Source organism: Gordonia sp. NPDC058843 (genome assembly GCF_042743165.1).
Lineage (GTDB): Bacteria > Actinomycetota > Actinomycetes > Mycobacteriales > Mycobacteriaceae > Gordonia.
On sequence record NZ_JBHYNC010000006.1, the window covers coordinates 130009 to 187161 of the forward strand.

51 protein-coding genes and 3 tRNA genes (2 of these 54 cut by a window edge) are annotated in these 57153 nt (G+C 66.3%); 24 read left to right on the plus strand and 30 right to left on the minus strand.

Features of this window, described 5'->3' with window-relative positions; all coding sequences use genetic code 11:
* Window positions 1-176, plus strand: partial view of an alpha/beta hydrolase gene (locus tag ACFW3F_RS06655; RefSeq protein WP_388055539.1) — the 3' portion only. 802 nt of this gene lie to the left of the window's left edge; the window shows 176 of its 978 coding nt (coding positions 803-978); its start codon lies beyond the left edge, outside the window; it ends in the stop codon at window positions 174-176.
* A 25-nt stretch (window positions 177-201) separates the two neighbouring features.
* Here ACFW3F_RS06655 and hisC read toward each other — a convergent pair whose 3' ends face one another.
* Entirely contained in the window at window positions 202-1269 is a 1068-nt protein-coding gene (hisC, locus tag ACFW3F_RS06660) for a histidinol-phosphate transaminase (protein ID WP_388055541.1), read from the minus strand.
* Window positions 1270-1386: 117 nt separating this feature from the next.
* Between hisC and ACFW3F_RS06665 the strand changes: the two genes are divergently transcribed.
* The 3 genes from ACFW3F_RS06665 to ACFW3F_RS06675 all read left to right on the plus strand — a co-directional run bounded on the left by ACFW3F_RS06665 (window position 1387) and on the right by ACFW3F_RS06675 (window position 2211).
* Window positions 1387-1478 (plus strand) — tRNA-Ser (locus ACFW3F_RS06665).
* 69 nt (window positions 1479-1547) lie between these two features.
* Window positions 1548-1620 (plus strand) — tRNA-Arg (locus tag ACFW3F_RS06670).
* 264 nt (window positions 1621-1884) lie between these two features.
* On the plus strand, window positions 1885-2211 hold the full coding sequence (locus tag ACFW3F_RS06675; protein WP_388055543.1) for a hypothetical protein: 327 nt from the start codon (window positions 1885-1887) through the stop codon (window positions 2209-2211).
* A gap of 287 nt (window positions 2212-2498) precedes the next feature.
* Here the strand turns inward: ACFW3F_RS06675 and helR are convergent, their stop codons facing one another.
* Window positions 2499-4667 (minus strand): RNA polymerase recycling motor ATPase HelR, encoded by a 2169-nt coding sequence (gene helR / locus ACFW3F_RS06680; RefSeq protein WP_388055680.1) that lies wholly within the window; start codon window positions 4665-4667, stop codon window positions 2499-2501.
* Window positions 4668-5267: 600 nt separating this feature from the next.
* Between helR and ACFW3F_RS06685 the strand changes: the two genes are divergently transcribed.
* Both ACFW3F_RS06685 and ACFW3F_RS06690 read left to right on the plus strand, forming a co-directional pair.
* Complete coding sequence (locus tag ACFW3F_RS06685; RefSeq protein ID WP_388055545.1) at window positions 5268-6053, plus strand: hypothetical protein; 786 nt, start codon at window positions 5268-5270, stop codon at window positions 6051-6053.
* A 161-nt stretch (window positions 6054-6214) separates the two neighbouring features.
* The gene (locus ACFW3F_RS06690; protein ID WP_388055682.1) at window positions 6215-6769 is read left to right on the plus strand and encodes a putative glycolipid-binding domain-containing protein; all 555 of its coding nucleotides are present in this window, start codon (window positions 6215-6217) and stop codon (window positions 6767-6769) included.
* Window positions 6770-6781: 12 nt separating this feature from the next.
* Here ACFW3F_RS06690 and ACFW3F_RS06695 read toward each other — a convergent pair whose 3' ends face one another.
* Window positions 6782-7756 (minus strand): prephenate dehydrogenase, encoded by a 975-nt coding sequence (locus ACFW3F_RS06695; RefSeq protein ID WP_388055547.1) that lies wholly within the window; start codon window positions 7754-7756, stop codon window positions 6782-6784.
* A gap of 78 nt (window positions 7757-7834) precedes the next feature.
* On the opposite strand from ACFW3F_RS06695, the gene ACFW3F_RS06700 reads away from it, so the two are divergent.
* The 5 genes from ACFW3F_RS06700 to ACFW3F_RS06720 all read left to right on the plus strand — a co-directional run bounded on the left by ACFW3F_RS06700 (window position 7835) and on the right by ACFW3F_RS06720 (window position 10140).
* Window positions 7835-8377 (plus strand): tRNA adenosine deaminase-associated protein, encoded by a 543-nt coding sequence (locus tag ACFW3F_RS06700; protein ID WP_064570831.1) that lies wholly within the window; start codon window positions 7835-7837, stop codon window positions 8375-8377.
* A gap of 19 nt (window positions 8378-8396) precedes the next feature.
* A complete protein-coding gene (locus ACFW3F_RS06705; RefSeq protein WP_388055549.1) occupies window positions 8397-8861 on the plus strand; it encodes a nucleoside deaminase in 465 nt (154 codons plus the stop codon).
* Between the two features lie 121 nt (window positions 8862-8982).
* On the plus strand, window positions 8983-9252 hold the full coding sequence (locus ACFW3F_RS06710; RefSeq protein ID WP_064570833.1) for a hypothetical protein: 270 nt from the start codon (window positions 8983-8985) through the stop codon (window positions 9250-9252).
* Between the two features lie 172 nt (window positions 9253-9424).
* The gene (locus ACFW3F_RS06715) at window positions 9425-9634 is read left to right on the plus strand and encodes a CsbD family protein (RefSeq protein ID WP_064570850.1); all 210 of its coding nucleotides are present in this window, start codon (window positions 9425-9427) and stop codon (window positions 9632-9634) included.
* Window positions 9635-10049: 415 nt separating this feature from the next.
* Window positions 10050-10140, plus strand: a tRNA-Ser gene (locus tag ACFW3F_RS06720).
* Between the two features lie 64 nt (window positions 10141-10204).
* Here ACFW3F_RS06720 and ACFW3F_RS06725 read toward each other — a convergent pair.
* Window positions 10205-10885, minus strand: a complete 681-nt coding sequence (locus tag ACFW3F_RS06725; RefSeq protein ID WP_388055552.1) for an MspA family porin — start codon at window positions 10883-10885, stop codon at window positions 10205-10207.
* Between the two features lie 47 nt (window positions 10886-10932).
* The gene (locus ACFW3F_RS06730; protein ID WP_064570851.1) at window positions 10933-11601 is read right to left on the minus strand and encodes an MspA family porin; all 669 of its coding nucleotides are present in this window, start codon (window positions 11599-11601) and stop codon (window positions 10933-10935) included.
* A 297-nt stretch (window positions 11602-11898) separates the two neighbouring features.
* Between ACFW3F_RS06730 and ACFW3F_RS06735 the strand changes: the two genes are divergently transcribed.
* The gene (locus tag ACFW3F_RS06735) at window positions 11899-12582 is read left to right on the plus strand and encodes an AMP-binding protein (RefSeq protein ID WP_388055554.1); all 684 of its coding nucleotides are present in this window, start codon (window positions 11899-11901) and stop codon (window positions 12580-12582) included.
* A gap of 22 nt (window positions 12583-12604) precedes the next feature.
* Here ACFW3F_RS06735 and ACFW3F_RS06740 read toward each other — a convergent pair whose 3' ends face one another.
* On the minus strand, window positions 12605-14098 hold the full coding sequence (locus tag ACFW3F_RS06740) for a sigma factor-like helix-turn-helix DNA-binding protein (protein WP_388055556.1): 1494 nt from the start codon (window positions 14096-14098) through the stop codon (window positions 12605-12607).
* 268 nt (window positions 14099-14366) lie between these two features.
* Here ACFW3F_RS06740 and ACFW3F_RS06745 point away from each other — a divergent pair, with 268 nt between their 5' ends.
* The 4 genes from ACFW3F_RS06745 (at window position 14367) to ACFW3F_RS06760 (ending at window position 20558) form a co-directional block, all read left to right on the plus strand.
* Entirely contained in the window at window positions 14367-15833 is a 1467-nt protein-coding gene (locus ACFW3F_RS06745) for a class I adenylate-forming enzyme family protein (RefSeq protein WP_388055558.1), read from the plus strand.
* Window positions 15834-15955: 122 nt separating this feature from the next.
* Window positions 15956-17818 (plus strand): DUF3556 domain-containing protein, encoded by a 1863-nt coding sequence (locus tag ACFW3F_RS06750; RefSeq protein ID WP_388055560.1) that lies wholly within the window; start codon window positions 15956-15958, stop codon window positions 17816-17818.
* Window positions 17815-19236, plus strand: a complete 1422-nt coding sequence (locus tag ACFW3F_RS06755) for a phytoene desaturase family protein (RefSeq protein WP_388055562.1) — start codon at window positions 17815-17817, stop codon at window positions 19234-19236. Before ACFW3F_RS06750 ends, ACFW3F_RS06755 begins: the two co-directional genes overlap by 4 nt.
* The gene (locus tag ACFW3F_RS06760; RefSeq protein WP_388055564.1) at window positions 19233-20558 is read left to right on the plus strand and encodes a PucR family transcriptional regulator; all 1326 of its coding nucleotides are present in this window, start codon (window positions 19233-19235) and stop codon (window positions 20556-20558) included. The genes ACFW3F_RS06755 and ACFW3F_RS06760 overlap by 4 nt, the downstream gene beginning before the upstream one ends.
* 24 nt (window positions 20559-20582) lie before the next feature.
* Here ACFW3F_RS06760 and ACFW3F_RS06765 read toward each other — a convergent pair whose 3' ends face one another.
* The 3 genes from ACFW3F_RS06765 to ACFW3F_RS06775 form a co-directional block, all read right to left on the minus strand.
* A complete protein-coding gene (locus ACFW3F_RS06765) occupies window positions 20583-22319 on the minus strand; it encodes a SulP family inorganic anion transporter (protein WP_388055566.1) in 1737 nt (578 codons plus the stop codon).
* A 72-nt stretch (window positions 22320-22391) separates the two neighbouring features.
* Window positions 22392-22868, minus strand: a complete 477-nt coding sequence (locus ACFW3F_RS06770) for a hypothetical protein (RefSeq protein WP_388055568.1) — start codon at window positions 22866-22868, stop codon at window positions 22392-22394.
* 101 nt (window positions 22869-22969) lie between these two features.
* On the minus strand, window positions 22970-23566 hold the full coding sequence (locus ACFW3F_RS06775) for a TetR/AcrR family transcriptional regulator (RefSeq protein WP_388055570.1): 597 nt from the start codon (window positions 23564-23566) through the stop codon (window positions 22970-22972).
* 36 nt (window positions 23567-23602) lie between these two features.
* Here ACFW3F_RS06775 and ACFW3F_RS06780 point away from each other — a divergent pair, with 36 nt between their 5' ends.
* Complete coding sequence (locus ACFW3F_RS06780) at window positions 23603-24565, plus strand: DMT family transporter (protein WP_388055572.1); 963 nt, start codon at window positions 23603-23605, stop codon at window positions 24563-24565.
* A gap of 260 nt (window positions 24566-24825) precedes the next feature.
* Here ACFW3F_RS06780 and ACFW3F_RS06785 read toward each other — a convergent pair whose 3' ends face one another.
* A complete protein-coding gene (locus ACFW3F_RS06785; protein ID WP_388055574.1) occupies window positions 24826-26577 on the minus strand; it encodes a DUF3556 domain-containing protein in 1752 nt (583 codons plus the stop codon).
* 226 nt (window positions 26578-26803) lie between these two features.
* Between ACFW3F_RS06785 and ACFW3F_RS06790 the strand changes: the two genes are divergently transcribed.
* Window positions 26804-27760, plus strand: coding sequence for a hypothetical protein (locus ACFW3F_RS06790; protein ID WP_388055576.1), 957 nt, complete (start codon window positions 26804-26806; stop codon window positions 27758-27760).
* Between the two features lie 13 nt (window positions 27761-27773).
* On the opposite strand, the gene ACFW3F_RS06795 is transcribed toward ACFW3F_RS06790, so the two are convergent.
* Window positions 27774-28496 (minus strand): GNAT family N-acetyltransferase, encoded by a 723-nt coding sequence (locus ACFW3F_RS06795; protein WP_388055578.1) that lies wholly within the window; start codon window positions 28494-28496, stop codon window positions 27774-27776.
* Between the two features lie 345 nt (window positions 28497-28841).
* Between ACFW3F_RS06795 and ACFW3F_RS06800 the strand changes: the two genes are divergently transcribed.
* The gene (locus ACFW3F_RS06800; protein ID WP_388055580.1) at window positions 28842-29444 is read left to right on the plus strand and encodes a hypothetical protein; all 603 of its coding nucleotides are present in this window, start codon (window positions 28842-28844) and stop codon (window positions 29442-29444) included.
* 77 nt (window positions 29445-29521) lie between these two features.
* On the plus strand, window positions 29522-30115 hold the full coding sequence (locus ACFW3F_RS06805; RefSeq protein WP_388055581.1) for an LppA family lipoprotein: 594 nt from the start codon (window positions 29522-29524) through the stop codon (window positions 30113-30115).
* 121 nt (window positions 30116-30236) lie between these two features.
* Here the strand turns inward: ACFW3F_RS06805 and ACFW3F_RS06810 are convergent, their stop codons facing one another.
* Window positions 30237-30563: a WXG100 family type VII secretion target gene (locus ACFW3F_RS06810; RefSeq protein ID WP_388055583.1), complete on the minus strand. Its 327-nt coding sequence runs from the start codon at window positions 30561-30563 to the stop codon at window positions 30237-30239.
* Between the two features lie 140 nt (window positions 30564-30703).
* Here ACFW3F_RS06810 and ACFW3F_RS06815 point away from each other — a divergent pair, with 140 nt between their 5' ends.
* A complete protein-coding gene (locus tag ACFW3F_RS06815) occupies window positions 30704-31303 on the plus strand; it encodes an LppA family lipoprotein (RefSeq protein ID WP_388055585.1) in 600 nt (199 codons plus the stop codon).
* 5 nt (window positions 31304-31308) lie between these two features.
* Window positions 31309-32982, plus strand: a complete 1674-nt coding sequence (locus ACFW3F_RS06820; RefSeq protein ID WP_388055587.1) for an alpha/beta hydrolase — start codon at window positions 31309-31311, stop codon at window positions 32980-32982.
* Between the two features lie 18 nt (window positions 32983-33000).
* Here the strand turns inward: ACFW3F_RS06820 and ACFW3F_RS06825 are convergent, their stop codons facing one another.
* From ACFW3F_RS06825 to ACFW3F_RS06840, 4 genes are all read right to left on the minus strand, one after another.
* Window positions 33001-34092 carry an HNH endonuclease gene (locus tag ACFW3F_RS06825; protein ID WP_388055589.1) on the minus strand — a complete coding sequence of 364 codons (1092 nt, stop codon included), beginning with the start codon at window positions 34090-34092 and terminating at the stop codon, window positions 33001-33003.
* Between the two features lie 9 nt (window positions 34093-34101).
* A complete protein-coding gene (locus ACFW3F_RS06830; protein WP_388055591.1) occupies window positions 34102-34593 on the minus strand; it encodes a hypothetical protein in 492 nt (163 codons plus the stop codon).
* Window positions 34594-34842: 249 nt separating this feature from the next.
* Window positions 34843-35361, minus strand: a complete 519-nt coding sequence (locus ACFW3F_RS06835) for an OsmC family protein (protein ID WP_388055593.1) — start codon at window positions 35359-35361, stop codon at window positions 34843-34845.
* 748 nt (window positions 35362-36109) lie between these two features.
* Window positions 36110-36331 (minus strand): PASTA domain-containing protein, encoded by a 222-nt coding sequence (locus ACFW3F_RS06840; RefSeq protein WP_388055595.1) that lies wholly within the window; start codon window positions 36329-36331, stop codon window positions 36110-36112.
* 622 nt (window positions 36332-36953) lie between these two features.
* On the opposite strand from ACFW3F_RS06840, the gene ACFW3F_RS06845 reads away from it, so the two are divergent.
* Complete coding sequence (locus tag ACFW3F_RS06845) at window positions 36954-37598, plus strand: hypothetical protein (protein ID WP_388055597.1); 645 nt, start codon at window positions 36954-36956, stop codon at window positions 37596-37598.
* 78 nt (window positions 37599-37676) lie between these two features.
* On the opposite strand, the gene ACFW3F_RS06850 is transcribed toward ACFW3F_RS06845, so the two are convergent.
* Complete coding sequence (locus ACFW3F_RS06850; RefSeq protein WP_388055599.1) at window positions 37677-37901, minus strand: amphi-Trp domain-containing protein; 225 nt, start codon at window positions 37899-37901, stop codon at window positions 37677-37679.
* Between the two features lie 132 nt (window positions 37902-38033).
* Here ACFW3F_RS06850 and ACFW3F_RS06855 point away from each other — a divergent pair, with 132 nt between their 5' ends.
* Window positions 38034-39632, plus strand: a complete 1599-nt coding sequence (locus ACFW3F_RS06855) for an alkaline phosphatase D family protein (protein WP_388055601.1) — start codon at window positions 38034-38036, stop codon at window positions 39630-39632.
* 31 nt (window positions 39633-39663) lie between these two features.
* Here the strand turns inward: ACFW3F_RS06855 and ACFW3F_RS06860 are convergent, their stop codons facing one another.
* The 13 genes from ACFW3F_RS06860 to nuoD form a co-directional block, all read right to left on the minus strand.
* Window positions 39664-41454: a penicillin-binding transpeptidase domain-containing protein gene (locus ACFW3F_RS06860; RefSeq protein ID WP_388055603.1), complete on the minus strand. Its 1791-nt coding sequence runs from the start codon at window positions 41452-41454 to the stop codon at window positions 39664-39666.
* Window positions 41455-41553: 99 nt separating this feature from the next.
* Window positions 41554-42480 carry a serine hydrolase gene (locus ACFW3F_RS06865; protein WP_388055605.1) on the minus strand — a complete coding sequence of 309 codons (927 nt, stop codon included), beginning with the start codon at window positions 42478-42480 and terminating at the stop codon, window positions 41554-41556.
* Complete coding sequence (locus tag ACFW3F_RS06870) at window positions 42477-43355, minus strand: LysR family transcriptional regulator (protein ID WP_388055607.1); 879 nt, start codon at window positions 43353-43355, stop codon at window positions 42477-42479. Before ACFW3F_RS06870 ends, ACFW3F_RS06865 begins: the two co-directional genes overlap by 4 nt.
* Window positions 43356-43519: 164 nt before the next feature.
* Window positions 43520-45307, minus strand: coding sequence for an NADH-quinone oxidoreductase subunit NuoN (gene nuoN / locus ACFW3F_RS06875; RefSeq protein WP_388055609.1), 1788 nt, complete (start codon window positions 45305-45307; stop codon window positions 43520-43522).
* A complete protein-coding gene (locus ACFW3F_RS06880; RefSeq protein ID WP_388055611.1) occupies window positions 45307-46950 on the minus strand; it encodes an NADH-quinone oxidoreductase subunit M in 1644 nt (547 codons plus the stop codon). Before ACFW3F_RS06880 ends, nuoN begins: the two co-directional genes overlap by 1 nt.
* Window positions 46947-48860, minus strand: a complete 1914-nt coding sequence (gene nuoL, locus ACFW3F_RS06885; protein ID WP_388055613.1) for an NADH-quinone oxidoreductase subunit L — start codon at window positions 48858-48860, stop codon at window positions 46947-46949. Before nuoL ends, ACFW3F_RS06880 begins: the two co-directional genes overlap by 4 nt.
* Window positions 48861-48870: 10 nt before the next feature.
* Window positions 48871-49170 carry an NADH-quinone oxidoreductase subunit NuoK gene (nuoK, locus tag ACFW3F_RS06890; RefSeq protein ID WP_006358927.1) on the minus strand — a complete coding sequence of 100 codons (300 nt, stop codon included), beginning with the start codon at window positions 49168-49170 and terminating at the stop codon, window positions 48871-48873.
* Window positions 49167-49955, minus strand: a complete 789-nt coding sequence (locus tag ACFW3F_RS06895) for an NADH-quinone oxidoreductase subunit J (protein WP_388055616.1) — start codon at window positions 49953-49955, stop codon at window positions 49167-49169. The genes nuoK and ACFW3F_RS06895 overlap by 4 nt, the downstream gene beginning before the upstream one ends.
* The gene (nuoI, locus tag ACFW3F_RS06900; RefSeq protein WP_064571890.1) at window positions 49952-50518 is read right to left on the minus strand and encodes an NADH-quinone oxidoreductase subunit NuoI; all 567 of its coding nucleotides are present in this window, start codon (window positions 50516-50518) and stop codon (window positions 49952-49954) included. Before nuoI ends, ACFW3F_RS06895 begins: the two co-directional genes overlap by 4 nt.
* The gene (gene nuoH, locus ACFW3F_RS06905; protein ID WP_388055618.1) at window positions 50511-51788 is read right to left on the minus strand and encodes an NADH-quinone oxidoreductase subunit NuoH; all 1278 of its coding nucleotides are present in this window, start codon (window positions 51786-51788) and stop codon (window positions 50511-50513) included. Before nuoH ends, nuoI begins: the two co-directional genes overlap by 8 nt.
* A complete protein-coding gene (locus ACFW3F_RS06910; protein ID WP_388055620.1) occupies window positions 51785-54211 on the minus strand; it encodes an NADH-quinone oxidoreductase subunit G in 2427 nt (808 codons plus the stop codon). Before ACFW3F_RS06910 ends, nuoH begins: the two co-directional genes overlap by 4 nt.
* Window positions 54208-56265, minus strand: coding sequence for an NADH-quinone oxidoreductase subunit NuoF (nuoF, locus tag ACFW3F_RS06915; protein ID WP_388055622.1), 2058 nt, complete (start codon window positions 56263-56265; stop codon window positions 54208-54210). Before nuoF ends, ACFW3F_RS06910 begins: the two co-directional genes overlap by 4 nt.
* A protein-coding gene (nuoD, locus tag ACFW3F_RS06920; protein ID WP_388055624.1) for an NADH dehydrogenase (quinone) subunit D crosses the window boundary here: on the minus strand, window positions 56262-57153 show its 3' portion. 422 nt of this gene lie beyond the right edge of the window; only the last 892 of its 1314 coding nucleotides appear in the window; the start codon falls outside the window, past its right edge; it ends in the stop codon at window positions 56262-56264. The genes nuoF and nuoD overlap by 4 nt, the downstream gene beginning before the upstream one ends.

The following is a 57153-nucleotide window of genomic DNA, read 5'->3' on the forward strand; positions in this document are numbered from 1 at the left end:
CATCGTCGTCGGCGCTCGAACTGGGTGCCTACCGGTGCTCGCTCGAGTTCGCCATCACGCTGCGCGCCGCGGGCGTCCCCTACACCGACGGGTTCCGCCTCATCGGGACCCACACGTGGGCCTATTGGGAGCGTGACCTCGGTGTTCTTTGGCCGACCATCGGCCGCGGACTCTAGCCGGCGTCCGCACGCGGGTCGAAACTCAGCTCCGGGGTCCGTCCCAGCTCTCGGCGAACTGCAGGAACACGTCGTCCTCGTCGGAGTTGGTGACTGTCACCCGGACGCCATCACCATCGAACGGCCGGACCACCACCCCGGCGTCGACGCAGGCGCGTGCGAAGTCCATCGATGCCGCGCCCAGGTCGAGCCATACGAAGTTGGCCTGCGAATCGGGCACCCGATAGCCGGCGTCGCGTAGTCGAGCGGTGACGCGGGTACGTTCGGCCACAACCGCATCCGTGCGGGCCAGTAGTTGCTCGCCGGCTTCGAGGCTGGCGAGCGCCGCGGCCTGTGCGACGCTGCTGACCGAGAACGGGACGTGGACCTTGCCCAGGGCCGTGATGACCTCCGGGTCGGCGATCGCGTAGCCCACGCGCAGCCCGGCCAGTCCGTACGCCTTGGAGAAGGTGCGCAGGACCACCAGGTTGGGGAACTCGCGGCGGAGCTCGAGGGCGTCGTACGCCTGATTCGACGGCAGGCGCAGGTACTCGAAGTACGCCTCGTCGAGTGCGACGACCACATCCGACGGCACGCGCTGCAGGAAATCGCGGAGGTCTTGCGCTTCGACGACGGTGCCGGTCGGGTTGTTCGGGTTGCACACGAAGACCAGACGCGTCCGATCGGTCACCGCGTCGGCCATCGCGCGCAGGTCGTAGGTCAGGTCTCCGGTGAGGGGCACCTGCACGGGCGTCGCGCCGGCAACACGCGTGGCGAGAGGATAGGTCTCGAACGACCGCCATCCGAAGACCACCTCGTCGCCCGGTCCGCTGGTGACGAGGATGAGGTTCTGGCAGAGGATGACCGACCCGCAACCCACCTGGACCTCGTCTTCGGTGACACCGAGCCCCTTGGCCAGTGCCGCGGTCAGCTCGACCATGCCGTTGTCCGGGTAGCGGTTCACGGCTGTGGCGGCGGCGCCTATTGCCTCGATGACGCTCGGCAGCGGACCCTCGGTGACCTCGTTGCTCGCCAGTTTCACGGCTCCCGGGAACGTCTTGCCCGGCACGTACACGGGAAGGTCGTCCAGATCGGGGCGGATTCGCAGGCTCACCCGACCAATGTAGGCCGCGGCGCCGGAGAGGCAGAAACCGGCTCTGACCAACCGGTTTGCTTGTCGCCGCGAAGGGTGTGTAACCTTTCGACTCGGCAGTTCGAAAGGACTCCGCCGGGAGGCGTGCCAGAGCGGCCGAATGGGACTCACTGCTAATGAGTTGTCTCGCTAAAACGGGACCGGAGGTTCAAATCCTCTCGCCTCCGCCAACCGCAGTCGGCCGACCGCGGTACAACTGAAGACCGGTACACCTGAAAAGCAGGACAACTGAATATCACGCGCCCGTAGCTCAACGGATAGAGCATCTGACTACGGATCAGAAGGTTTGGGGTTCGAATCCCTACGGGCGCACAGAGAAATCCCCTCCACCAGCACAACCGGTGGAGGGGATTTCTGCTTTCCCGCGCCACCCACGGTGCCTGCGCTCGTGTCCCACTCCGGACCACCGGGGCCGCGCAACCCACCCGAGCCGACCGGGTGCGGCAATGGCGCGCAGAATTAAAGATGGTCAACTTGCTCTTGTTTGCATTTAATCGAAGTGGGTACTCCTCGTGCAGCGCGAAAACGCGTCGTGGGCCAACCGCCCGCGACCGTCAACAACACGAGGGGCGCACGATGACCAGCAACCAGAATCAGATTCAGCACGGCGGCCAGGGCGGGTACCCGGCGGGACCCGCCGGTGGCGGCGCTTATCAGGCCCCGCCCGCAGTTCGGCGCAGCACCGAGACCAAGGCCTCGACCAAGACGACGGAGCTGATCGTCTTCGTTCTCGCTGTGCTCGCGGTGGCCATCACCGCGCTCGTGGTCGGCGGTGACGACGGGAACCCGGACCCGTTCGACGCCGCAGTGGCTCTGAAGTACATCGCCTGGCTGACCATCGGCTACATGATCGCCCGTGGGCTGGCAAAGTCCGGCAGCCGCGAAACCTACGACGGTCACTGAGAAATCCTGGACGCCGGATCTCGCGCGGGCTGGTTCAGAAGGTCCGGCGCTCGAATCCCAACGCGCACCACAGAGGCCCGTCACCGATCTATCCCGGTGGCGGGCCTCTTCTGTGTGCGCCGGAACCCTGGGTGGGTGGACGAGGTCCCGGTGCACACGCTCTGGGCACACGACGGTCATCTCGGTGACCGTGTCGTGCTGGACGAGTCGTTGTGATGTCATCCATCCTCGCCGGTGTTCGCGTCGTCGACACGAGTACGGCACTACCCCAATCGGGGGGACGGTGACTACGCGTGGAGTACCACCAACTGCTGGGTTGCCCGTGTCATCGACACGTAGCGGTCGACGGCGCCCTCGGTGCCCGTGCCGAAGGAGTCGGGATCGACGAGGACCACGAGATCGAATTCGAGCCCCTTGGCAAGAGTCGGGGTAAGCGACCGCACCCGATCGGTCTCGGCGAAGTCCGGTTCACCGATCACGCACGCGATCCCGTCTGGATGTGTCGACGTCCACTCGTCGATCACCGTGTGGAGGTCTCCGCGATCACGATAGATGACCGGAATACCCGCTCGCCGAACCGAAGTCGGTACGTTCGCGTCGGGTAGCGCGGCACGGATGACGGGCGCCGCCGCCTCCATGATCTCTTCGGGGGTCCGGTAGTTGATCGTCAGTCCCGCAGAAGTGACGTCTCTCAACCCGACGCGTCGGAGGCGCTCCGCCCAGGATTCGATGAAACCGCGCCGGGCCTGCGCGCGGTCGCCGACGACGGTGAAGCTCTTCGACGGACAGCGGTCGATCAGCATCTGCCACTGCGCGTCGGTCAGTTCCTGTGCCTCGTCGACGACGATGTGCGCGAACGGTCCGGCCAGCGGGCCGGCGGTCTCGGTCGCGGACCCGTCCCCGAGATTGTGGCGCAGGTTCTCGTGCCGGAGCATCGCCATCAGGCCCTCGCCGTCGTCGTGGACCTCGGCGGCGATCAGGTCGTCGACCACCTGGTCGATCTTCTCGCGCTCCGCCTCGAGGTCGGTCCGGTGCCTGCGGCGTCGGACCGACGCGTCCGGATCCCCGATCCGGCGATGGGCGCGGTCGAGAATCGGGAGGTCGGCGTCGGTCCAGGCGTGCGGGGTGGTGCGCTGCAGCACACGGATCTCGGCGGGACTCAGCCAGGGCGCGCACATGCGGAGATAAGCGGGCACCGACCACAGGTCTCCGACGATCTCGGCTGCGTCGAGCATCGGCCATGCCTGCGAGAATGCCCGCACGAGTTCGTCGTTCGCCGCCAACGCGCGACGCAGCGCGTGGACGGGCACGTCGTCGTCGTGTCGAGTGGCGATGATCGACACCAGCTCCTCCCACACCTCGTCGCGGGCATCGTTGTGTGCGGTGCCGCGTTCCGGGGCGTCGAACGCATCCGCCCAGTCGGACGGAGTCAACGTCGTTTCCGTCCAGGGTGTTTCGACCACGAGGGTCGTCGTGGGCGGTTGTTCGTAGAACCTCACGGCCGGTTCGACCGCCTCGACCATCTCGGCCGACGACTTCAATCGCGCCACGTCGACGTCGGTTTCGATTGTCGCCGAATCACCTTCGGCGGTGAGGTCGGCGAGGGTGCACGTCCGAACGCTCTCCTCGCCGAGGCTCGGCAGCACATCGGCGACATAGGAGAGGTAAGGCCGGTGAGGTCCGACGACCAGCAATCCGCCGCGATTGCCCGCAAGGCGCGGATCGGCGTAGACGAGGTAGGCGGCACGATGCAGCGCAACGACGGTCTTGCCCGTCCCGGGACCGCCGTCGACGACGAGAGCGCCGCGCGAGTCGGCTCGGATGATGGCGTCCTGATCGGTGGCGATGGTGCCCAGGACATCTCGCATCCGTGGGGAGCGACTCGCGCCGAGATCGGCGAGAAAGGCCGACTGCTCGTCGAGAGCGGCGTGCGAGCCGAGTACCGCGGGGTCGTCGACGAAGACCTCGTCCCAGTAGTCGGTGATGCGGCCGCGTGCCCAGCGATAGCGGCGTCGGCTCACCAGCCCCATCGGGTCACGGCGGGTGGCGGCGAAGAACGGTGCGGCCAGCGGGGTGCGCCAGTCGACGAGCAGCGTCCCGCCTGCGGGATCGGTCAGCCCGAGCCGGCCGATGTACAGGATTTCTCCGTCGTCGCGGACCAGGCGACCCAGGCACAGGTCGAGACCGAACCGCCGCAGGGTTCGTATGCGCGAGCCGAGTTGGTGGATCTCCATGTCGCGGTCGACGGCCTGGCGGCCCTTGCCGCCGGCCTCGCGTCGGAGTCTTTGGAGCCGTTCGTCGGCGGACGCCAGGGTGCGACGCACATTGGTGGTCATGGAGGCGAAATGTCGCGTGTCGTAGGCGATGAGCGCGGGATCGTTCTTCGCGGACAGTCGGTCGGAGAGGGCGAACACCGCCGCGGTCGTCGAGGTCGCGTCGATGGTCGAGGAGTCGATGGTCGAGGCGTCGGGGACTGGAGTTTCGGGGATCGGGGTTTCGGGGACTGGGGGCACAGAGAGGGCTCCGAATCGGCAGGCGGCGGGGGGATCCAGGCAGGTGAGACAGCGATTCTGCCCCAGATGGGGGGTCTTGCGGCAAGCCCCTGTCCAGGGCTTATGGTGAAGAGGGATCGAGAGACGCCGGGCGCGCAGGTGAAGCGGACCCCGATTCCACTTGACCCGGTCGAGCCATCAGCTGTTGCAGCCCGCGGTGCTGTATGTGAAAGTACTTTCAGTTCACTACGGTGAACTTCTATCGGTGGGGCCTGTCAGGGGGCTGCCGCCCCCGAGCGCACGGGGGTGGGGCGGCAGCGCGGCCACGGGTCGCCGTCAATTGCTTTTCGCGGGTCATCCCGCCCAGAACTCATTCGACCGACTGGTCTCTTTCGTCGCGGCATCGTCGTGGCCTGCGGCTTTTCGATGGTCGGCGTAGGCGCTCGACGTCGCGCCGTATGGTCGAAGGCGGAATGACGCGCGGCGTTGCGCCGATTCGCCGGTTTCGGTCGGTGGTCTCGACGCGTCGTCGACGACTATCAGGATCTCGACCGGAGGCCGACCATGGGACAGCCGTACGGGACGCCGAATCCCGGCGCCCGCGACCCGCGGCGCCCCGACGGGCCCATCGGTCAGACCGGTGGGGCGTCTCGAGATCTGTACGGTCAGCCCGTCGCTCCACAGCTCTATCCACCGCTCGGGTACGCCTCGGACGGCACCCCGCTGTTCCGTCCCGGCCAGCCGACCGACACCGAGCTGAACCTGGCCGAGCGCGCCGAGCGAGCGGAGGCCGAGCGCGTCGCGACCGTCGAGCGTGAGGCCGACCGCGCAGATGGCCAGCGAGGGTCGCGCATCCTCGACGTGCCCACCGCGACGCTGGTCCTGACTCTGGGCGTGGTGGTGCTGCTCGTCGTGGCTTTCGTCGGTTTCCTCGGACTCCGGGAGGGGTCGTCGGACGAGACCGTCGCCGAATCGCCTCTCGTCACCGACACGATGCCGCTCCCACGCACCTTCGAGCCGCCCAGCCTCAGCCCGCCCGACCCGGGACGGCAGCTTCCGGGGCAGCCGGCAGAACGGATCGACCCGCAGAACAAACCCGTGACCTACGAGGCGACCATCGACGGGCAGGCCACCATCCTCTATGTCGACGATGCGGGCCTGCGCTCGGAGTTCGCGCCGACGAATCCGTGGACCGTCCAGTTCACCGGCGGGCTCAATCCACTGCGTCTGCTGGTGATCGCCGGGACGGGTAGTTCGGTGAGCTGCTCGATCACCGTCGACGGGGAGGTCGTGGTCGAGGACACGGTCACGCCGTCGTCGACGCGCCGAACTGCGTCCTGCATCGCCTGACCGTTCACGTCCCCGCCATCGCGAATCGGGGCCGTCGGTGGGGTGACCTGCTCGTCCGATGTGTGATCGGGGCCGTGGCTCGCTACCTTGGTCACGTGAGTTCTCCGCAGACAGCCCCCGACAGCGGTCAGTCCTCCGCCTCCAACGACGAGTTCAAGACGATGCTCACGTGGCGAGGCGAAGACACCGATCGACTCGAACAGGTCCGCCTGGTCGTGTCCGGCGCACGCCTCAAGGCATACGGACGGATCATCGCCGCGGCGACCGCCGACCACGAGGCCTTCTCCGCGTCCTACGAGCTGCAGACCACCGATGCCGGTGTGGTCAAGCGGCTGACCGTGCACCTCGTGCGCACCGACGGTGAGACGCAGTTCGGTATCACCCGCGACGACGAGGGCACGTGGCTGATCCGTCGTCCCGACGGGGAGACCACCCGGTCGGATTTCGGCGGCGCCGAAGACGTGGACCTCGCACTGTCTCCCATGTTCAACGCTCTGCCGATCCGGCGCCGCGCCCTGTCGTCGTCGACGCCCGGAACGGTCAAGGTCCCGGTTGCGTATATGTACCTGCCCAGTGGCGAGGTCAAGCCGGCGACGATGTCGTACACCGCGGGCAAAGACGGGTTCCGGGTGGTTTCACCCCTGGCGACGACCACGATCACCGTCGACGAGAACAACTTCGTCGTCGACTACCCGGGCCTCGCACGCCGGGTCTGACACGGCGCGGGTTCAGCCCACCCACACCCGGCCCTGATGGGCCTGCCTGCGGAGTTCCTGCTGCCAGCCGTCGTCGCCGATGCTGACCCCGGCGATCACGTCCGCGGTACCGGAATGCAGCTGCTCGTAGGCCGCCCGGGCCCGATGCCCGTCGTCGATGAGCACCTCGACGGTGCCGTGGTCGCGCAGTTCGTCGCGCACGGCGACGAGGCGGTCGATGGTCTCGCTGAGGACGTTGAGCACGGCGATGCCGTTGGCCTCGATCATCGCTCGCTGCAGGGCGGGTGCGGTGCCGGCGACGCGGGTGCCGTCGCGGAAGCTGCCGGCTGCCAGACGGAGGGCGAGGTCGCTCTCGCCCGCCCCGACGGCGGCCGTTGCCGCGGCGGTCAGGTGCGGTAGATGCGAGATCGCCGCGACTGCCCGGTCGTGTGCGTCGGGAGCGACCGGTACCACGCGAGAACCGACGGCCACTGCCAGCGACGCGACCGAGAGCCAGTCGTCGGCCGGCACATGGTCGGTTGTGATGACGGCCCACATGGCCCCGTCGAACAGGGTGGCGTCGGTCGCTGCCCAGCCCGACGAACTGGTCCCTGCCATCGGATGTCCGCCCACATACCGCCCGCCGGGATGCAGATGAGTGAGGACGCGCGCGACCTCCTGCTTGACGCTGATGACGTCGGTGACCAGGACGCCGGGAGCATGCTCGGCGATGGCCGTCACCAGCGGTTCGATGGTGGTGACCGGTGTCGCGAGCACGACGAGCGCGTCCGACGACGCCGCGCGGTCAAGTGTCGCAACGAGATCCGAGGACGCGTCATAACCGTCGCCGGTCGCCGCATCGACGGTCACGGCGGACCGGTTGTAGCCGAACGCCTCGTGCCCGGCGGCGTGCAGGGCCCGCAACAGTGACCCGCCGATGAGGCCGAGGCCCAACACGCAGACCGGTCGGGAGAGGGCACGAGCGGGGGACGACGGCGCGGCAGTCACCCTGACACGTTCCCATACCGGTCATGCCCGGTGAACCGGGACTTGGGAGTACCGGTGATAGGGGCTACGGTTTGCTGCATGGCTGCTGCCGGATTTGGGAAGTCGGGGTCGGACACGCAGGACGTGGACGACGACATCGACGGTTTTGCCGTGGCAGTCGTCCGCGACGAGGGTGGCTGGAAGGTCACCGCGATGAAACCGTCGGCGCTCTCCGATCTCGAGGACGCCGAGACCCAACTGCGTGAGCTGCGTTCCGCCGGCGCGGTGTTCGGGCTTCTGGACGTCGACGACGAGTTCTTCATCATCGTGCGGCCGTCCCCGACGGGAGCTCGACTGCTGATCTCCGATGCGACTGCCTCCGTCGACTACGACATCGCGGTCGACGCGCTGGACGCTCTGAACGTCGAGGTGCCCGACATCGATCCGGACGAACTCGACCAGATCGATCCGTGGGAAGAAGGGGATCTCGGGCTGCTCGCCGACCTGGGACTGCCCGATGCGGTCATGAGCGTCATCGTCGGCGACACCGATCTCTATGCCGACGAACAACTCGGCATGATCGCCGCACGGCTCGGATTCGCCGACGAGCTGGGCAAGGTCCTCGATTCACTCGGCCACTGAGCCGGTAAGAACCCGCGCGATGAGTGCGCCCCCCTGGGAAGCCATGGTTCGCGCCGCGCTCGACGCGGCGACGCTGTCGGGAGCCGATGACGTACCCATCGGTGCGGTTGTGTTCGACCCCGAAGGCGTCGAGCTGGCCCGTGCAGCGAACCGGCGTGAGGCAGATGCCGATCCGACGGCGCACGCCGAGGTGCTCGCGCTACGCGCGGCGGCACAGGCTTTCGGCGACGGGTGGCGGCTTCCGGGCTGCACGATCGCGGTGACGGTCGAACCCTGCACCATGTGTGCCGGCGCGATCACGCTGTCGCGGGTCGACGCCGTCGTGTTCGGCGCCTGGGAGCCCAAGACGGGTGCGGTCGGCTCGTTGTGGGACGTCGTGCGCGACCCACGGTTGTCGCATCGCCCCCAGGTGAAGGGCGGCGTCCTCGAAGCCGAGTGCCGCGCGCTCATGATCGACTTCTTCGCCGCCCGACGACGCCCCTGAACCGACCGTCTAGGGGTCGCGCGACATCAAGATCGGTGAGATCTCAGGGTGAGGACCGGTGGTCGTGGACGCGCAGTCCTGGCAGATTGGACGGCAGTATCCCGACCCGCGAGGAGTAGTCATGACCGATCCGTCCGACAAGGTGACCGCGGCCTTCGACACCGCGAAGGCGAAGATCAACGAGCTCGCCGAGAGCGGCAAGGTGCAGGAGGCACTGGGCACCGCCCGGGACAAGATCGACGAGATCGTCGAGAGCAAGCAGGTCCAGGACGCCCTGGGCACCGCGAAGGACAAGCTCAACGACCTCGCCGAGAACGAGAAGGTCCAGGAGGCCTTCACGACCGCCAAGGACAAGATCAACGAGGTCTCGCAGAAGTTCAACAACCGCTGACAGGTCGCTGACCTGCGGTCATGCAGCTCAGTGCACACCTGTGGCACGGTGGGATGCGGGAGTCCGCTCCTACAGGCGGCGCCAGTGTCGAGCAGCCGGCGCGACGGTCGTCGCCGAGTTCTTCCACATCGGACGGCACCCGGCCGCGCCGAACCTCAACCGAGGAGGCTTCATGGGAACCACGGACGACGCCAAGAACAAGGCCGAAGAGCTCAAGGGCCGCGGCAAGGAAGCCGCCGGCAGCCTCACCGACGATCAGGACCTCAAGAACGAGGGCAAGGGCGATCAGGCGCAGGCCCAGGGCAAGCAGAAGATCACCGAGGCCGCAGACGCAGTCAAGGGCAAGATCGACGACGTCAAGGACAAGCTGACCGGCCACTAGTCCACCACGGCGCTCGGCTGTGCTCCCTGAGGTGCGAGGATCGCAAGCGTTGTGCCCTTTGCTCCCTGAGGTGCGAGGAGCGCAAGCGTTGTGCCCTCTGCTCCCTGAGGTGCGAGGAGCGCAAGCGTTGTGCCCTCTGCTCCCTGAGGTGCGAGGAGCACTAGCGACGAGCCTCGAAGGGCCTGGTGAGACACGTTGCGAGACCCTTCGTGGCTCGCTTCGCTCGCACCTCAGGGAGCATGGATTTCGGACACTCACGAGTGTTCTTTCGTGGTCCACGACGGCCGCTAGGCCGGAGCTACTGAGGTGCGAGGAGCGCAAGCGACGAGCCTCGAAGGGCAGTCCGCCTGCCTTGACACACACTCCTGAGCAGCCGATTTAAGTCTGACCGCGGGTCTGCGGTACAGTCTTCGGCGGTGGCGTGTCCGAGCGGCCGAAGGTGCAGCACTCGAAATGCTGTGTGCGGTAACCCCGTACCGAGGGTTCAAATCCCTCCGCCACCGCCAGAAATGGGCCCCCCATCCTCACGGGTGGGGGGCCATTTCGCTGTCCGTGTTCTGCGCCGTCGGATCAGCCCAGGCTGAACGGTTTCCCGTACACGGCAATCGACTGCGACACGTTGTCGGTCGAGACGCTCACCTTGGCGTACGAACGGGCCTGCGCATAACCGGCGCAGCCGTTCACCATCATGGTCTCGTTGGTGTAGGCAAGAGTGCCCTTGCCGCCGGTGAAGTTGATCGACGACGAGTGGCCGGCCGCGCCGAAGGCGTCCTTGTACTCGCGGTCGTTGATCACGTAGTTGACCGCCTGGCCGGGTCCGATGGTCACGCCGGCGCCGGTCTCGGCCGTCGTGGTGGCGCTCTGGAGGTCGTAGTTGGGTGCGGATCCGCCGGCGCGGCTGTTCGAGTTGCCGCCCAGCGTCAGCTGGCAGCCGACGATGTACCCCGAGCCGACACCGATCTTCGCGGCCTTGTCAGATGTGGTGACCACGTACTTGCCCGACACCCATGCGTTGCGGTGCAGGGGCGTTGCCCCCATCGACGGGGTGATCCGCGCGGATTCGTTGCTGCGCGTGATGGTCACCGTCGTGCCGTCTTTCATCTTCTTGGTGACGGACTGTCCGGGGAGCTGGACGGTGGTGTCGGCCTGTGCGGGCGCGGCGGTCAACGCGGGTAACAATGCTGCGCAGGCGATTACGGTCGCGGATGCGATCATCCGGGTGGGCGCGGTGCGGCGCTGGGGGGTGGTCATGGTGGCTCCGATTCGGCGAGTTATGGTCAGGGTCAGCGGTTTCGAGGTCAGCCGATGGAGAACGGCTTGCCGTAGAGGTTCACCTTCTGGTGCACCTCGCCGGTGGTCTCGATCGTCGTGAATGCTCGTGCCTGGGCGTAGCCGCCGCAGTTCTGCACGTCGATCTGCGCGTCGTCGTAACCGAGATGGTAGGTGCCGGCCTTCTCGATGTTCTTGCTGGTCAACACCACGAACGTGACGTCGCCGGCAGCGAGCGGAACGGTCAGGGTGCCCGAGAGGGACGGTGCGGTCGGGGTGAGTGATCCCGACAGGCCGCCCTGGAGTCCCTTGATGTTCACCTGGCAACCGATGATGTAGCCGGTGGACAAGGTGGCGGCAGCCCCGTTGGTCGCGGTCCCGTTGCTCCCGGGCAGGGTCGTCTCGCCGGCCGCGCCGACGCTCGGCCCGGCCTTGGCGGGCTTGAGATTCGGTGCGTACAGGGTGATCTGACCGCTGACCCAGGTGGTCCTGGACACGCCGTTGGCGGCCATCGACGACGACACCCGCGCGGTTTCCTCGGACCGGACGATCTGGATGCCTTCACCTTTCGCGGTACCGCCCGGAAGCCGCATGAAGGCGTCTGCGCCCGCCGACGCGGCGCCGGCCAGCAGCGCGGCGGTCACCGAACCGCCGATGAGTGCGGACAGTCCGACGGCCCGCAAGGTTTGTTGTGTCATCTCGTGCTCTCCTCGTGTCATCTGCCCGTGCGTGAACGGGTTGTCGCAATGTCTCGGGAACTCATCGCAGGGGGATGGGCACCGTCAGCTGCGGCAGGGTGGCGATCGTTGGTGAACGTACCCTAAGTACGAGATGAGTGAAAAACTATGTAGGCGGGTTGACACCGACCCGATCGGTAAAGGTAGCCTAACCTCTGCAAGGCGGGGGTTTCCTACCGGCGCGTGCTGGTGGGGTCGCCCGCGAGTTGTCCGAGTTCTGCTGCAGTGCAATTGAACTCGCTATGCATACGGGGATGTGTGAGTCAGACGTCGGGTTCGTGTTCGCTGCTGGGCGCAGCTCACGACACCCACGGCGCGTTGCCTGCGGTGCACACCGGCGATGCTGTCATCGATTTCGAGCGGTTCTACGAGTCCGTGGAGTGGATGGCGGGACAACTGGCCTCCTGCGGAGTTTCCCCGGGAAGTCGGGTGGGTCTCGCGATCCGCACCGGTTGGGAGTTCGTCCTCGCCTGGCATTCGTTGTTCGAATCCGACGCAGTCACGGTACCGATCGACCTCGGTCGACGCGGCGAGCCGACCGATCCGGGCGTCGTCGACTTCGTCTTCGCCCATGTCGACCAGTGCGCCGAGATCGAGGAGTTACTCGAAGCTGTTGTGGCTCAGAGTCAATCCCGGGCGATGTACCGGGTGGCCGACGACTTCGTCGTGGTAGCGCTCGGGGCGTCCGATCCGATGCGGAACGAGGGCGGCCTCATCGCCGACGCCCAGACCGGAGCACTCGACACGGCCGGTCAACTGGTCGCCGAGGCGGCATGGATTGCCGAGGTCGACGGAGTGCGGCGCGGCGCACGTGTCCTGCTGGAGGGTGATCTCGGTAGCCGCGACACCATGCTCCGGATTCTCGCTTGCGCGTCGGCCGGGGCGTGCGTTGCTGTCGACGCGCCCTTCGGTGTCCCCGAGTGGGGCATCCCGGGCGCCTGATGACCGGAGGCCTCCCGTCGCCTCAGCGCAGCGCGACCGCAACTCGCTCGGCGAGGTCGGTGTCGCGTCGGCGATCGAGAAGCTCGAGAACCTCGTCGATCGTCGAATCCGACGGCAGCCAGAGCGATTCCGCGAGTGCCCGGGTGAGGCGAGTTCTGGATAGCCGCGCGGGCCGACGCCCCAGCAGTGTCAAGATTGCCGCGGTCGGTGATGCGGTGGAGTACTCGGCTCGTCGAACGGCGAAGGTGTGTGGGCCGAAGTCGAGGAACACCGGCGCGCCCGGTGCGAGCTCCAGGGTGTCGATGAACCGTTTGATCGAACCCGACCGTGCCTGGACGGATGCCCACGTGAAAGTCTGCGGGCCGTGGGAGGTCTCGAGCGTTACGGGTGCGCCGGGACCGACGCCGAGGACGCCGGCGAGGGCGCTGGGGATGTTGAATCCTGTTCCGCGACATTGTGCCGGGGTGATCGTCGTCGCCCAGTGCACGACGTCGCCCTCGAGATACAGGCCGCGGGTCCGGCCCGGCGTCCGACGCGGACGATGTGGACGTACGCGACGAGTGACAGTGCCGTCGCGTATCTGGAACTCACCTGCGCCGGCATATGCACGGATCGTGGCCTCGCTGACGTCGTGACGGTCGCGGATCGTCGCGATGATGTCCCCGATGGGGGCTGCCCCGTCGCCGTCCGCGAGAATCGAAGCAATCTGCAGATGCACCGGCTCATATGTCCGAAGTCCCCACCCGGCGAGGCCATAACGGGTGCGATCGGTCTTGACGATGCGCGCATCCGACGCGAGAGAGTTGCGAATACTGTTGTGGGCGCGCGGAATCGCCGAAGTCGCGTCGACGATCTGGTCGAATGTCGAAGGTGTGCCCCGTATGGTCAGCGCGGCCACGACGATGTCACCCGTCGTCGACCGGGCAGCGATCGCATGGCCGTCGAGTACCTCGTATCCCACCCGCCGCAACCACCGGGCGGTCGAATCGTCGGACAGGCCCAGATGATTCGCGACCGCGCTGATCGGCGCCACTCCACTTGGCCGGGCCGCGTCCGAGACCGCCGACCGCGTGGATTCCGCGACAGAGCGCAGCGTGCCCCGGATGATCCAGTCCTCGGTGGTGCGCAAACCCGACGCCGCGGCCACCACCCGCCAGCAGGGTGCCTCGGCGTCGCCGACCGGCACTCCCGCGAGAGCCGAGTCGGCCATGAGCTGAGCGGCATCGGCAACGGGGGTGGCCCGCAGACTGATCGTCGCCGACAGTTCGGACAGGTCGGGGCTCGCCTCGATCACCGAGGTCAGGCGGTTGCGGATCGAGCGGTCGATCTGGGTGACCCGTTCGCGCGACAGTTCGAGGAGGCCGGCGACTTCGGCCTGTGTGCGAGGGCGAGGAGCGTAGATGCGTTCGGTCAGCACCCGCCGTTCCTGGTCGGACAGTGTGGCGTCGAACCCGGCGAGTGCTCGCACGTCACGCGACGATCGTCCCGACGACGGTCCGTTCGGGTGCGCGCTCATCGGTGGTGCTTCCTCAACGGGTTGGGTGGCGTCGGTGGAACGATGGCCCGGCTCGAGTTCGGCTCGCTCGCGAGGGCCGCGCGGAGCACATCACAGGCTACCGGGGAAGCGCGGACGGGCCGTTCGGTCGGCCGGTGGCAGCCACAGCCGATTGTCCCCCGAGCACAAAGGTCCGGAGGAAGTCTGGCCCCCGCGACCGTTTCCGTTCAGTCCTCGTTTCCATAGTGTTCTGGATCACATCAACGACGAGATTGTGGAGGCAAGACCGGTGACCAGCACGTACTTCGCATGGGATCTGATCCATCGTGCCGACGCCCCGTGTGTTCGCGATGACAGCGTCGCCCTGGACTACGCCGGCTTCGCGCGGCGGGTCGAGGGCGCCGCCGAACAGCTCACCCGCCGTGGCGTTCGACGAGGTGACGTCGTGGCGACCTTCCTGCCGAACCGGATCGAACTGCTGGTGACGCTGATGGCGGCGTGGCGGATCGGCGCGGTGGCCACACCGGTCAATCCGGCCTTCACCGCCGAGGAGGTGGAATATCAGCTGACCGACTCGGGCGCGCGCGTCGTGATCGTCACCAGCGCAGAAGAAGTCGGTTCTGGACGTGACCACCTTGTCGTGGATGAGCTGGCGACGACGCCGAGTTCGGGCCGGCGGGGTTCGTATTCACCGGCCGCCGCCGATGACGCACTGCTCATCTACACCTCCGGCTCCACCGGCAGGCCCAAGGGCGTCCGATTGACGCACGGCAACCTGCACTACATGGCGTCGACGATGGTGACGCACTTCGGTCTCACCGACGCCGACCATGCTCTCCTGGTATTGCCGCTGTTCCACGTGAACGCCATCTGCGTGAGCTTCCTGGCGCCGATGCTCGCAGGTGGGCAGTTGAGCATCACCGGGAAGTTCTCGCCGTCGCGGTTCTTCGACGACGTCGCCCGACTCGCCCCGACGTACTTCTCGGCCGTGCCGACGATCTACGCGCTTCTCGTGTCCCAGGACGGCCTCACCCCGGAGGCCACCGCGTCCCTCCGGTTCGCAGTCTGTGGGGCTGCTCCGATCTCGAGGGAACTGCTCGACCGGGTGGAAGGCGCCTTCGGCGTACCTGTGGTCGAGGGTTACGGTCTGACAGAGGGCACCTGTGCGTCGGCCTGCAATCCGGTTGACGGGGTGCGCAAGCTCGGGACCGTCGGGCCGGCACTACCGGGTCAGCGGATCTCCATCGTCGACGAACACGGAGCCCAGGTGCCCGCCGGTGAGATCGGCGAAGTGGTCATCAGCGGACCGAATGTCATGCGCGGCTATCTGAATCGTCCGGAGGCGACGGCGTCGACCATCGTCGACGGGCGGCTGCACACCGGTGATGTGGGACGCCTCGACGAGGACGGCTACCTCACCCTGGTGGATCGCATCAAGGACATGATCATCCGCGGCGGGGAGAACATCTACCCCAAGGAGATCGAGAACGCCCTCGCGACCCATCCCGATGTGCTGGAGTGCGCGGTCGTGGGCGCACCGGACGAACTGTACGGCGAGTTGCCGGTCGCGTTCGTCGTCGCGTACCCGCACCGCGAGGTGGACGCGGAGACGCTGGGTGCTCATCTCGCTGATCGGCTGGCAAAGATCAAGCAGCCGAGCATCATCCACGTCGTCGACGAACTCCCGCGCAATCCTGTCGGGAAGATCGACAAACCCGCACTGCGGTCCGGTCTCCGCAGTCCGCAGCCCATCTGACAGGCGCATCGACTCGATCTCGGCACCACCACCGTGGCTGCCGAGACGGTGACACGCGCGTAGAGACCGGCGATGCCAACCCGCCACACGACAAATCGACACATGAAAAGGAGTGCACACCAATGGGACTCACCCAACCAGACTTTCCCCAGGTGGATCCGGAGACCTTTCTCCAGAGGCCGTTCTTCGATCGGATCCGCGTGCTGGGAGCGCACTGGGCCGACCACGGGTTCGGCACGCCGAAGATGGTGCACCTGATCTATCTGATCAAGGTCTTCGTCTTCTACGGCGGGGTCGGGATCGCGCTCGCGACGCTGACGTCCGGACTCAACCCGCTGCACGTGACCGAGTGGTGGAACCAACCGATCGTCTATCAGAAGCTGGTCTTGTGGACCGTCTTGGTGGAGGTGCTGGGCATCGGGGGGTCGTGGGGGCCGCTGGCCGGTCACTTCAAACCGATGACCGGTGGGCTCCTGTACTGGCTCCGACCCCAGACGATCCGGCTCCCACCGTGGCCCGGCAAGGTGCCCTTCACCGCAGGGGACTCCCGCACCCCGTTCGACATCGCGGTCTACGCACTCATCCTCGCGAATCTAGTGGTGGCGATTGCGCTTCCGGGGATCGCGTCGAGCTCACTGGACTCGGTTGTGGCCGACAACCAGGGACTGGTCAACCCCGCTCTGATGTACCCACTCATCGCACTGTTCGTGGTGATCGGACTGCGCGACAAGGTGATCTTCATCGCCGCTCGTTCCGAGCAGTACCTCCCGGCGATGATCTTCTTCGGCTTCCTGCCGTTCATCGACATGATCTTGGCACTCAAACTGCTCATCGTGTCGGTGTGGGTCGGCGCCGGTATCTCCAAGCTGGGACATCACTTCTCGATGGTCATCCCACCGATGCTGTCGAACACCCCGTGGCTGCCGAGCAAGCGGATCAAGCGGGCGCACTACCGCAACTTCCCCGAGGACATGCGGCCGTCGAAGCTGGCCGGGGGTGTCGGCCATGTACTGGGCACCATCGTCGAGGTCATCACGCCCCTGGTCCTGTTGTTCTCGACCAGCAAGTCACTCACCGTGGCCGCGGTGGTGCTCATGGTGGGCTTCCACTTCTTCATCCTGTCGACGTTCCCGCTGGCTGTTCCACTCGAGTGGAACCTGCTCTTCGCGTATGCCTCGGTGTTCCTGTTTCTCGGGTTCCCGGCCTGGGACGGTTACGCGCTGTCCGACACGTCGATGCCGTGGGCGATGGTGCTGATCGCCGCTGCACTCTGCTTCTTCCCCGTGCTCGGCAATCTCCGCCCGGACCTGGTCTCGTTCCTGCCGTCGATGCGCCAGTACGCAGGCAACTGGGCATCGGCCACCTGGGCCTTCGCCCCAGGTGCCGAGGAGAAGCTCGATCAGCACATCGTGCGCCCCGCGAAGAACACTCGCACCCAGCTGCTCGCGTCGTACCCGGCGGAGGTCGCCGACGTGGTGATGCATCAGCTGCTCGCCTGGCGGTCGATGCACAGCCAGGGCCGCGCCCTGTACTCGCTGTTGATGCGCCACCTCGGTGCCGACATCGACACCTATACCTTGCGAGAAGCGGAGTTCTCGTGTAACTCCCTGGTGGCCTTCAACTTCGGCGACGGACATCTTCACGACGAGAGGCTCATCGCGGCATTGCAGCGGCGCTGCAACTTCGCGCCGGGCGAGTTCACGGTCGCCTGGATCGAGTCACAGCCGATCCACAAGGGCACGCAGCGGTTCAAGGTGATCGACGCCGCGCTCGGTGTGGTCGAGACCGGCACCTACCGGGTGATCGACGCGGTGAACGAGCAGCCCTGGTTGCCCAACGGTCCCATCCCGTTCCAGGTCGACTGGACCCTCGACGTTGACGCTCGCCGCGCCGTCACCGATCCTGAGGTGGTGCATGAACCGCAGATGCGCTCCGAGGACCGCAGCGCGACGCAGGTCCGGCTGACCGATCAGGCGCCGCAGTGACCACAGCTGTCGTGGTCGGCGGCGGGCCCAACGGGCTCGCCGCCGCTCTGCACCTGGCGCGCAACGGTGTCGACGTGCAGGTCCTGGAGGCGGCCGACACCGTCGGCGGCGGGGCCCGGTCCGGAGAGCTGACGGTCCCCGGCGTCATCCACGACCATTGCTCGGCCTTCCATCCACTGGGCGTCGGCTCGCCGTTCTGGGCCGAGGTGGGTCTCGAACGGTACGGGCTGGTGTGGAAGTGGCCCGAGGCCGACTGCGCACATCCGCTCGACTCCGGCGACGCCGGACTGCTGTTCCGGTCGATCGGCGCCACCGCGGCGGGCCTGGGCGCCGACGGATCGCGCTGGCAGGCGATGTTCGGCGACCTGGCCGAGCATTTCGACGATCTCGGCGATGATCTGCTCCGCCCCGTCATGCACGTACCCGGTCATCCGATCCGGCTCGCCTCGTTCGGTCCGCGAGCGATCCTGCCGGCCACCGCGCTCGCGCGCTGGTTCCGTACCGAGCGTGCCCGTGCGCTGTACGGCGGGATCGCGGCACACCTGTTCTCCCGGTTGGACCGTCCGCTCACCGCGTCACTCGGGCTCATGATCGCGGCGAGCGGACACCGCTACGGCTGGCCCGTGGCCGAGGGCGGCTCAGGGGCGATCACCGCGGCGATCGTCGGCGCACTGCGGGATTCGGGCGGCAAGATCGAGACCGGTGTCCGGGTGAGCTCGCGTGCCGACCTGCCGCGGGCGGACATCACGCTGCTGGACCTGTCCCCGGCGCAGGTTCTCTCGATCTTCGGCGACGAGATGCCGGCTCGAATCCGCCGCTCGTACCGGCGTTATCGGGTCGGGTCGTCGGCGTACAAGGTCGACTTCGCGATCGACGGTGACATCCCGTGGTCGAACCCGGAGTGCCTGCGGGCCGGGACAGTGCACCTCGGCGGAAGTCTCGAGGAGATCGCGTACACCGAGCGGCAACGCGCGGCAGGGGTGTTGGTCCAGCGGCCGTTCGTCCTACTCGGTCAGCAGTACGTTGCCGATCCCGGTCGCAGTGCGGATGGCATCAACCCGATCTATGCCTACGCGCACGTTCCTCGAGGGTTCGACGGGGATGCCACCGAACAGATCGTTGCGCAGATCGAGAGGTTCGCGCCGGGATTCCGCGACCGGATCGTGGCGACGACCAGCACGGGTACCGAGCAACTCCATGCGTCGAATGCCAATTTCGCGGGTGGCGACATCATCGGCGGCGCGAATGACGGACTGCAGATGGTGCTGCGCCCCCGCGTAGCGCTCGATCCGTATGCGATCGGCATACCGGGCGTGTACATCTGCTCCCAGGCGAGCCCGCCCGGTGCCGGAATCCACGGGTTGTGCGGCTACCACGCCGCAGAGTCGGCACTGCGGTACGCACGGTCGCTGCGATGACCGCTTCGCGACCTCCGCGGGCCCTGTCGATTCCAGCGGGTGATGCCGCGCGGGACCGGTTGGCGGGCGTGCCGGCCGCGGCCGGATCCGAACTGCTGGAGCAGGCGTCGGTGATCGCGAAGACATTGCAGGAGAACGTGTCCGACATCGTCTCCGAGCTGAGTGCCATGATGGCCCGGGAGATCGATCAGCTCGACACGGATCCCAAGCTCGTGGAGCTGCTCGAGGCGAGCGTGCACGGCAACGTCTCCACGATCATCCACGTACTGGCGAACGACATCCCGATCGAGCACCTGCAACCGACCACAGCTGCAGTGGAATACGCGCTGCGGCTGGCACAACGGGATGTGCCGTCGAACTCGCTCGTCCGGGCGTACCACATGGGCCAGAACAGCGTGATGCGCCGGTGTTATCGACTGGTCGAGGATCTCGACCTCGACGCCGAGGACTCGATGGCGCTGACACGGCACATCTCCGACGTCCTGTTCGGCTACATCGACTGGATCTCGCTGTACGTGTTCGAGGCGTACGAGGATGAACGCAGCCGATGGCTCGGCGTCGAGGGCAACGTGCAATCCTCGGCCATCCACTCGTTCCTCGCCGATGCCGAACCGGATGAGCGTGCCTTCGAATCGGAGACCGGCTACCGGCTGGACCGGCGCCATCTCGCGCTGATCCTCTGGTCGTCCGACGACGAACCGCGGGAACTGGCCGTGCTCACCCACGCGGCGTGTGATCTCGCCACCCGTCTGGGCGGAGGCGCCGCGCCGGTTGTCACCGCCATCGACCGCTCGACGGTGTGGGCTTGGATTCCGCTGGCCGGTCGGGATGACACCGACGAGTCGTCCGTGATCGGGGTGCGCACAACCGTTCCGGCGGGTATCCGCGTCGCGATGGGTCTGCCCGCCTCCGGGGCCCGGGGGTTCCGGCGAACGCATGAGCAGGCGCGTGCCGCGTACTCGGTGGCGACCATGCCGGCTGGCTCGGCGGCCCGGGTCATCGGATTCGGCGATCGGGGCGTCGCCGTGGTGTCCCTGCTGGCACAGGATCTCGACTCGACGCGTGCCTGGGTCCACGAGGTCCTCGGTGGGCTTGCCGAGGACACCGCGAATGCGAACATGCTGCGGGAGACGCTCTCGGTGTACTTCGCGACGAAAGAAAGCCATCTGCACACTGCCGAACGCCTCAACCTGCATCGCAACACGGTGAAATATCGCGTCGGCAAGGCCCTGGCAGAGGTCCCCGCCGGTCGCGACCGCCTGGATCTCGCGCTCGCACTCACGGTTTGCGAGTTCCTCGGACCGGTGATGTTCGCGCGCTGAGCATCGGTGCCCGGACGCTTCGTGTCAGGTCGGGCCGTCCGAGGGCTCGATGTCCTGTCGGAGGTGCCCGGTGATCTCGTCGATCTTCGCTCCTGTCGTGGGCGCGAAATTCGAGTCGTCGAACCGTGGTCTGCCGTCGATGCGGAGATCGTAACGTCGGAGTTTGTCCCGCACCGGATCTTTCATCTCCGCGAAGACGAGTGTGATGTCGTGGGTACGGAGATAGTCGTCGAGTTCGACGAGTTCGTCGACCGCGGTGGCATCGATGTCGACGATGGGTTCGGCTGCGATGATCACGGTCTGCGGCTCCCGGCCCGCCGCCCTCGCATCGCGGACCTTGCCGCGCACGTAGTCGTCGAACATGCCACCGTTGGCGAAGAACAGGGGTGCGTCGAACCGGATGATGAGAACGCCGTCGATACGTTCGGCCTCGGGATGGCGTGTCACGTCGTGGTAGCCGCGTAGGCCCGGCACCCGGCCGAGCTCCGTGCGGTACGGGCGCCAGGCCAGGTTCACGAATGCGATGAACGAGAGGCCGATCGCCACCAGAATGCCCTGCAGGACACCGATGAGCGCGACGCCGAGGAACGCGGCGATGGACAGCGCCGCCTCGACCCAGTTGGCGCGGAACAGTGCCACGACGCCGGAGACGTCGATCAGCGAGATGGCTGCGGAGATGACGACCGCGGCCAGCGCCGCCGAGGGCAGGTAGGCGGTGACTCCCGGTGCCACGAAGATGAACACGACGATCAGGAGCGCCCCGACGACAGCGGCGAGTTGCGATTTGGCCCCGGCCTGTTCGGCCACCGGGGTCCGAGACGATGACGCGGAGATCGCGAATCCGCTGAGGAAACCGGTGGCGATGTTCGCGGTGCCGATGGCCGCCATCTCCTGGCTGCCGTTGACCTGCTCGCCGGCCCGAGCCGCGAACGTCCGCGACAGCACGCTGGTGTCGGCGAAGGCGATCAGCGCGATTCCGACGGCCGGGCCGATGAGACTGATGACGTCATCGAGCGTCACGCCCTCCAGTGACGGTGACGGGAATCCACGGGGCATGGCCCCGACGACGGGCAGTTCGGAGGACCATCCGGAGGCGGCCACCGCGACGATGGAGGCCACCACGGCGACGAGAACTCCTGGAATGGCCTTGCGCCAGAACTTGAGTGCGAAGATCAGGACCAGGCAGGAGATGCCGATGACCGACGGCAGCAGCTCGGCATCGCCGGACGCGACGCCCTTGACGATGTTGACTGCCTCCTGGAGGACCGAGTCGCCTTCGACGCTGAAGCCCAACAGTTTTGGCAACTGACTGAGGACGACGACCAGGGCGATCCCGTTGAGGTAACCGATGCGGATCGGTTTGGACAACAGGTCGGTGACGAAGCCGAGACGGAGCAACCCGCCGATCAGCAGGACCAGTCCGACCTCGATGGCGAGCACTCCGGCGAGCGCGATCCGCTCCGCGTCGAACGCCGCGAGCGGGATGATCGACGCCGCGATGATCGGGGCGAGGGACGAGTCGGGGCCGAGGACGAGAATGCGCGAAGGTCCGACGACGGCGTAGACCAGCAGCGGTATCACCGTCGCGTAGAGACCGGTGACCGGTGGTAGTCCGGCGACTTCGGCGTATCCCATACCGGCGGGAATAAGCAGCGCCGTCAGCACGATGCCGGCGACGATGTCGCCCTTCAACCACGATTTCTCATAGCCTCGAAGCACTCCCACGCCAGGCAGGAACCGTGAGACCGTGTCCGGTTGCATCAGGCGATTATGAGCCTTTCCGGCGCTCCCGGCTTGCTGTTTACCGGTCGATATCGTGCCGGGTCGGTCGGGTCAGAGCGTAACCGTCCGCAGTGGGGCGCGAAGGTCCGGTGTTCGAGGCGTTATCACCGGTGACAGCGCCAGCGCGACGGTGCCGGTGACCGTGAGGTGTGCGGGAACCTCGGCGTGCAGGGTGCGGCGATGCCGGGACAGGTCGACGACGGTGATGTCGACCATGGTGGCGCCCGCCAGATGTATCCCGGGGAACGCGAGATCGAGCAGCGCGGAGTGGAGCGGGAGAGCGGCGTCGACGTGGACGACGACGCGTCCGTGCGCGACGATCACAGAGGTGATCCGCGTGACCAGCGTCGGGAACCATACTGACGTCGGGCAGAGTGATTGGCAGATCGGCTCGCCGTCGGCGTCGAGGTAGAACGCGATCTTTCGATGCAGCGATTCGGTGCGCAGGGAGAGGTCGCCGGCGACGACATCGGTGCCGGCAGTGCGCAGCGGAGTTCCCCACGTTGCGGTCTCGAACGTTCTGGTCACGGTGACGCCTTTCAAGGAGGGCAGGATGTCGAACAAGGTCACCGGACCAGATCTACTCCGCAACGTGTTGCTACGGAACAGATTCTGGCGCTAAGAGTTCGTCAATTCGGTTGTCGCCCGCCGATCATCCCGAGCGCGATATCGCGGGCGGTGTCGAGCGCATCGGGTTCGACTCCCATCCCTGCGGCCACGAGCGCGCCTTCGTGCAGGATGAACAACTGTTGCGCCAGTGCGTTCGCATCGGGGGCACCGGCATCCGTTGCGATCGAGCGGAGAAGGTCTCGTAGTTCGTGCTTCTGCCCGACGATGATCGGATAGGCGGGATGAGCGGGATCGCTGATCTCGGCGTGCGCGTTGATCATCGCGCACCCTTTGTGTCCGCGGTCGGCCGACCAGTCCCGCGTCGCGTCGAAGACCGTCGCGAGTTGCGCGCTCGGCGTGGGATCAGCAGCGTCGAGGCGGGACCGGAGAAATTCCTGCCATTCAGCGTTGCGGGCGCGCAGATACTCGACGATCAATTGCTCCTTGGAGCCGAAGCGGTCGTAGAGCGTGCGCTTCGTGACGCCCGCGGCGGCCGCGATGGAGTCGACGCCTACCGCATGGATCCCGCGTTCGTAGAACAGTGTGGAGGCCGCGGCGAGGATGAGTCGGGCCTTGGGCGTCCAGTCCACGGTCTCGGGTGCGGTCTCGGCAGTCACATGACAAAGACTACACCGATCGGTAAGGTCGGCCCCATGCGAACTTCACTGATCGGTATACCCGCGCGATGGGTCACCTTCGCGATGTCGGCGGTGTTCGTCGTCTGCTGGTCGTCGGGCTTCATCGGCGCGAAGCTCGGAGCAGCCGAAGCTCCTGTCCTCACGGTCCTCATGTGGCGCTTCCTGGTGGTGGCGACCGCGCTCGGGGGTGTCGTGTACTTCCTATGGCGACGGCGAGGCCTGGCGCCGATGTCTCTGCGATGGTTCGGATCTCAGCTCGTGATCGGTGGTCTCTCGCAAGCGGGCTACACGGTCACGGTGTACTGGGCGATCGCACTCGGTGTCAGCACCGGGACCACGGCACTGATCGACGGCGTCCAACCGCTCGTCGTCGCGGCCCTGGCGGGTCCGTTGCTCGGGGCGGTCACCCACCGGCGCCAGTGGTGGGGGCTGCTCGTCGGTGCATCCGGCGTCGTTCTGGTCACCTGGTCGGATGCGGCGTCGTCTGCAGGTGCGCCCTGGTGGGCGTACCTCGTCCCATTGCTCGGAATGGCAGCACTCGTCGCGGCCACCTTCCTGGAACGACGCGTCGACGATTCGCCCTCACCCACGGTCGTCCTGGCGATCCACTGTGGCGTATCCGCGGTGATCTTCAGTGTCGCAGGCATTCTCGCGGGAGCGGCGGTGCCGCCGGCCGATGGGACCTTTTGGCTGGCGATCGCCTGGTTGACGATCCTGTCCACCCTCGGTGGTTATGGGTTGTACTGGGTGCTCCTACGCCGTTCGGGTGTCACGTCGGTGAACACACTGATGTTTCTCATGCCGCCCGTCACCGCGCTGTGGGGGACGGCGATGTACGGCGAACACTTCAGCTGGGCAACGGCTGTCGGGCTCGCGATGGCGTGCGGCGCCACCTGGGCGGTGAATCGTGCGACACCGCCGTCCGAGGCTCCTGATCGCCGAGAGGCGGACGCGTCCGCCGCGACTGCTGCTCCCTGATTCGAAGAAAGCGACCACGCCCGCTCCCTGATTCGAAGGAAGCGACCCACGCCTGCCCCTGATTCGAAGGAAGCGACCCACCCCTGCTCCCTGATTCGAAGGAAGCGACCCACGCCTGCCCCTGATTCGAAGGAAGCGACCCACCCCTGCTCCCTGAGGAGCGCCCGGAGCTTGCGGAGGGCGCGTCACGAAGGGTTGCCCGGCAATGGTCGAAGTCGTTGCGGCACTGTGATCCGCCTGCCGGACCATGGTGCCGCATCTCACTCCGCGGGTTCGTCCGTGCGGTCTCCGTCGGCGCGCCAGGTCACCGTGACCGGGACCTGGTCGTCCCACGGTTGCCGGGTGACGAGGTCGGCAACGCGCACGTATCCTCGTTCGAACTCACCGACCGCCGGGTCGACGAGGCGGTACGCCTGGGTCTGACGGTGAATCGGCTGCGCGTCGAGCAGCACGATCCGAACCTCTCCCGGTTCGAAATGGCAACGCCGTTGCAAGGATTCGATGAGTTGTTCGTTGGAGAGATGCCCGTCACCGAAGTTCCACCCCATCGCAGTGCTGCAGATGCGTTCGCCGTCGGTGAGTACGTACTGCTCTTCGGGCGTCGGTTGCATCGCCCGGTGCGCCAACGTGAACAGTGCCCGGCCGTGGCTGTTGAAGGAGCGGAACGCATATCCCATGTAGAGCGGGATCTGCGCCGCTTCGGGACTGCCGTAGAAGCGTTCGAGTTGTGCGGCAGGCATGGACGCGATGGCGACGATGCCCTTCTCGATCTTGGCCGACGCCGACGGCTTGATGCACCACAGGCCGGTGTCCCAGTTGCCGGCGTAGTACCGCATGCCCGGGAGGAACGAGACCTTGCGCGGCATCAGATTTCCGACGATGACGGTTCCCGCCGAGACCGCGAGGAGCAGTACCGGCCAGGGTGACTGGAGATCGTTGAGTCCGATGTCGGGGTGACCGACGAAGATCGCGACGATGCCGAACATCATGAAGACGTTCCATTCCAGCGGAACGCCCATCGGGATCGACGACAGGATGCCGAAGTGGAAGATCAGCATGATCGTCGCCGCGACTGCAGTCGCCCATCCGCCGTGCGAGAAGAACAGAACGATCGGGACTAGCCCCTCGACCGCGGTCGAGAAGTGGGCGATCCACCGTGAACGACGCCCCGGTCTCAGATCGTCGGGAAAGTTCTCGAAGAACTTCCGTTTGACCTTGGGGGACCGCCAGATCGGGTTGTTCGACATCATCGTCGCGATGACGAACGGGAAGTGTTTGTTCAGCTTCGACGTCGCCGCCCCGAGCCAGATGCACAGGAAGACCAGCTTGCTGGCGATGATCATGTCGACACCGCTGAACAGGAACGCCACCGCGAACGCCCCGTACACCTCGCCGCGTGCCGCGAGGAACACTGTCTTGTCGCGCAGCCCGACCGCTGCGAGCAACCCCACGACGGCCCAGATCTGCCAGCTGGGGAGGACGCCGACCGTCGTGTCCAGTTCGGGGATCGGGCCCGAACCCGGGCTGAACAACGTGATGACGAGTACGGCGAGCAACGCGGCGTAGAGGGCCACATCAACCGGACTGCGAGAGTCGCCCGCGGTCAACGGGATTCGCGGCCACGGCGGTTGCCGGATGGTCTTCGGCCGCAACCAGTAGAGAATGGAACCCAACGGCGGGAAGAACCGGTTGTTCAACGGACCGAACCCACATCCGAGGCCCACCACCTCGAACAACATCGTGTAGAGCACGATCTTCTGAAACACGATCGGCTCGTTGTACCAGGCCGAGACGTCGAAGAAGCCGTCGATACCGGGGGTGCTGATCACGACGACCCAGCCGACGAGGACGTAGGCCAGGATCTTGCCCACATAGAACAGGTGCAGCGCCACCGGCGTCCCGAACCCGACTTCGGCCCAATGTCGGGCCATCGGTCTGATCTTCTCCGCGCGCGTACCCCGACTCCACGTCGGGAAGTCGATGTCCGGAGTTGTCTGCTTCAGGAATCCCATCGACGGAGAACCTAGCAAACCAAGTGCTTGCTTGGTGCCGCTTCGGGATCGCGCTCATCGACCGGCGTGCCCGCGAGGAATGGGTCGTCGGTCGGCAAGTGAAGAGAGACCGCGCTGACTCGGCCTGCCACGCGGCCGGCACCACGTCGGCGTCGACCCTCCGCGCGGTCTGTTGACCTGCACAGCTATGGACCACCGTCGCCGTGAACCGTGGTGTACTGGATGAATGATGTACGTCCTGATCGCCGTCTTCGTGGTGGTCATGGCGGCGGCCCTCGTCGTGCTGTTGGGCATGGCGATCGGCGCGTTCTCGGCGATGTTCACGGGCATGCGTGACGACCTCCGCGCGCGGAGGTCCGACGCACGGTCGCAATCGGACAACCCGATGGCGTCGCGCGCACCTGCGGCATCCTCGGCAGACCCCCTGGGCGACCTCGCCGACACGCTTCGACTGGCCCAGGCCCGACGCTGGGAGTCGTGTCAGACGATTCGGGAGCGACTGAACGGCGATTCCCCGACGACGCAGAGCGATGCCGGCGGGTTCATCGTCCTCGCGCTGGACATCTGGCGCGGCCTGCCGGTCGAGGCAGGAGACGCCGGACCCGACGATGCGGCAGGCCGGGTTCGCCGTCACGAACCTGACGCGGGCGAACTCGACCACTTCTCATCCGACCCGGTCGGCCAGATCGCGTGGACGACCGCGGCGGTCGCCGATCGCATCAGTGACCTCCCCGCGTGGCGACTCGACTTCTTCGATCGTCACTCCGTGCGCGTTGACCTGGGTGGTGAGGTCACCGCCATCGCGAACGCGGCCGTCGGCCTCCGCGACCAGTTCGTCCTACTCGGCGACGCGCCGTCGGGGCACCTGGCCGCTGACCCGGACGTGATCTCCACCTTTGCCGAGAAGTCGGTCCTGCTGTCGGGCCGGCTCGATGAACTCGTGCGGCGCCTGGAGGCCTTCGCCGGTTACGAGCAGATCGTCGCGCAGATACAGCACCGCCAGGAGAAGCAGGCGTGGCTCGACCGTGTCGGCGGGATCGACGATTTCGAGCACGTCGTCGCCACCGAGTGGGATCGGGCGGAGGCCGACCGGGTGCGGCACATGGCCGACGAATCGGACGTGCTGGCCTCGATCTACCTCGATGAGATTGCGCCGCTGGCGAAGTCGTTGAAACGGCGGTGATCTAGAGGAGTGTTCACCGCGGGGCGGTGAACACCCGGAACCGCACCTCGGCGCGAACGTCGAAGCCGAGTTGTTCGTACAGTCGGATGGCGACGGTGTTCCCGGCATCCGCGTGCAGGATCGGGACGTCACCACGATCCCGAATGCCCTGTGCAAGAGCGAGTACGAGGCGCGACGCGAGTCCACGTCCACGATGATCGGGGTCGGTGCAGACGGCGCTGATCTCGGTGTGGCCGGGGATTCTGAGTCGTTCACCGCCCATCGCGATGAGCCGACCGGCGCGTCGGATGCCGATGTAGGTGCCCATCTCGATGGTTCGGGGACGGAACGGACCGGGCCTGGTGCGTCGGACCAGATCTGTCATCTCCGGCACATCCGCTGTCGTCAGCGTCACGGCTTCGTCGTCTGGTCGCGTGACCACGCCGGTATCGATCATCTGGACGCCGGGCCGGTCCATCGTGGTCTCCCAGCCGGAGGGCGGACGGTCGGCGATGACGGGCAGGAACAGGGAACCGCCCGGACCGACGAGTTCGGCAGCGTCGGACCAGTCCTGCGCGGTCGGGTCATCCGGGAGAGCGGCCATCGGGCAGACGTCGGGGTCGTACCGTAGGGCCGCGCCGTGGCGTTCCGCGAAGTGCGCGTGCGGCCCGGTGAGGGCTGCGAGAGCCGGGTGGTCGAGTAGCGCGTGACCTGCGCTGTGTTCGGATGCTGATTCTTCGGTGATGCGGTCGGTCACACGGCGACGATACGCCTGGACCGTGGGGCGGTGATCGGGGACGCGTACGTTCGAGAGCCTGTGGACGGACCCGGATGGTGGCCGCCCGGCGCTGTTACTGTCCGCCGTGTGAATTCGCCCCAACCGCCGGGATTTCCTCACCACCCGAATCCCGACCCGCGGCAACACCCGACTGCCGGCCATCCGGGCCAGGCCCCCTATGTCGGTGGCCCGTTCAACACCGGCACGCAAGGTCCTCGGCCGAATCTCGGATCTCCCTGGCCCACACAGCATCCTGGCCCGTTTCCAGGTCCCGGCGGGCCTATGAACCGCACTCCGCCACCGAAGAAGCAGCGGAGTGGCTGCATGGTCGCGCTGTTGATCGGTGGAGGGATCGTCCTCGGTGTAATCATTCTCGCCGCGGGGCTCATGACGGCGTTCCGCGACGGGCAGAGCGGCACCGACAGGGAGCGAATGTTCGCGGTGGGGGACTGCGTGGTGTGGAATGCGGCGGGCACGGTGGTGGACCGCGTGTCGTGCTCCTCCCCGCGTGCTGTGAACAGGGTCTACGAGGTGGTCGAGCTGACGGAGTTGGCTCGATGCGTCGAGGTAGACGGGGTCGAGCGCACGGTGACGCTGACGTCGCCGCACCGCGCAGCCCTGTGCGTCGGACCGAAGGACCTCGATCCAACGACGTCCATCAACAATGTGCAACGGGGCGAGTGCATCTCGTCAGAGATGCCACCCCAGCGGCCGCACCGTGTGGCGTGCACTGAACAAGGGGCGAGGAAGGTCGACGCGCGTGTCGACGATCCGCTGCCACAGAACCACCCCGACGCGAAACAGGATTGCATCAACGCCGGAGCCGCTGACTCGACGCTGATGTTCTACTACGGGGCCGAGGGCGTGGTGGACGGGAAGCGCGAAGCGCATTACCGGTTGCTTTGTCTTTCGGATGCGCGCGGTTGATCATCGTGTCGTACCCCATTCGGGTGAGGTGCCATACAGGGTCAGGGGGCTCTTTGATGCGTGGTCGTTTCGTGAGTGTGCTGTTGGTGGCGGGTGCGCTTGTTTCCGGGTGTTCGGCGGTCAATCAGGCGACGTTCGGTCCGGCCGAGGAGGTGTCGGCTGAGCGGATTGCGGAGTTGAATGGGCAGCTTCGTGAGTTGCCGAGTCTGGAGGCGACGCTTGAGGAGTACCGGGCGGTGCGGGCCTCGCTGGTCGAGCAGATCGAGGCGATCGCGCCGGGGGTTCGGTTCGAGTCGACGATGGAACCTGGGGATCACTATCCCGACGACCGTGAATCTTGTTCCGGGGAGTGGTTGGACACCGATGGGATGAGCGTGTACCTCGATGCGCAGGTATCGGATGTGCCTCTCAGCGAGGAGGCGTGGCCGAAAGCCGCGGCGGTGGTCCGTACGGCAGCAAGAGAACTCGGAATTGAGTACGAGTCGTCGTTCAAGAACACTCCGGGTAATCGCGAGATTCGCTTCACGAACTCCGAGAACGGTTCGATAAAGCTCATGTCTTTCAAAGCGGGGGTGCTCTCCATTCGGACGCCGTGCCGGCTCCCCGACGGTCCAGCGGTGCCGACGCCACCCAGCGTGGCGACGGGTGCGACACCGTCGTTTGGTGGCTGAGCCGGTGGAGTGAGCTGTCGCCGACGTTCAGGTCGGGAGTCGGACAATCCGCAGGTCGGCGGTTTGACCGTCCCCCGCGTCGACAGTCGAGACCCCAGAGGGCCCTCGATCGAATCGAGGCTCAGAGATCCAGGAGTCGCGGGGAAGCGGTCGACTCGGTGATCCGCTGTCCGGACCCGGTATCGGTTCGTTCGTAGTGCGCGGCAGCCGCGCGAGTTGCTTGCTCGATGTCCGCTAGCTTGTGGGACAAATTCTTGGTGAAGCGTTCGGAACGGTCCATGAACTCGTCGAAACCGTGAGAGGCATGCGTCGCCCAGCCGCTGCGGCAACCAGCCAACGCAGTGTCGCTGCTTTGCAGTTGCGTGTTGGCCGTGTCGCCGGTGGCCGAGATCGTCCGAGCCGTCGACCACAGAGCCTCCGGGTCGACCTCCACCCTGTGAGCAGCCATCCGACACCCCCGTCGCCAGCAGGTACATTCTCTGAGTGCGGTGAACTCTACCCGAGTCTGCTGCGTGTGAACGAGGTCGGCGGGTGGCGGTTGGTCCCCGCTGTGCAGGGTCAGGGGGCTCTTTGATGCGTGGACGTTTCGTGAGTGTGCTGTTGGTGGCGGGTGCGCTTGTGTCCGGGTGTTCGGCGGTCAATCAGGCGACGTTCGGTCCGGCCGAGGAGGTGTCGGCTGAGCGTATTGCGGAGTTGAATGGGCAGCTTCGTGAGTTGCCGAGTCTGGAAGCGACGCTTGAGGAGTACCGGGCGGTGCGGGCCTCGCTGGTCGAGCAGATCGAGGCGATCGCGCCGGGGGTTCGGTTCGAGTCGACGATGGAACCTGGGGATCACTACCCGGACCACCGTCGGCCGTGTTCCGGAGAGTGGTTGGACACCGATGGGATGACCGTCCAACTGGATGCGCGAGTCTCGGATGTGCCTATCAGCGAGCAGGCGTGGCCCCAGGCGGCTACTTTGGTACGTACCGCCGCCAGGGATCGTGGGATCACCCACGAGTCGTCGTTCAAGAACGAGCCGGGCAATAGGGAAATTCGCTTCACGAATTCAGAGAACGGTTCGATGAAGCTCATGTCCTTCAAAGCCGGAGTGCTCTCCATCCGGACACCGTGCCGGCGCCCCGAAGGCCCGGCGATGCCTACTCCACCCAGTTTGCAGACGGGCATGTCTCCAGCAGGTGAGGGCTGAAAACGATGGATCTGGCCACCATTGATGCGTGGAACACCGGCGCGCTGGACACGATGGCCGACTCGCTCAGTAAGCGGGTGACGACTGTTTCAGAGGTGGACGAAGCACTCCGAACAGCGAGCCGGCTCCCGGGCTGGTACAGCGAGGGAGCAGACTCCGCTCGCCAGCTCTACACTCTCACCGCAGACGACCTCCGCGACGAGGCCGCCGTCTTGGGCGCGGCGAGACAACTTGCGGTCGAGACGTCTGCGGCGGTCAATCACCTGAAAGTTCGGTTGGCCGGCCTTCGCGCGCAAGCCGCGGGTGCGTCGATGACCATCCACAATGACGGGTCCGTCACCGCAGTGCCGACGCCCGATCGGGAGGACGACGAGGCCCGTGAGGGATTGCGCAAGTCCCTGGAGACAGCCGCGAAAGCCCTGATCACCCAGGCTGCCGACGTCGACGGTGACGCCGCCCGGGTGTTCGATGCGATCCGTGACGGCAAGATCACGTCGGATGGAGCCGCCACCGTCGACGATGCGATGAAGGCCGGCGCCGACCAGGGCGGATTGACCGCCCTCGAACCGCCCAAGGACAAGACCCCGTACGAGGTGAAGGCCTACTGGGACGCGCTGTCTCCCGAGCAGCAAGCGGAACTGCTGCGCGATCGTCCCGAGCTACTGGGCAACGTCGACGGCATCCCCTCCGCTGTCCGGCACGAGGCGAATGTGGCCCAACTCAACCCGGTGTTGAAGCAACTCGAGGATCGTCGCGATCAGCTGAAGGAGCAGATCAAGTTGTGGGGTCTGTTCAGCAATGAGGATGCGGAACTCGAGCAGGTCGAGAAAAAGATCGATGACGTTAAGAAGTTGCAAGAGCTGATCGGAACAGACGAGTGGAGCCCGGACAATCCGCTCGGTCGAATGTTGCTTGTCATGGACATGTTCTCGGCCGAACAGGGCAAGGCGGCGGTTGCACTGGGGAATCCCGACGACGCAGACCGCGTCTCGGTGACAACTCCGGGCTTGGACACCAACATTCGTAACAGTTTCGGCTCGATGCTCGGCGAGTCCGCTGCGCTTCGAGATGAGACCCTGGACGAGCTACGAAATGCCGGCCGCGGCAACGAGAAGGTCTCGACGATCTCCTGGCTCGATTTTGAGCCACCAGACAAAGACAGCAGCCGACCTTTCGGCGTCCCGTGGCTGGAAGTCGCGCAACAAGACAGGGCGAGTGACGGGGCGACCGATCTCGCCAACTTCTACCGGGCGATCGACGCCACGTCGACCAAAGACGACCCGCATATCGTGGCGTTGGGGCATTCCTACGGGTCTCTAACCCAGGGACTGGCACTGCAGGATTCCGGTGGCCATCCGGTTGACGAGGCGGTCTTCTATGGATCACCCGGATTCGAGGCCAACGACGAACCCGAACTCGGTCTGAAAGACGGCAACGGATACGTGATGATGGGCACGAGTGATTTCATCGAGAGTTTCGGAGGTGTTGGCCCGAACGGCCCGGCCCCGACAGACACGAAGCTCGAACAACTCGACGTGCGTAGCAGGACCACCGCCGACGGCGTCGAACGCGAAGGTGCGTACATCCACTCCGACTATCCCCGGAACGGACAGAACGGTGAATTGCGGGTCTCCGGTTACCTGATGGCTCGAATCCTGGCCGGCTTGTCCCCGGAATGAGCGAAACCTAAGAAAGACTCACAGGCCACTGTTGCAGATCTCCGGTCGACGCCAGTTGATGTCGGTGCGGGCGAACGTAGTGATGTTGTTGCGGCCGAGCCAGATCGGTGTGCTGTCCGGCTGCGTGGCGTAGAGGCCGTGACGTGCTGCGACGACGCGGTCGTACTGGCTCGGCCAGTTGATGTCGGCGCCGATCTCGTCGAGCGTCGAACGTCCTCGGTCGAGGGCGCGCTGCACGTGAAGCGGAGCCGGCAAACGGTCGGACTTGTTGATGTTGCAACTCCGACAGGCGGTCACGAGATTGGCCAATCCGTCGATGCCTACGCGCGACCACGGCAAGACGTGGTCGATGTGCCGGATGCGCGTTGTCGTTGTCCCGCAGTAAAAGCACAACGGACCGAACTCGTCGACCAAAGCGTCACCGGCTCTCTGTAGGGACACTCGGTCGGCACCGAAGAGATGACCGGCGAGATCCGGGCCGTCGTCGAGAATGGTCTTGTTCATGCGACGGACGTCGTCGATCCAGGCGAGTTGGAAAGCAGGCTTCAATAGCGGCGCGAGACGTGCGAGGGTGAGGCAGACCCCGGGGAACAGGGTGAGCCTGTTGCCGTGATTGGCGACCGCCTTCCCCGAGTCGGTACCCATCCACGAGTCGTCATAGAGAAAACGCTCGTTGTCGTCGTCAGATGTGAGATTCTGCAACAGTTTCAGCGGGTACCGGATGAGGGTGCGCTTCACATTGGCGTGGGCGATCAGGTAGGCGCTCGAGTCCCGTGTCGCGAAGAGATCGGCAGCGCGCTCACGATGAGTAATTGTCTGGGACCGCAGATTGGCGACGGCGTCGAAGATGACCCCTCGGCCATCGTTGGATTGCCGCAACCGGGTGCCGTCTAGGGGACGCATCTGACGCCAGTACAGCGCGATGACGCGGCCGGTGAGTTCGTCGAGATCGATGTCCACACTCGCGTCTGGGCTCTCGGGAACCGATTCGACTGCGAGGTCGAGTAGCGTCACCAACACGGCGAGCTTGTAGGTGGCTGTGCGCCTTCCGCTCTCGAGGACTGCTACGAGCTTGTGGCCGAGAACCAGGGGATCAGCGGGAGCGGGCACAAGACGAGTCTACGACCCCGCCAACTCTCGAAGGTGCGCGACGACCTGCTCCCAATTCTCGAAATCCGGCTGACCGAAGTGGATGTGAGTTCCCTCGAATCGATCCACGCCACGTGCGGTCCGGTCGTCGACGATGAAGTCGCCTCGGTTGAGGTTCTTGTGGTGCGAGAGGATCAGCCGCTTGTGGGCGGGTGAGCTCTCGTCGCGTCCGAGGTGCATCTTCACCCACAGCAGCTTCTCGGTCCAGGCGAGGGGGTTGTCCCAGGGCGCGGTGGACAGGATGTAGGTGTCGAAGATTTTCGACAGATCATGGAACGCCTCGACAGCGCCGGGCATCGGGTCCATCAGAGAGAAGATGCCGGAGACATCGTCGAGGTCGCCTTCGAACCTCCGGCGCTCGACCTCGCTGAGTTTGTCGATGCCGGACTGGAAGTCGACGAGCGTGTTGTCCATGTCGATGTAAAGGACCTTTTTGGTGCCACCCACGGGAACATCAGTCATGATGTGCGACTCCTTCTGCGCTGATTCAGTCGTGATAGTGGCTCATTCTTCCGGGCCACAGTCGGCGGCGGCCCGCTGTCGGGAGGGGGCCTCGTTCACCTGATACTCACAGAATAGGACGGGGGTACGACACTCCGACCGCTGCGCACCGGCACGGCACAAGGCTGGGCGAGCGCACGTTGTCATGCACTCGCCCAGCCTCTTTCGGATCTCGACCAAACGGTCGCCGAGTCCGAGAACTTCGGAAGCTCAGTTCAGGACGATCTCCACCGGGACCGCGTTGCCCAGGGTGTGCCCGACCGGGGAGCTGGCTTGGACCTTCGCGTGCAGCTCGTCGAGCTTCTCGCGCGGGGCGTCGGAGTCGATGGTGACTCTCGCAGTGATGGAAGTGAACCCTGCATGTCCCTCCGCCAGTCCGAGGAAGACGTGGAGGTCGAGGTCGCCCTTCAGATCGACTCGCAGGTCCTTGAGTTCGATGCCCGCTGTCGTGGCGTTCGCGGCGTAGCCGACGGCCAGGCAGTTACCCAAGGCGCCGAGGAGTTGCTCGACCGGGTTGGGTGCCGTGTCGCCGCCGCCGAGAGCGGCGGGCTCGTCCGACGCCACGGGCGAGAAGGTGCGCACCTTGGCCTCTGACGCAAATGCGCCATTCCACTGGACGTGTGCGGCCCACGTCGTCTGTGCCTTGGTGGCGTCGCCCTGGATCGCTTCGACCAGTTGGCCGACGGCGGCGATGTCCACGTCGTTGAGGCGGGTGGCGGTCTCGGTCATGGTGCTCCTTCGACGGTCCGGTTGCCGACGAAGCTATCGGGCACCGCGGAATACGACGACGGTCTGCATCACGGTGAGCGGAACACTTGGATGTCGCCGTGATGAGGAGCATGCTGCGCGGTCGGTGGGGTCAGTTCCACGGCCGACTGGGTATACGTTCAGTTGCCGTGGATCTCACGACATCGCTCGACACTGTTCGTCTCGAGACACTCGGTCCACTCCCGCTGCCCATCGGCCCACGGATGACTGGGTTCCTGGCCGGTGTCGAGTTGCCACTGATAGTTGTCACAGACGATCGAGTTCCCGTTCACGTCTATCGCCGTGCGTCCGATGTCCGCGCCGATACAACGGTCTCCTACGGACGGCCCGACGGGCGTCGTCGGCAGGCCCGGGTTCGGCGCGACCCCCGGAGAGCGAGACCAGACCGCGCCGTCGGTGCCTGCCAGTCGCGAGCAATAGGCCGCGACGCCATCCGAAAACTGCGCGGTTGCCCCGCGCGGACCGCACTCCGCGCCCTCGGCGACAACGGGAAGTACGGGGGTGGGCGCTATTGGTGCGACTGTCGTCGACACGGGGGAGGGAGCCGGCGATGGCGCCGGCGCGACGCTGACACTGGAGTAAGCCGCTGACGTGGCAACGCTGCGTGCGCTGGATTCGACTGTCGCAGATCGATCGGTGGCGCACCCAGCCATGGTGAGGAGGGCCAGTCCGGTCACCGCGATGAGGCGAAAATAGTGCGCGGCGTTGGTCAACACGGGTTGGGTTCACCGATCTTGACTGCGGATAGGACCGCGTCGCCTTCGGAGAAAGATGCGCCGGGGCTGGGTGTTTGGCCGACGACGATCCAGTTGCTGTCGACCATCTGTGACCTGCCGCGACCGGTGGCGTCCTCACTTCGCGAGAAGAAGACTCCGGCGGCTTGGATCGCGTTCTGCGCATCTTGCAGGTTCATACACACGACGTTCGGCATGATCGATGCCTCATCGACAGCCGGCGGAGGAAGCGCAGTAGTTCGCTGCGGAGTAGGCGAAGGTTGGGGCGGGGTCGGCACCTCGGTCGTTGTCGACGGCGCTTCCTCGATGGCTGACCGGGTGGTCGTAGGAGGCTCCGTCTCCTGTTCCGCGGTACCGCACGCCGCGCTGGCCGCGAGTGTCGCAACGAGGGCAACAACCAGAGAAAAGTGACGAGCGCGCATGAATCCTCGATTCCGTAAAGCTCACGAACTGCGAAACCGAACCGTAGGACGACGAAGGATGACTGCGCTGGCGGTCAGTGCGATTTGGTTTGTTCAGAGGAATGGGCTCGCCGCCTGGGGCACACGTGTCGACGGCGGAGAAGGCCAACCTGACGCATTTCGGTTACGTGCGACGTGCAGATCGGCGTTGTGGTCACCATACCGCCAGACTTCAACTCGACCGGCAGACCTCGATCGAAGTCTGCCGGTCGAGTTGATGTCTATGGGTTGGGGCAGGCGCGCGATCGCTGCGTTGCTGGTGGCGCGGGTGGGACGAACACGCTAGGTTGTTCAGCATGCTGAACAACTTCGGGTCGTCGACCGTGCTCCGCCGTCGGCCAAGACTTGAGGGGCGAGTGTGACACCTGCGGAACAGGTCTCGATACCGCTGGCGCTGTTCGATTTCGTGCCGGTGATCTTCGGCGCACTCGGTGCATTCATCGTCGCGCGTCGAACCGGCTGGATACCCGCGTATGTCGGCGCCGCCTTGATCCTCGCCGGCGGTCTCTCGAAAGCAACGTGGAAGCTCCTGGCTGCCTCGGGCATGGCAGACATCCCGCGGCTGGCGGATTCGTTGTTTCCACTCATGGGATGCGGCTTCCTGCTGCTGGCGGTAGCCGCCTGGGAAGTCCGCAGCGTGCCGATCGCTGTCCTTCTCGTAGGTCTGGCGGGAGTCGGTGTGGTGGCGCCGGCCATCGCGCCCTGGTACCTGATCGCTGTGATCCTGGGATCGACAGCGCTCTACGGGGCCCTCGCGCGCGACGCGTGGAGGGTCCGTGACGTCAGGACGGTGACGTTGCTCGCCGTGTGTTTGGCAGCGGCCTACACGCTCGGACCGCTGGCGGGTCGAGAGCAAACGCTGTCGCTGCAATGGATCGAGCAGTCGATCAACGCGGTCGGCCAAGCGGCCTTCGCTCTTGCCGCCTGGCGCCTCATGCGCACGAAGCGGTCGACCGGGACAAGGCCGACCGATAACTCACCTCTGGCCTCCGCCGGTTCTTGACGACGCGGGGACTCATCAAGCAGTGGGATTCGCGACAGGGGCCGTCACGCCGATTCCGTCAGCGCTGATATGGGCTGCCTACCAAGAGAGTTCGATCTCGAGCTCGGATTCATCCTCGCCCCGCTCGATCTCGATCTTCAACTGAACCTTGGCCGGGATGTCCACGCGCACGGTCTTGTTGTTCTCCACGAAGGACACTTCGTTGTGACGCGCGATGGCGTCCGCGAGCTCGTGAATTCTCTTCGCCGCCTCTTCGCGGGTCAGTTCGGTCTTGGTCTTGTGCTCGAAGAGTTCGTCGCTCATCAGTCCATCTGAGCCGACCGGGTATGTCTGGTCAAGCGGCATACGTGCCAGGAATGCTGACTCGCGATACGGACACCTTCTCGTCACCCACGCTTCACGATGCATTGGAAGTGCTGCGCGACCCTGATGACCATGACCCAACCCCAAGGAATCGGCACTCCGTCACGACGCACGATCCTGCGGACTGCCGCTGCGGGTGCGCTCCTCGTTCCGGTCGGATCGGCGGTGGCGGCCTGCAGTTCGTCCGATCCCAGTTCGGCGGCGCCGAGCCTGGTCAGGGGCCGGCCGGTTCTCACCCACGGAGTGGCCACCGGGGAAGTGACCAGCGGAGGGGCGCTGGTGTGGGCGCGGTCGGACCGTCCAGCGACCATGATCGTCGAGACCGCCTCGAGCGACTCCTTCGCGGGCGCACGGAAACTCCGCGGACCGCAGATGACGCCAGACGGCGACGGGACCGGTCGGCTGCGTGTGGCGGGTCTGGAACCCGGGCAGACCGTGCACTATCGCGTCACTCTCGAAGGTGAGGACGGCGCGCTCTCCGAACCGGTGACCGGCATCTTCACGACCGCGCCGGTGCGCGAGGCCGACATCAGGTTCCAGTGGTCCGGTGACGTCGTCGGTCAAGGCTGGGGAATCAACCCCGACATGGGCGGGATGACCATCTTCTCGACCATGGCTGACCGTGATCCGCAGTTCTTCATCCACTCCGGCGACGCCATCTACGCCGACAACCCAGTGGAGCCGACCCAGGAGCAGAACGACGGCGCGATCTATCGGAGCGTCACCAGTCCGGCGAAGGAACAGGTGGCGCAGACCGTCGACCAGTTCCGCGGAAACTACGCATACAACCTGACCGACCATCACTTCCGACGCTTCGTCGGATCGGTCCCGCAGCTGGTGCAGTGGGACGATCACGAGGTCGTGAACAACTGGTTCCCGGGCGAGAGTCTCGAGGGGCAAGGGCGTGAGGGTTACACCGAGATGAGTGTCGACGTGCTGGCGCGCAACGGCCGCCAGGCATGGCAGGAATGGCAACCCGTCGAGATCGGAGCATCAGACCGGTTGTACCGCAGCATCTCCTATGGCCCACTGCTGGACGTCTTCGTTCTGGACATGCGCAGCTACAAGGACCCCAATCCCGATGCCTGGTCGAGAGACAACGTCGACGGTCTCCTCGGACCCGAGCAGACGCAGTGGCTCATCGACGGACTACGGGGTTCGAGGGCTACCTGGAAGATCGTCGCCAACGACCTGCCGCTGAGCATCGTCGTGGCGGACAAGAACACGACACCGGACAACGGCCCGAAGGCGATGGAGGCAGTTGCTCAGGGGGATGGCGGTGATCCGCTCGGTCGCGAGATCGCATTCTCCCGCATTCTTTCTCAGTCGAAGGATGTCCGGAACGTCGTGTTCCTGACCGCTGACGTCCACTACACCGCCGCGATCTCCTACGAGCCCGACCGTGCCGGCTTCAAGGACTTCTCGCCGTTCTGGGAGTTCGTCTCCGGGCCGTTGCACGCCGGAGCGTTCCCAGAGAGTCCTCTGGACAGCACGTTCGGCGCGCAATACGAGTTCGTCCATGCGCCTACCGAGTCGAATGTGTCTCCGGCCGAGGGGTTTCAGCACTTCGGTGAGGTGACGATCGACGGTAGGACCAGGGTACTGAGTGTGGATCTCGTCGACGCGTCAGGAAAGACGCTGTACCGGAAGGACCTGGAACCGGCGCAGTGACAGGCGGCGCAGCGGCGGTCGAGGATCGGAGCTAGCTCCGCAACGGCCGCAGGAACTCGCCCGTCACCTCGACCGCAGGGGCCGACGACCCGCCGCCCACGACGAGCGTCGCGAAGGCCAGGTCCCCGACGATCCCGGCGAACCAACCGTGCGGGTTCTTGTTGTCGCCGTACTCCGCGGTGCCGGTCTTGCCGCCGAGGCCCGGAATGTCACGGAGCGCGGTGGCCGTACCGCGAGTGACCGTGTCACGCATCATGCTTCGAAGTGTTCGCACGACGTCGCCGGAGATCTGCTGGGGTTCGATGTCTCCCGTCGTGCGTTGACCTCGAACCAGGCTGGGAACAGTGGTCTCGCCGCGTGCAAGGCTCGCCTCGGCAAGGGCGAGACCGAAGGGGCTCACGGTCACCGTGCCTTGACCGATACCGTTCTCGACGCGCAGCGCGGGGGAGTCGGCACCGGGCACGGTGCCGGTGACGGTTGTCAGTCCGGGGATCGTGTAGTCCGCACCGATGCCGAAGCGGCGTGCCGTCGTGGTCAGGGCGTCGTCGGAGAGTTTGTTCGCGAGAGCGCCCATCGTCGTGTTGCAGGACCGCGCGAACGCAGTGGGCAGCGGCACGGTTCCGAGATCGAAATCGTCCTCGTTCGGGATGGTCCGGCCTTCGATCGTGGCCCGTCCGGGACAGTGGACCTGCGAACCGGCCTGCACCACGTCGGCATCCAAAGCGGCTGCGGTCGTGATGGTCTTGAACGTCGAACCCGGTGGGTACAGACCGGACAGCGACACCGATCCCGACTTGTCCGCGGCGTCGTTCTGCGCGACGGCAACGATTCCCCCGGTCGAGGGTTCGATGGCGACGATCATCGTCGGGCGTCGTTCACCGTCGACGGCGACCTGCGCGCGGGTCTGGATGTCACGATCGAGTGAGGTACGCACGGGTGGTGTCGTCCCGGGTTGGGCCGATTCGACGAGGTGGGTGGGGGTGCCTTCGGCGTCGACGATCTGTACGGACCATCCTGCCGTGGCGTCGATCGTCGCACGCCAGATGTTCTCGAGGCCGGACATCGCAGGTGAATGAAGGGCTTTCGTGGCACTGAGGAGCGCGCCCTGTTCGGCGAGCGTGACGCCGGAGATACCCTCCACGGCGCGCTGGACCCGACGGAAGTCGGACTCGCGGAGTCGGATGACAGTGCGGGTGTCCGCAGCGCTGGATCGGCCGGACGCGTTGTCGTCGAAGTTCGCGCGAATCCCCGCGGCAGTCATGCCCGGTTCGACGGCCCGCAGTGCACGGGCGAGCGCGTCCGCCGAACCGAGTTGTGCGCGCGACAGATTCACCGACGTCACGGACTGCCACGTCATGAGCGGCCGGCCGTTGGCGTCGAGCACGGGGGTTCGATAAGCGCGGTCATCGCTGAACGAGAATGTGTCTCCGGCACGGAGTTGCCGGTGCAGCACGGACGGTTGCCACTGGACCTTCCATCCAGAGTCCGTTTCGGTGAGGACGACTGAGGTCTGATAGTCGACGCTGTGATCGCGGATCTGCCATCGATGGTCCAGTGTGCCGCTGACCTCTTTGTCGTCGACGAGGCCACCCGCGACCGAGAGTTTCGGGGTCTGGCCCATGCCATCGAACAACGCGGTGATGGCCGCGCGTGCGGCGTCTGGATCGTCGGTGAGTGCGGCCGTGGCATCGACATCGCCCTTCTGCAGTGCCGCTGCGAACGACCGTAAGGCGTCCTCCGGTGAGGTCGAGGCCAGGAAGCAACCCGACATCGTTCCCACGACCACCGCACACACACTCAGAAGTGCCCACCATCGACGCATGCCCCGAGCAAACCCATCGAAGCGGTGTGGCGCAAAGTTTCGGCACGCGATCGGGCGATAGCTGTTCGCTATCGTTGCTGGTCTCGTACACCTTCCGCGTCAATAGTCGGGCGTCCGTAGTTCGGTGACCACCGCACGAGCCACGTCCCCGATCGCGCGATCGACCTCCGGTAGCGCCATCTCGGACCTCGCACTCATCGTGAACACCGCGACCGCGACCGGCAGCTCGCCGGGGAACTCGATGACGCCGACCTCGTTGCGGACGGCGACGAGTGTGCCCGTCTTGCCGGCGACGGTGACCCGGCGGAACGGAAATCCCGAGGCGAGGCGCGAGGTGAAGACCTGTTTACTCATCGTCTCTCGGATGAACTCGCACGACGCCGCGGACGCTGCTCGATCGGTCCAGATCGCGTCGAGCAGGGTCGTACAGTCGCGCGGCGTTGCCGAACTCGAATATGCGGCGTCGTAAGCGCTGACCGATCCGTCGAGGTCGGGGTCGGCCAAGGCGGCGAAAGCTTCCGCGACGGTGCTCGTACCGGTCTCCGTCTGCAATCGTTCGTGCAGTTCGGCGACGCCGCCGACGATCCGGGTGTGCGTCAGGCCCAGTTCGGCCAGGTCGTCGTGGATCTGCGGCAGTCCGATGTGGGTGAGGATGACGTCGGCGGCGACATTGTCGGAGACGGTCATCATCGATGTGGCCAGGTCGCGCCAGGTGATGGTCACCGGGTCCACGAACAGCGCCAGCCCAGTTGGGCCCTGAGCCCATCGAGTGGGATCGACGGTCAGTGACGCGGTGAGCTCGATGTCGCCGCGATCTGCCATGCGCCACAGCGAGGTGAACACGGCCAGCTTGTACACCGAGGCGAGGACGACGGGTGTGTCGGCGCCGTGGCAATACTCGACCGGCGTGGGGCCGATCGTCCGCGCGTGGACGAAGCCCGAACAGCCTGCGTCGGCGAAGGTCTCGCGAACCGCGCGGTCGAGTTCGTTGCGGACGGTTTCGGGGAGGGTCGCCGACACGGTCACGAGGTCCTGCCGATCCGGTAGAGGGCGGCGGTGAGGGCCTCCGCCACCTCGCTGAACCCGGGTTCGCGATACACGACCCGTAGGCGCAGCGCGGTGGCGTCTCGTCCAACGGGAAGGCATCGGACAGCATCGACCGTGGTGAGGGCGTCGCCGTCGACGGTCAACGCAAAGGCGTGTCCGGCAGCGACTGCGGCCATCAGTTGGTCGGCGGACGTCACCGGATGCGGGCGTGGGTCGAGTCCGGACTCGCGGAGTCGGTCCATCAACTGGTCGTGCGCGGGCGGGTTGAACGATCTCGGCGTGTGACAGAAGCGCAGCCCGGCCAGGTGGCGCAAGCGGGGGCGGGCGGCGGTCGTCACCGGATGTGTCGCGGGCGCCATGACCGAACGCCGGAGGACGACAACCGGTTCGGTCGTCAAGGGCCCAGTGACACAGGGGGTCTCGACGACGGCGAGATCGAGGGTGCCGGCCGACACCTGTTCGATGAGGTTGACCGTCGAGGCGCTGACGGTGTCCTGCCCTGGTGCGACACCGGCGATGCGCCGAGCCAGCGTCGCCGTGATCGTGGCTCCGACGAGTGATGCGACGCCCCAACGCAATACCTCGGTGTGTTCGTGGAGTCGACGGGCCTCGCCGAGGAATCTCGAGGCGTCGTCGATGAGCAGACGGGCGCGGGGGAGGAGTTCGCGACCGGCGTCGGTGAGCTCGGCGCCGCGGGTGGTGCGTCGGATGAGCTGCAGTCCCAGCTGTTTCTCCAGGCGTCGCAGACCCTGTGACACCGGCGGTTGCGTCATCTCCAAACGCGCCGCGGCCTCACCGAAATGACCTTCCTCGGCGACGGCGACGAAGAACCGCAAGTGCCTGATCAGATCCACGGGTTCCAGGATGGCATGGTCCGACCCCTGCTGACACCGGCGCCCGACGATGCGGCAGTTTGTGCCGCATACCGGACACAACTGCCCCAACCCACCCGCGGCCTCGAATACGCGGCCGTCCACCATCTTCGGCGACTCCACAGCGCCACCGGCGAGCGAGACCGTCAGCGCAGGAACACCGCAGCCGAATCAGCGAGGTCGAGCAGCGGTTGCGGGAAGACACCGAGAGCCACCGTCATGAGAGTGCACAGGGCGATCCCGGACGTTGTCAGCACACTGGGTTTCACGACGTGTGGGGCGCCGGTGGTGGGGACGTCGTCGAAGAACATGGCCACGATGATGCGGATGTAGACGTAGGCGGCGATCGCGCTGCTGACGACGCCGATGACCACGAGGATGCCACCTCCGGCGCCCGCGGCTGCGGCGAAGACGTCGAACTTGGCGATGAAGCCGCTGGTCAGCGGAATGCCGGCGAACGAGAGCAGGTAGACCGCGAACATGGCGCCCACCAGGGGATATCGGCGTCCCAGCCCCGACCACTGGGTGAGGTCGGTCGCCTCGCGACCGGACAGGTGGGGGTTGCGTGCGGTGGGCGTCGGACCGTGGACGGCGGCGCTGCGCGCGGAGGTTCCGGTGTCCGTGTCGGGTTCACGGATCACGGCGACGGTGGCGAAGGCGCCGAGAGTGGTGAACGCGTAGGCGGCTAGGTAGAAGAGCGTGGCGCCGAGACCGGCCTCGTCGAAGGCGATGAGGCCCAGCAGGATGAAGCCGGCGTGCGCGATGGACGAGTACGCAAGCATGCGCTTGACGTCGTTCTGGGTCACCGCCATCACCGAGGCGATGACCATCGAGGCGATCGCCACCGCCCACAACGCGGGTTCCCACTGTTCGCGGAGCGCGTCGAAGCCGACGTAGAACACACGCAACAGGGCACCGAAAGCGGCGACCTTGGTCGCGGCGGCCATGAATGCAGTCACCGGTGTCGGGGCACCTTGGTAGACATCCGGGATCCACGAATGGAAGGGCACCGCACCGACTTTGAAGAGCAGACCGACGGCGAGCAGTGCCAGCCCGAGGAGCGCCAACGTGGTGTCACCGCCACTGTCGTCGGTCGCCGAGATCGATGCGCCGATCGTCGAGAGGTTGAGCGAACCCGTAGCGCCGTAGACGAATGCCGATCCGAACAGGAAGAACGCCGACGAGAACGCGCCCAGCAGAAAGTACTTCAGTGACGCCTCCTGTGAGATGAGACGCCGGCGCCGCGCGAGGCCGCACAGCAGGTACAGCGGTAGTGAGAACACTTCCAGCGCGATGAACATCGTCAACAGGTCCCCGCACGCCGGGAACAGCATCATCCCGCCGACCGCGAGCAGGGCGAGCGGAAAGACCTCGGTGGTCACCGCACCGGCTCGTGTCGCCTCGAACTCGGCGTCGGTGTTGGGTACCGACGCCCCGGAGGGGGTGAACATGTCGGCGTCGACCCCGCCGCCGCCCGGGCTGCCGCTGGTGAGCCCGTCACGGGCCGATGACTCGTCCGCTCCGCCGACCCCGGCGAGCTTGCGCAGAGTCACGGGCGCCACCACGCGTTCGAGTCGACGCTCGGCCATGAACCCGACTGCGATGATCGCGATGATCAGCAGCAGCCCTTGCAGATACAGCGCCGGTCGATCGATCACCACCGCGCCGGACATCGCGAACTCGCCGTTCGCGCCCTCGTGAGTCTGCGCGGTTGCCACCGTGACGAGCGCTGCCAAAGCGACGACCAGCGCGCCGAGCGACAGCGAGAGTTGCAGGGGATAACGGAGTGTGCGCGGCGCGAACGCCTCGACGAGCACCCCGATCACGCCGGCGCCGAACACGATGAGCATCGGCGACAGCGATGCGTATTCCACGCTGGGGGTGTCGATGGCAGCGAGCGTCATCGAATCGCCGATGAGGGTGGTCGGATTCATCAGTTGCCCTCCGCGTCAGTGGTGGTGCCGTGCGGGTGGTCGGCGACAGCCGGTTCGGGGTCGGCCACCGCCGGTTGCGGCGCTTCGACGCCGACGGTGGTGAGCGTTGCCTGCACCGCGGGATCGATCAGGTCGATCATCGGCTTCGGATACACCCCCAGCGCGATGAGCAGCGCGAGCAGCGGAGCGACGACCACCAGCTCGCGTCCCGCGAGGTCCCGCATCGACGACGACCGGGCATCGGCCACCTTCGGTGGCCCGCCCATCATGCGCTGATAGGTCCACAGAATGTAGATCGCCGAGAGGACGAGTGCCGAGCATGCCACCACCGCGGCGACCGGGTATCGGGTGAATGTGCCGATCAAGACCAGGAACTCGCTGATGAAGGGGGCGAGTCCGGGTAGCGAGAGGGTGGCGAGTCCGGCGACCAGGAACGTGCCGGCGAGCACCGGCGCGACCTTTTGCACCCCGCCGTAGTCGGCGATCAGGGTGCTCCCGCGGCGTGACACCAGGAACCCGGCGATGAGGAACAGTGCGGCGGTGGAGATGCCGTGGTTGACCATGTACAGGGTGGATCCGGTCTGGCCTTGGTCGGTCATCACGAAGATGCCGAGGATGATGAACCCGAAGTGCGAGATGGAGGTGTAGGCGATGAGCCGCATCACGTCCGTCTGGCCGATGGCCAGGATTGCGCCGTAGACGACGCTCACCACTGCGAGGCCACAGACGACCGGTGCGAAGTACTGGGACGCGTCCGGGAACAACTGCATGCAGAATCGCAGCATCGCGAAGGTCCCGACCTTGTCGATCACGGCCATCATCAGCACCGCCGAGGCCGGGGTGGCAGCGACGGCGGCGTCGGGTAGCCACGAATGCAGTGGCCACAGCGGGGCTTTCACCGCGAACGCGAACAGGAAGCCGAGGAACAGCAGCTTGGCCAGCCCGGTCGTGTCGTCGATCTGCCCGCTCGCGACCGCGGCAGCGATGTCCGGCAGCGCGAAGCTCCCGCCACCGTCCGCGCCGATGCCGCTCTGGGCGGTCACCACATAGAGCCCGATCACCGCGGCCAGCAGGAGGAGGCCACCGAAGAGGTTGTACAGCAGGAACTTCACCGCGGCAGCCGAGCGGTTCGGCCCGGTACCGAAGCCGCCGATGAGGAAGTACATCGGGATCAGCATCGCCTCGAAGAAGATGTAGAACAGCAGCACGTCGAGGGCGACGAAGCTCATCAGCACCATCGCCTCGGTCGCGAGGAACAACGCCAGATAGATGTGCGGGCCCTTCTGTGCCCGACCACCCGAATGATCCAGCGAGCCTGCCGGTTCCGTATCCCGCCAGCCTGCGACGAGCAGCAGTGGCAGAAGCGCCGCGGTGAGCAGCACCAAGACCAGTCCGATGCCGTCGAGGCCGAGCGCATACCGCGTACCCAGCGCCGGTATCCAGCTGACGTCCTCGACGAACTGGTAGCGCTCGCCGGCCGGATCGAAACCGATCGCGAGACCTACCGACAAGACGAGGACCGCCAGCGACACCGTGAGCGCACACCACTTCGCCGCGGTCGACCGATGCGCCGGGATCGCGAGGATGAGCGCCGCGGCGACAGCAGGCGCGACCCAGAGGATGGTCAACCAGGGGATGCTCACAGGATGTTCACCGCCATCACCAGGGCCACGATCGCCGTGGTGCCCGCGAACATCGACAGGGCATAGGATCGGACATAACCGTTCTGCCAACCGCGTATTCGACGTGATGAACCCGTCACCGCATCACCCACACCGCTGGTGAATGCGTCGACCCCGTCGGACTCGACCGCGACGAGGCCGGCGGTCAACCGCTCACCCGGCCGCATCAGCAGTTCCTCGTTGACCGCGTCGCCGTACAGATCGCGGCGGGCAGCGATGGTCAGCGCGGACACGTCCTCGGGTGCGATCACCGGCACCGGCCGAGTCGCGTACTGCCGATAGGCGACGCCGACGCCGACGGCGACCACGAGGAGGATGATCGCGGTCATCGCCCACACCGGGATGAGATGGTGCGCGGAGTGTTCTCCGACAACGGGTTCGAGCCACGTCTCGAGCGATCCGCCGATGGCGAGGAGTCCACCCGATGCGACGGAACCGAGTGCGATCAGGATCATCGGGCCGGTCATGACCCGCGGCGACTCGTGCGGATGCGGTGCGGGTGCGTCGGAGCCGTCGTGCCAGCGCTTGTCGCCGAAGAAGGTGAGCAACATGACCCGGGTCATGTAGAACGCGGTGATGCCGGCACCGAGAAGCGCAGCACCACCGAGGATCAGACCCTTCGCTCCGCCTGCGCCGAACGCCGCCTCGATGATGTGGTCCTTCGAGTAGAAGCCGGCGAACGGCGGCACCCCGATGATCGCGAGGTAGCCGACGCCGAAGGTGACGAAGGTGATCGGCATGAGGCTGCGCAGGCCACCATAGCGACGCATGTCGGTCTCGTCGTTCATCCCGTGCATCACCGAACCCGCACCGAGGAACAGACCCGCCTTGAAGAAGCCGTGGGTGAGCAGGTGCAGGATGGCGAACGCGTAGCCCGCCGGCCCGAGCCCGGCGGCCAGGACCATGTACCCGATCTGACTCATCGTCGACGCGGCGAGCGCCTTCTTGATGTCGTCCTTCGCGCAACCGATGATCGCGCCGAACAACAGGGTGACCGCGCCGACGACCACGACCCCGACCTGTGCCGTCGGGGCCAGATCGAAGATCGGACCCGAGCGGACGATCAGGTAGACGCCGGCGGTGACCATGGTCGCGGCGTGGATCAGCGCCGACACCGGTGTCGGACCTTCCATCGCGTCGCCGAGCCAGGACTGCAGCGGCACCTGCGCCGACTTGCCGCACGCGGCGAGCAGCAGCATGAAACCCAGTGCGGTGAGGGTGGTCTCGCCCACCTGTGACGCGCCACCGAACACCGCGGTGAAGCTCACCGATCCGAACGTGGCGAACATGATCATCAGTGCGACGGCCAGCCCGATGTCGCCGACCCGGTTGACGACGAACGCCTTCTTGGCCGCGGTGGCCGCCGACGGCTTGTGCTGCCAGAAACCGATCAACAGATACGACGCGAGCCCGACGCCTTCCCAGCCGAGGTAGAGACCCAAGTAGTTGTCGGCCAGGAGGAGCACGAGCATGGCCGCGAGAAACAGGTTGAGGTAGGCGAAGAATCGACGACGATCGGGATCGTGCTGCATGTAACCGATCGAATAGACGTGAATGAGCGAACCGACGCCGGTGATCAGGAGTACGAAGCACATCGACAACTGGTCGAGACGGAGCCCGAAGTCGACCTGTAGCTCGCCCACCGGTACCCAGCTGAACAGGATGTCCGACACGGCGCGGTCATCAGCCGCACGGGACACCATGCCGGTGAACATCATCAGCGCGACCGCGAACGACGCGATCGCGAGGCCTGTGCCGAGCAGGTGGCCCCAGCGGTCGGTTGCGCGACCGCCGAGGAGGAGGATCGCGGCGCCGAGCAGCGGCAGTGCCGGGATCGACCAGAGCAGTGACGCAGTGAGTTCGGCGTTCACCAATCCTCCTCTACCGCTTCAGTAGATCCGCGTCGTCGACCGACGCCGAGCGGCGTGATCGGAAGATGGTCATGATGATCGCCAGTCCGACCACCACTTCCGCCGCGGCGACGACCATCGTGAAGAAGGCGATGACCTGGCCGTCGAAGGACTGGTTCATCCGGGCGAAGGTGACGAAGGCGAGGTTGGCCGCGTTGAGCATGAGCTCGATACACATGAACACGACGATCGCGTTGCGCCGCAGCAGCACTCCGGCGGCGCCGATGGTGAACAGCAGCGCCGCGAGGTAGAGGTAGTTCTCCGGGTTCATCGGTCACCCCCGGCATCGTCGGGTGGGCGGGCGCGGAGGGTCCGCGCGGCCAGGATGGCGTTCACCGACAGCTCCGACGGCGACCCGTCGGGAAGGCGTGCCGGCACGTTCACCGCGTTGTGGCGCGCGTACACGCCGGGTGTCGGGAGCGGGGTCAGGTTCACTCCGCTGCGGAACCGGGCCTGCGACAGTTCCTTCTGCGTGAGCCGCGGCCCGAACCGTTCCCGATGCGCTAGCACCATGGCACCGAGTGTGGCGGCGATGAGCAGTGCGCCCGTGAGCTCGAACGCCCACAGGTAGCGGACGAAGATCAGTTCGGCGATGGCCTCGACGGAGGAGTCGCTCCCGGCGGCCATGACGCCGGACCCAGTGGCGCCGGTGACCACACCGATGGTGGCGCTGCCGATACCGGCGATGAGCAGAATCCCGAAGCCCAGGCCGATCAATGTGGCGTAAAGGCGCTGTCCGCGTAGTGTTTCCCGCAGCGAATCCGAGGAGTCGATCCCGATCAGCATGATGACGAACAGGAACAGCATCATCACCGCGCCGGTGTAGACCACCACCTGCACCACACCGAGGAACAGCGCCCCCTGCGCGACGTAGAAGACGGCGAGCACGATCATCGTGGTGGCCAGGAAGATCGCCGAGTAGACGGCCTTGGTGGCGAGGACGACTCCCAGCGCTCCCGCGACCGCGACGGCACCGAGAACCCAGAACTGGATCGCTTCACCGGTGGAGGTGCGCACCACTTCGTCGGCGAGCCACACGGTGTCCGCGGGGGTCATGGCCGCGTCTCCTCGCTGCTCACTCGTACCGTCGGGTTCGGCAGGGTCACGCGGCCGTCGGCACTGACTTCTCCCCGGTAGTAGTTCTCCTCGGTGGACCCCGGCGCCATCGCGTGCGGCGGCGCCGCGACGCCCGGTTGTAGCGGGGCCAGCAGACGGTCCTTCTCGTAGATGAGGTCGGCGCGGTTGTCGTCGGCGAGTTCGTAGTCGTTGGTCATCGTGAGTGCTCGCGTGGGGCACGCCTCGATGCACAGTCCGCAGCCGATGCACCGCAGATAGTTGATCTGGTAGACGCTTCCGTACCGTTCGCCGGGTGAGTAGCGCTCGTCGGGCGTGTTGTCGGCACCCTCCACGTAGATGGCGTCGGCCGGGCACGCCCAGGCGCACAGTTCGCAACCGATGCACTTCTCGAGGCCGTCGGGGTGCCGATTGAGTTGGTGGCGGCCGTGATAGCGGGCCGCGGTCGGTCGCTTCTCCTCGGGATACTGCTCGGTGATCGTCGGCTGGAACATGCCACCGAAGGTGACGCGCAACCCGCTCACCGGCTTCAGGAAGTCAGGCATCGGTGGTCTCCCTCACGCTTCTGGGCATGGGCGGCACGGGGAATCCACCGGCCATGGGGTCGAACTCGTCGGGTGCTGTCGGATCCCTTGACTCCTCCGCCGCGTCCGGGACGTCGGGGACCCGCATCAACCGCCAGACCGCGTAGGCGATCAGCCCGGTGACCACCAGTCCGGCACCGGCGGACACAAGCGCCCGGGTGAGATCGGCATCGTCGCCGGCGAACGCGGCGCGGATGATCGCGACGACCATCACCCATGTGAGCGAGATGGGGATCAGGACCTTCCAGCCCAGATTCATGAACTGGTCGTATCGCAGGCGCGGCAGACTGGTTCGCAGCCAGATGAACACGAACAGGAATGCCCACACCTTGAGGGTGAACCAGAGGACGGGCCACCAGCCGGAATTCGCCCAGTCGAAGGCGCTGACCGGCCACGGCGCCTGCCATCCACCGAGGAACAGGGTGGTGGCGAGCGCGGAGACGGTGACCATGTTGATGTACTCGGCGAGCATGAACATCGCGAACTTCAACGACGAGTACTCGGTGTGGAATCCGCCCACCAGTTCGCCCTCGGCCTCGGGAAGGTCGAACGGCGCCCGGTTGGTTTCGCCGACCATCGAGATGGCGTAGATGACGAACGAGGGCAGGAGCAGCAGGACATACCAGTGGTGTTCCTGTGCGGCAACGATTCCCGACGTCGACATGGTGGTGGCGTCGAGGAACACCGCGGCGAAGGTGAGTCCCATCGCGATCTCGTACGAGATGACCTGGGCGGTCGATCGGAGTCCGCCGAGCAGCGGATAGGTGGACCCCGACGACCAGCCCGCCAGCACGATTCCGTACACGCCCACCGACGTCACGGCCAGGACGTAGAGGACCCCGACCGGGAGATCGGTGAGTTGCAGGGGTGTCTGGTGACCGAAGACCGACACCATCGGTCCGAACGGGATGACCGCGAAGGCCATCACCGCCGGGACGACCGCGATGATCGGTGCGAGCAGGTAGATGACCTTGTCGACGCCGGAGGGGATGATCCCCTCCTTGAGTGCGAGCTTGACCCCGTCGGCGAGGCTCTGCAGGATACCCTTGGGGCCGACCCGGTTCGGGCCGATCCGGGTCTGCATGCGCGCCATGATCTTTCGCTCCAGAAGGATCGCGACGAGTGGGTTGACGACGAGGAACGCGAACACGGCGACCGCCTTGGCGACGATGAGCCAGATCGGATCGTGCCCGAAGTCGTCGAGCGTGGGGAAGTCGGCGGCGAGCGTCACGGGGCGCCCCCTTCGGTGTCGTCTGTGATGTCGACCGGTGCAGGGGCCGGTGCGAGAGCGACGAGATCGCCTTCCTCCGCGCGCAGCTCAGCGTGGACGTGCGAGCCGGGCGAGAACAGTGGGAGCCACACGACCCGATCCGGCATGTCGGTGATCTCGACCGGCACGGTGATGGCGCCGTCTGCGGTACTGATGCGCAGACGATCACCCGCCCCGACGCCGGCTTCGGCTGCGGTCGACGGAGCCAGGCGGGCCACCGGGGGGCGGGCGGTGCCGGCCAGATGTGGTTCCCCGTCTTGCATCCGGCCGTCGTCGAGCAACATGTGCCATCCGGCCAGAATCGCCTGGCCCGCGTCCGGCGTACGCCGCGGATCGGCGACGGCGGCGATGGGGGCGCGCCGTCCGGACCATGCGCCGATCCGTCGCAGGTCGATGTGGATGGTGGGCACGTCGGCGCACCGGAGGTCGACACCCATCTGCCGGGCGATCGCGTCGAGGATGCGGTGGTCGGACAGGTGGCCCGAATCGTCCAGCGCGGTGGTGAAAGTCCGCGGGCGGCCCTCCCAGTCGACGAACGTGCCGCCCTTCTCCGCGACGGCGGCGACCGGGAACACCACGTTCGCGGATCGGGTGACAGCGCTGGGGCGTTGTTCGAGGCTGACGACGAACGGTGCGGCGGTGAGCGCCTCGGCCGCCGCGGTCGGGTCGGGGAGATCGTCGATGTCGACTCCGGCGACCACCAGCGAGAGCCCGTGGTAGCGAGCGGCATCGATGATCCCGGCGGTGTCGCGCCCGGGCCGCCGGTCGAGTTCGGTCCCCCAGATCTCCGACACCGGCGTTCGCGCGGCATCGTCGTCGAGCGGCCGGCCGCCGGGCAGGAGCCCCGGCAGCGCGCCCGCCTCGAGCGCGCCTCGTTCGCCGGCGCGCCGCGGAATCCAGGCCAGACGGACGCCGGCGCGGTCGGCCAGCTCGGCGGCCGCGAGCAGCGCACCGGGCCGGGTGGCGAGCCGTTCGCCGACGAGGATGACCGATCCGGGTGGTTCGAGGTGGGCGAGTACCGCGTCGGATCGAAGCATTCGAGCCTCGTCACCCGGCACGACCGGGAAGAGCGTGGCGTCGAGCTTGGCCGCGCCGCGACTCGCGAACGGGGCGAGCGTCGCGACCCGTTGACCCGCGGTGCGTACCGCCTGCCGGAGGCGAAGGAAGACGATCGGGGACTCTTCCTCGGGCTCGAAACCCGCCAGCAGCACCGCGGGTGCGGCGGACAGGTCCTCGTACGTGGTCTCGAGTCCGCGCCCGGCGACGCGGGCCGCGAGGAAGTCGGCCTCCTCGGTGCTGTGGCTGCGGGCGCGGAAGTCGATGTCGTTCGTGTGCAGCACGGTTCGCGCGAATCGTGAGTACGCGTAGGCGTCCTCGACGGTCAACCGGCCACCGGTGAGGACACCGGCATCGCCGAGCGTGCGGGCCAACCCCTGCGCCGCGGTGCGCACGGCATGCGCCCACGACACCTCACGCAGCTCGCCGTGCCGGTCGCGGACGAGTGGGGCCGTGATCCGCTCGGTCGACGACGCGTAGGCGAACGCCCATCGTCCCTTGTCGCAGTTCCACTCCGAGTTGACCTCGGGATCGTCACCGGCGAGGCGGCGCAGTACCTTGCCTCGACGGTGATCGGTGCGCTGAGCGCACCCACTCGCGCAGTGCTCGCACACGCTCGGCGTCGACACCAGGTCGAAGGGACGGGCGCGGAACCGGTACTGCGCTCCGGTCAGCGCCCCGACAGGGCAGATCTGGACGGTGTTGCCGGAGAAATAGGAATCGAACGGTTCGTCGGCGTAGATGCTGACCTGTTGCAACGCACCACGATCCGCCAGCTCGATGAGCGGATCACCGGCGATCTGGGTGGAGAATCGGGTGCAGCGGGCGCACAACACGCACCGCTCGCGGTCGAGCAGGACCTCCGACGACAACGGGACCGGCTTGGTGAAGGTCCGCTTGACACCGTCGAACCGCGACTCGGAACGTCCGGCCGACATCGCCTGGTTCTGCAGGGGGCACTCGCCACCCTTGTCGCACACCGGACAATCCAGGGGGTGGTTGATCAGGAGGAGTTCCATCACCCCGCGCTGGGCTCCCGCCGCGATCTCGGAACTGAGCTGCGTCCGCACGACCATGCCCTCGGTGGCCACGGTCGTGCACGACGCGAGGGGCTTACGCTGCCCCTCGACTTCGACGAGGCATTGCCGACAGGCGCCGACCGGTTCGAGGAGCGGATGGTCGCAGAACCGCGGGATCGTGATCCCGATCTGCTCGGCCGCACGGATGACCAAGGTGCCCTTGGGAACCCGGAGGGCGCGGCCGTCGATGGTGATGCCCACCAGGTTGTCGGTCTCGGCCGCCGGATCGCTGCCGTGGGTGAGTGTCATCGAACGCCTCCCGACCAGATGGTCGACTGCGAGTGATCGAACGGACACCCGTGGTCGAGGTGGGCCAGATACTCGTCGCGGAAGTACTCCAGCGACGACACGATCGGACTGCCCGCACCGTCGCCGAGAGCGCAGAACGACTTGCCGACGATGCTGTTGGTGACATCGGCGAGGGTGTCGAGGTCTGCGGCGGTGCCACCCTCGTGCTCGAGACGGTGGAGCAGTTGCACCAGCCAGTAGGTGCCTTCGCGGCAGGGCGTGCATTTGCCGCAGGACTCGTGTTCGTAGAACTGCGTCCACCGCAGCACCGCACCGACCACGCACGTCGTCTCGTCGAAGATCTGGAGGGCTTTGGTACCGAGCATGGATCCGGCCGCGCCCACGCCCTCGTAGTCGAGCGGGACGTCGAGGTGTTCCGGTGTCAGGATCGGCGTCGACGACCCGCCGGGCGTCCAGAACTTCAGCTCGTGTCCGGCGCGCACCCCGCCGGCGCGATCGAGCAGTTCCCGTAGCGAGACACCGAGCGGCGCTTCGTATTGTCCGGGCCGCGTGACATGACCCGAGAGTGAGTAGAGCGTGAATCCGGGGGACTTCTCGGTGCCCATGGACCGGAACCAGTCGACGCCGTTACGGATGATCGCCGGGACGCTCGCGATCGACTCCACGTTGTTCACGACCGTCGGGCTCGCATACAGTCCGGCGACCGCCGGGAACGGTGGGCGCAGGCGGGGTTGTCCCCGACGGCCCTCCAGCGAATCGAGCAGCGCGGTCTCCTCGCCGCAGATGTAGGCACCCGCGCCGGCATGGACGACCAGTTCCAGGTCGAAGCCGGAACCCAGGATGTCGGTGCCGAGATAGCCTGCGGCGTAGGCCTCGTCGACGGCCGTACGCAACCGCCGCAGTACCGAGGCGACTTCGCCGCGCACGTAGATGAACGCGTGGTGCGCGCGGATCGCATACGCCGCGATGATCACACCCTCGACGAGGGTGTGCGGCGACGCGAGCATCAGCGGCATGTCCTTGCAGGTGCCGGGTTCGGATTCGTCGGCGTTGACCACGAGATAGTGCGGGACGGTGGGTCCGGGTTCGGCGGGATCGTCCTGGGGGATGAACGACCACTTCATCCCGACCGGGAACCCCGCACCTCCCCGGCCGCGGAGGCCGGAGGCCTTGACAGTCGCGATGATGTCGTCGGGAGGGGTCGTCAACGCGGTCGACAACGCTCGATAACCGTTGTGGCGCCGGTAGTTGTCGAGGGTCCAGGAGTTCGGCTCGTCCCAGTGTCGGGAGAGGACCGGGGTCTCCGGGGGTTCGGGCTCGGGTGCTGGGCGTGGTGGCTGGGAGGTGGCTTCGACTCGGCTCCTGGCTGCGCTCGGTGCCGGCTCAACCAGCGGGGGCCCGGCCAGGTCGCGTTCGGTCCCGCGGAACGACCGCACGGGACCGGTGCCTCGAGCCGGGGCGACTTCGACCCCTGCGCGGAGGTCCTCGATCAACTCGATGGTCGACTCCGGGGTCTGGTCGTCGAAGAACTCCCAGTTGACCATCACCACCGGCGCGAAGTCGCAGGCCGCGTTGCATTCGATGTGCTCGATCGTGATGCGGCGGTCGGCCGTGGTGTCCCCGGGTTCGACGCCCAGGTGGTCGCAGACGGCGCGCAGGATCTCGTCGCCGCCCAGGGTGGCGCAGAGGGTGTTGGTGCACACGCCGACGAGATACTCGCCGGTGGGTGTGCGTCGGTACATGGAGTAGAAGGTGGCGACAGATGCGACCTGTGCGGCGGTCAGTTCCAGTTGTGCAGCGCAGAACTCGATGCCGGCGCGGGTGAGATGGCCGTCCTGGGACTGCACGAGGTGCAGCAGCGGGAGCAACGCCGAACGCGCCTGGGGGTAGCGGGCGATGATCGGAAGCGCTTCGGCGGTGAGTCGTTCGACGACGTCGTCCGGGTAGCCATCCGGACCGTCGAAGGTGATGGTCGGGACGGGGTCGGCGTGGGCCGGGGCCGAGCCTTCCGGCGGCGGCGCGGTGGTCAGGTCCACGAACACGGGATCGGTCATCGGTCCACGCCTCCCATCACCGGGTCGATGCTGGCCACCGCGGTGATCACGTCGGCAACCATTCCGCCTTCGCACATCGCCGCGACAGCTTGCAGATTCGTGAACGACGGGTCGCGGAAGTGGACACGGTACGGGCGTGTGCCGCCGTCGCTGACCATGTGGACGCCGAGTTCGCCGCGCGGTGATTCGACGGCCACGTAGCACTGCCCGGCCGGTACCCGCATGCCCTCGGTGACCAGCTTGAAATGGTGGATGAGGGCTTCCATCGAGGTGCCCATGATCCGGGCGATGTGCTCGGGCGAGTTGCCCAGTCCGTCGGGTCCGAGAGCGAGGTCGGCGGGCCAGGCGAGTTTGCGATCAGCGACCATCACCGGCCCCGGGCGGAGACGCTCCAGACACTGTTCGACGATGCGGAGGGACTCGCGCATCTCGCGGACGCGGATCAGGTAGCGGCCGTAGGAGTCGCAGGTGTCCTCGGTGATCACGTCGAACTCGTAGTCCTCGTAACCGCAGTACGGTTCGGACCTGCGCAGATCGTGCGGGTAGCCGGTCGACCGTAGTACCGGGCCGGTGATCCCGAGCGCCATGCAGCCGGTGAGGTCGAGATAACCGACGCCCTGCGTCCTCGCCTTCCAGATGTAGTTGTCGGTGAGCAGGTCTCCGAGTTGGTCGAGACGAGTGGGGAGTTGGCCGATCACCTCGGCGACCCGCTCGATGCCGTCCGCCGGTAGGTCCTGGGCGACTCCTCCGGGCCGGATGTAGGCGTGGTTCATCCGGAGGCCCGTGATGTGCTCGAACAGGTCGAGGATGGACTCCCGCTCGCGGAATCCGAGGAACATCGCCGTGACGGCACCCAGTTCCATTCCGCCGGTGGCCAAGGCGACGAGA

What these genes read in the sequence shown, in the direction of transcription:
- ACFW3F_RS06675 (WP_388055543.1), top strand. Translation starts at nt 1,885, where the DNA reads ATGACCAGCAACCAGAATCAGATTCAGCACGGCGGCCAGGGCGGGTAC.
- ACFW3F_RS06685 (WP_388055545.1), top strand. Translation starts at nt 5,268, where the DNA reads ATGGGACAGCCGTACGGGACGCCGAATCCCGGCGCCCGCGACCCGCGG.
- ACFW3F_RS06690 (WP_388055682.1), top strand. Translation starts at nt 6,215, where the DNA reads ATGCTCACGTGGCGAGGCGAAGACACCGATCGACTCGAACAGGTCCGC.
- ACFW3F_RS06700 (WP_064570831.1), top strand. Translation starts at nt 7,835, where the DNA reads ATGGCTGCTGCCGGATTTGGGAAGTCGGGGTCGGACACGCAGGACGTG.
- ACFW3F_RS06705 (WP_388055549.1), top strand. Translation starts at nt 8,397, where the DNA reads ATGAGTGCGCCCCCCTGGGAAGCCATGGTTCGCGCCGCGCTCGACGCG.
- ACFW3F_RS06710 (WP_064570833.1), top strand. Translation starts at nt 8,983, where the DNA reads ATGACCGATCCGTCCGACAAGGTGACCGCGGCCTTCGACACCGCGAAG.
- ACFW3F_RS06715 (WP_064570850.1), top strand. Translation starts at nt 9,425, where the DNA reads ATGGGAACCACGGACGACGCCAAGAACAAGGCCGAAGAGCTCAAGGGC.
- ACFW3F_RS06725 (WP_388055552.1), bottom strand. Translation starts at nt 10,885, where the DNA reads ATGACCACCCCCCAGCGCCGCACCGCGCCCACCCGGATGATCGCATCC.
- ACFW3F_RS06730 (WP_064570851.1), bottom strand. Translation starts at nt 11,601, where the DNA reads ATGACACAACAAACCTTGCGGGCCGTCGGACTGTCCGCACTCATCGGC.
- ACFW3F_RS06740 (WP_388055556.1), bottom strand. Translation starts at nt 14,098, where the DNA reads ATGAGCGCGCACCCGAACGGACCGTCGTCGGGACGATCGTCGCGTGAC.
- ACFW3F_RS06750 (WP_388055560.1), top strand. Translation starts at nt 15,956, where the DNA reads ATGGGACTCACCCAACCAGACTTTCCCCAGGTGGATCCGGAGACCTTT.
- ACFW3F_RS06760 (WP_388055564.1), top strand. Translation starts at nt 19,233, where the DNA reads ATGACCGCTTCGCGACCTCCGCGGGCCCTGTCGATTCCAGCGGGTGAT.
- ACFW3F_RS06765 (WP_388055566.1), bottom strand. Translation starts at nt 22,319, where the DNA reads ATGCAACCGGACACGGTCTCACGGTTCCTGCCTGGCGTGGGAGTGCTT.
- ACFW3F_RS06780 (WP_388055572.1), top strand. Translation starts at nt 23,603, where the DNA reads ATGCGAACTTCACTGATCGGTATACCCGCGCGATGGGTCACCTTCGCG.
- ACFW3F_RS06785 (WP_388055574.1), bottom strand. Translation starts at nt 26,577, where the DNA reads ATGGGATTCCTGAAGCAGACAACTCCGGACATCGACTTCCCGACGTGG.
- ACFW3F_RS06790 (WP_388055576.1), top strand. Translation starts at nt 26,804, where the DNA reads ATGATGTACGTCCTGATCGCCGTCTTCGTGGTGGTCATGGCGGCGGCC.
- ACFW3F_RS06800 (WP_388055580.1), top strand. Translation starts at nt 28,842, where the DNA reads ATGGTCGCGCTGTTGATCGGTGGAGGGATCGTCCTCGGTGTAATCATT.
- ACFW3F_RS06810 (WP_388055583.1), bottom strand. Translation starts at nt 30,563, where the DNA reads ATGGCTGCTCACAGGGTGGAGGTCGACCCGGAGGCTCTGTGGTCGACG.
- ACFW3F_RS06820 (WP_388055587.1), top strand. Translation starts at nt 31,309, where the DNA reads ATGGATCTGGCCACCATTGATGCGTGGAACACCGGCGCGCTGGACACG.
- ACFW3F_RS06830 (WP_388055591.1), bottom strand. Translation starts at nt 34,593, where the DNA reads ATGACTGATGTTCCCGTGGGTGGCACCAAAAAGGTCCTTTACATCGAC.
- ACFW3F_RS06835 (WP_388055593.1), bottom strand. Translation starts at nt 35,361, where the DNA reads ATGACCGAGACCGCCACCCGCCTCAACGACGTGGACATCGCCGCCGTC.
- ACFW3F_RS06840 (WP_388055595.1), bottom strand. Translation starts at nt 36,331, where the DNA reads ATGCCGAACGTCGTGTGTATGAACCTGCAAGATGCGCAGAACGCGATC.
- ACFW3F_RS06850 (WP_388055599.1), bottom strand. Translation starts at nt 37,901, where the DNA reads ATGAGCGACGAACTCTTCGAGCACAAGACCAAGACCGAACTGACCCGC.
- ACFW3F_RS06855 (WP_388055601.1), top strand. Translation starts at nt 38,034, where the DNA reads ATGACCCAACCCCAAGGAATCGGCACTCCGTCACGACGCACGATCCTG.
- ACFW3F_RS06860 (WP_388055603.1), bottom strand. Translation starts at nt 41,454, where the DNA reads ATGCGTCGATGGTGGGCACTTCTGAGTGTGTGTGCGGTGGTCGTGGGA.
- nuoN (WP_388055609.1), bottom strand. Translation starts at nt 45,307, where the DNA reads ATGAATCCGACCACCCTCATCGGCGATTCGATGACGCTCGCTGCCATC.
- nuoK (WP_006358927.1), bottom strand. Translation starts at nt 49,170, where the DNA reads ATGAACCCGGAGAACTACCTCTACCTCGCGGCGCTGCTGTTCACCATC.
- ACFW3F_RS06895 (WP_388055616.1), bottom strand. Translation starts at nt 49,955, where the DNA reads ATGACCCCCGCGGACACCGTGTGGCTCGCCGACGAAGTGGTGCGCACC.
- nuoI (WP_064571890.1), bottom strand. Translation starts at nt 50,518, where the DNA reads ATGCCTGACTTCCTGAAGCCGGTGAGCGGGTTGCGCGTCACCTTCGGT.
- ACFW3F_RS06910 (WP_388055620.1), bottom strand. Translation starts at nt 54,211, where the DNA reads ATGACACTCACCCACGGCAGCGATCCGGCGGCCGAGACCGACAACCTG.
- nuoF (WP_388055622.1), bottom strand. Translation starts at nt 56,265, where the DNA reads ATGACCGATCCCGTGTTCGTGGACCTGACCACCGCGCCGCCGCCGGAA.